The 57,671-nt window shown below is 40.3% G+C and carries 55 protein-coding genes (2 of these 55 only partly in view); 25 read left to right on the top strand and 30 right to left on the bottom strand.

Annotated features, from left to right (window positions below):
- The 5 genes from M2353_RS04970 to M2353_RS04950 all read left to right on the top strand — a co-directional run.
- Positions 1 to 4, top strand: the end of a protein-coding gene (locus tag M2353_RS04970) for a YheE family protein (protein ID WP_008348933.1). It extends 206 nt beyond the left edge of the window; the window shows 4 of its 210 coding nt (coding positions 207-210); its start codon lies beyond the left edge, outside the window; the stop codon is at positions 2 to 4.
- Positions 5 to 24: 20 nt separating this feature from the next.
- Positions 25 to 900, top strand: a complete 876-nt coding sequence (locus tag M2353_RS04965; RefSeq protein ID WP_039167591.1) for a helix-turn-helix domain-containing protein — start codon at positions 25 to 27, stop codon at positions 898 to 900.
- Positions 901 to 1,037: 137 nt separating this feature from the next.
- Positions 1,038 to 2,144, top strand: coding sequence for an ABC transporter ATP-binding protein (locus M2353_RS04960; RefSeq protein WP_024719977.1), 1,107 nt, complete (start codon positions 1,038 to 1,040; stop codon positions 2,142 to 2,144).
- 226 nt (positions 2,145 to 2,370) lie between these two features.
- A complete protein-coding gene (locus M2353_RS04955; RefSeq protein WP_008348940.1) occupies positions 2,371 to 2,574 on the top strand; it encodes an alpha/beta-type small acid-soluble spore protein in 204 nt (67 codons plus the stop codon).
- 284 nt (positions 2,575 to 2,858) lie between these two features.
- On the top strand, positions 2,859 to 3,476 hold the full coding sequence (locus tag M2353_RS04950; RefSeq protein ID WP_284725052.1) for an NAD(P)-dependent oxidoreductase: 618 nt from the start codon (positions 2,859 to 2,861) through the stop codon (positions 3,474 to 3,476).
- A gap of 236 nt (positions 3,477 to 3,712) precedes the next feature.
- Here the strand turns inward: M2353_RS04950 and M2353_RS04945 are convergent.
- A protein-coding gene (locus M2353_RS04945; protein ID WP_178896435.1) for an IS3 family transposase occupies positions 3,713 to 4,863 on the bottom strand; the annotation gives its coding sequence in 2 pieces (ribosomal slippage) (positions 3,713 to 4,590 and positions 4,590 to 4,863; 1,152 coding nt in all).
- Positions 4,864 to 4,976: 113 nt separating this feature from the next.
- Between M2353_RS04945 and M2353_RS04940 the strand changes: the two genes are divergently transcribed.
- Complete coding sequence (locus M2353_RS04940; protein WP_284725051.1) at positions 4,977 to 6,329, top strand: IS1182 family transposase; 1,353 nt, start codon at positions 4,977 to 4,979, stop codon at positions 6,327 to 6,329.
- Positions 6,330 to 6,464: 135 nt separating this feature from the next.
- Here the strand turns inward: M2353_RS04940 and M2353_RS04935 are convergent, their stop codons facing one another.
- Both M2353_RS04935 and bmrC read right to left on the bottom strand, forming a co-directional pair.
- Positions 6,465 to 8,480, bottom strand: a complete 2,016-nt coding sequence (locus M2353_RS04935) for an ABC transporter ATP-binding protein (RefSeq protein WP_047946617.1) — start codon at positions 8,478 to 8,480, stop codon at positions 6,465 to 6,467.
- Positions 8,477 to 10,234, bottom strand: coding sequence for a multidrug ABC transporter ATP-binding protein BmrC (gene bmrC / locus M2353_RS04930; protein WP_284725050.1), 1,758 nt, complete (start codon positions 10,232 to 10,234; stop codon positions 8,477 to 8,479). The genes M2353_RS04935 and bmrC overlap by 4 nt, the downstream gene beginning before the upstream one ends.
- Positions 10,235 to 10,793: 559 nt before the next feature.
- Here bmrC and M2353_RS04925 point away from each other — a divergent pair.
- The 3 genes from M2353_RS04925 to M2353_RS04915 all read left to right on the top strand — a co-directional run bounded on the left by M2353_RS04925 (position 10,794) and on the right by M2353_RS04915 (position 14,331).
- Entirely contained in the window at positions 10,794 to 11,300 is a 507-nt protein-coding gene (locus tag M2353_RS04925) for a universal stress protein (RefSeq protein ID WP_017360333.1), read from the top strand.
- A gap of 113 nt (positions 11,301 to 11,413) precedes the next feature.
- Positions 11,414 to 12,769: an IS1182 family transposase gene (locus tag M2353_RS04920; RefSeq protein WP_047947312.1), complete on the top strand. Its 1,356-nt coding sequence runs from the start codon at positions 11,414 to 11,416 to the stop codon at positions 12,767 to 12,769.
- A 209-nt stretch (positions 12,770 to 12,978) separates the two neighbouring features.
- Entirely contained in the window at positions 12,979 to 14,331 is a 1,353-nt protein-coding gene (locus tag M2353_RS04915; RefSeq protein ID WP_096880954.1) for an IS1182 family transposase, read from the top strand.
- 128 nt (positions 14,332 to 14,459) lie between these two features.
- On the opposite strand, the gene dat is transcribed toward M2353_RS04915, so the two are convergent.
- The gene (gene dat / locus M2353_RS04910; RefSeq protein WP_212360696.1) at positions 14,460 to 15,314 is read right to left on the bottom strand and encodes a D-amino-acid transaminase; all 855 of its coding nucleotides are present in this window, start codon (positions 15,312 to 15,314) and stop codon (positions 14,460 to 14,462) included.
- 295 nt (positions 15,315 to 15,609) lie between these two features.
- Here dat and M2353_RS04905 point away from each other — a divergent pair, with 295 nt between their 5' ends.
- The gene (locus M2353_RS04905; protein ID WP_039169286.1) at positions 15,610 to 16,464 is read left to right on the top strand and encodes a polysaccharide deacetylase family protein; all 855 of its coding nucleotides are present in this window, start codon (positions 15,610 to 15,612) and stop codon (positions 16,462 to 16,464) included.
- A gap of 38 nt (positions 16,465 to 16,502) precedes the next feature.
- On the opposite strand, the gene M2353_RS04900 is transcribed toward M2353_RS04905, so the two are convergent.
- The 3 genes from M2353_RS04900 to M2353_RS04890 all read right to left on the bottom strand — a co-directional run bounded on the left by M2353_RS04900 (position 16,503) and on the right by M2353_RS04890 (position 18,618).
- Entirely contained in the window at positions 16,503 to 17,234 is a 732-nt protein-coding gene (locus tag M2353_RS04900) for an NAD-dependent protein deacylase (protein ID WP_425332883.1), read from the bottom strand.
- Positions 17,235 to 17,263: 29 nt separating this feature from the next.
- The gene (locus M2353_RS04895; RefSeq protein WP_007497114.1) at positions 17,264 to 18,352 is read right to left on the bottom strand and encodes a mechanosensitive ion channel family protein; all 1,089 of its coding nucleotides are present in this window, start codon (positions 18,350 to 18,352) and stop codon (positions 17,264 to 17,266) included.
- 164 nt (positions 18,353 to 18,516) lie between these two features.
- Positions 18,517 to 18,618: a YhdX family protein gene (locus M2353_RS04890; protein WP_017360338.1), complete on the bottom strand. Its 102-nt coding sequence runs from the start codon at positions 18,616 to 18,618 to the stop codon at positions 18,517 to 18,519.
- 306 nt (positions 18,619 to 18,924) lie between these two features.
- Here M2353_RS04890 and M2353_RS04885 point away from each other — a divergent pair, with 306 nt between their 5' ends.
- Genes M2353_RS04885 through M2353_RS04875 form a run of 3 tightly spaced genes read left to right on the top strand, consistent with a single transcriptional unit; the run spans position 18,925 to position 20,408 of the window.
- A complete protein-coding gene (locus M2353_RS04885; RefSeq protein WP_100325438.1) occupies positions 18,925 to 19,641 on the top strand; it encodes a glycerophosphodiester phosphodiesterase in 717 nt (238 codons plus the stop codon).
- Positions 19,641 to 20,042 (top strand): fluoride efflux transporter CrcB, encoded by a 402-nt coding sequence (gene crcB, locus M2353_RS04880; protein WP_034647784.1) that lies wholly within the window; start codon positions 19,641 to 19,643, stop codon positions 20,040 to 20,042. Before M2353_RS04885 ends, crcB begins: the two co-directional genes overlap by 1 nt.
- Entirely contained in the window at positions 20,043 to 20,408 is a 366-nt protein-coding gene (locus M2353_RS04875; RefSeq protein WP_007497111.1) for a CrcB family protein, read from the top strand.
- Here M2353_RS04875 and M2353_RS04870 read toward each other — a convergent pair.
- Positions 20,405 to 20,797, bottom strand: a complete 393-nt coding sequence (locus M2353_RS04870; protein WP_024719967.1) for a hypothetical protein — start codon at positions 20,795 to 20,797, stop codon at positions 20,405 to 20,407. The genes M2353_RS04875 and M2353_RS04870 overlap by 4 nt on opposite strands.
- Before the next feature lie 89 nt (positions 20,798 to 20,886).
- Positions 20,887 to 22,269: a hemolysin family protein gene (locus M2353_RS04865; RefSeq protein ID WP_025207018.1), complete on the bottom strand. Its 1,383-nt coding sequence runs from the start codon at positions 22,267 to 22,269 to the stop codon at positions 20,887 to 20,889.
- A gap of 335 nt (positions 22,270 to 22,604) precedes the next feature.
- Here M2353_RS04865 and M2353_RS04860 point away from each other — a divergent pair, with 335 nt between their 5' ends.
- Together M2353_RS04860 and M2353_RS04855 are read left to right on the top strand one after the other, a co-directional pair.
- Positions 22,605 to 23,045: a MerR family transcriptional regulator gene (locus M2353_RS04860; protein ID WP_076821966.1), complete on the top strand. Its 441-nt coding sequence runs from the start codon at positions 22,605 to 22,607 to the stop codon at positions 23,043 to 23,045.
- A 58-nt stretch (positions 23,046 to 23,103) separates the two neighbouring features.
- Complete coding sequence (locus M2353_RS04855; RefSeq protein WP_007497105.1) at positions 23,104 to 24,435, top strand: hemolysin family protein; 1,332 nt, start codon at positions 23,104 to 23,106, stop codon at positions 24,433 to 24,435.
- Between the two features lie 40 nt (positions 24,436 to 24,475).
- Here M2353_RS04855 and M2353_RS04850 read toward each other — a convergent pair whose 3' ends face one another.
- Positions 24,476 to 25,078, bottom strand: coding sequence for a lysophospholipid acyltransferase family protein (locus M2353_RS04850; RefSeq protein ID WP_045034841.1), 603 nt, complete (start codon positions 25,076 to 25,078; stop codon positions 24,476 to 24,478).
- Between the two features lie 386 nt (positions 25,079 to 25,464).
- Between M2353_RS04850 and M2353_RS04845 the strand changes: the two genes are divergently transcribed.
- The 3 genes from M2353_RS04845 to M2353_RS04835 are packed head-to-tail and all read left to right on the top strand — an operon-like array spanning position 25,465 to position 27,285.
- On the top strand, positions 25,465 to 25,956 hold the full coding sequence (locus M2353_RS04845; RefSeq protein WP_008348979.1) for a sigma-70 family RNA polymerase sigma factor: 492 nt from the start codon (positions 25,465 to 25,467) through the stop codon (positions 25,954 to 25,956).
- Positions 25,949 to 27,007 (top strand): anti-sigma factor, encoded by a 1,059-nt coding sequence (locus M2353_RS04840; RefSeq protein WP_047946623.1) that lies wholly within the window; start codon positions 25,949 to 25,951, stop codon positions 27,005 to 27,007. The genes M2353_RS04845 and M2353_RS04840 overlap by 8 nt, the downstream gene beginning before the upstream one ends.
- Positions 26,995 to 27,285, top strand: coding sequence for a hypothetical protein (locus M2353_RS04835; protein WP_008348984.1), 291 nt, complete (start codon positions 26,995 to 26,997; stop codon positions 27,283 to 27,285). Before M2353_RS04840 ends, M2353_RS04835 begins: the two co-directional genes overlap by 13 nt.
- 200 nt (positions 27,286 to 27,485) lie before the next feature.
- On the opposite strand, the gene M2353_RS04830 is transcribed toward M2353_RS04835, so the two are convergent.
- Positions 27,486 to 28,316, bottom strand: coding sequence for a C40 family peptidase (locus M2353_RS04830; RefSeq protein ID WP_007497097.1), 831 nt, complete (start codon positions 28,314 to 28,316; stop codon positions 27,486 to 27,488).
- A gap of 353 nt (positions 28,317 to 28,669) precedes the next feature.
- On the opposite strand from M2353_RS04830, the gene M2353_RS04825 reads away from it, so the two are divergent.
- Entirely contained in the window at positions 28,670 to 30,034 is a 1,365-nt protein-coding gene (locus tag M2353_RS04825; protein ID WP_041507529.1) for an alkaline phosphatase, read from the top strand.
- Positions 30,035 to 30,084: 50 nt separating this feature from the next.
- On the opposite strand, the gene M2353_RS04820 is transcribed toward M2353_RS04825, so the two are convergent.
- Both M2353_RS04820 and M2353_RS04815 read right to left on the bottom strand, forming a co-directional pair.
- Positions 30,085 to 31,509: a SpoVR family protein gene (locus tag M2353_RS04820; RefSeq protein ID WP_007497093.1), complete on the bottom strand. Its 1,425-nt coding sequence runs from the start codon at positions 31,507 to 31,509 to the stop codon at positions 30,085 to 30,087.
- 67 nt (positions 31,510 to 31,576) lie between these two features.
- Positions 31,577 to 32,776, bottom strand: a complete 1,200-nt coding sequence (locus tag M2353_RS04815) for a globin domain-containing protein (RefSeq protein ID WP_284725048.1) — start codon at positions 32,774 to 32,776, stop codon at positions 31,577 to 31,579.
- Positions 32,777 to 32,959: 183 nt separating this feature from the next.
- Here M2353_RS04815 and M2353_RS04810 point away from each other — a divergent pair, with 183 nt between their 5' ends.
- From M2353_RS04810 to M2353_RS04800, 3 genes are all read left to right on the top strand, one after another.
- Positions 32,960 to 33,391 carry an Rrf2 family transcriptional regulator gene (locus tag M2353_RS04810; protein ID WP_041507532.1) on the top strand — a complete coding sequence of 144 codons (432 nt, stop codon included), beginning with the start codon at positions 32,960 to 32,962 and terminating at the stop codon, positions 33,389 to 33,391.
- A gap of 160 nt (positions 33,392 to 33,551) precedes the next feature.
- Entirely contained in the window at positions 33,552 to 35,027 is a 1,476-nt protein-coding gene (locus tag M2353_RS04805; RefSeq protein WP_024719958.1) for a catalase, read from the top strand.
- Positions 35,028 to 35,171: 144 nt separating this feature from the next.
- Positions 35,172 to 36,524 carry an IS1182 family transposase gene (locus M2353_RS04800; protein ID WP_096880954.1) on the top strand — a complete coding sequence of 451 codons (1,353 nt, stop codon included), beginning with the start codon at positions 35,172 to 35,174 and terminating at the stop codon, positions 36,522 to 36,524.
- A gap of 122 nt (positions 36,525 to 36,646) precedes the next feature.
- Here M2353_RS04800 and M2353_RS04795 read toward each other — a convergent pair whose 3' ends face one another.
- Positions 36,647 to 37,030: a YqzG/YhdC family protein gene (locus M2353_RS04795; protein WP_425332866.1), complete on the bottom strand. Its 384-nt coding sequence runs from the start codon at positions 37,028 to 37,030 to the stop codon at positions 36,647 to 36,649.
- Positions 37,031 to 37,158: 128 nt separating this feature from the next.
- On the opposite strand from M2353_RS04795, the gene M2353_RS04790 reads away from it, so the two are divergent.
- A complete protein-coding gene (locus M2353_RS04790; RefSeq protein ID WP_008349000.1) occupies positions 37,159 to 37,407 on the top strand; it encodes a YhdB family protein in 249 nt (82 codons plus the stop codon).
- A gap of 158 nt (positions 37,408 to 37,565) precedes the next feature.
- Here M2353_RS04790 and M2353_RS04785 read toward each other — a convergent pair whose 3' ends face one another.
- The 12 genes from M2353_RS04785 to M2353_RS04730 all read right to left on the bottom strand — a co-directional run bounded on the left by M2353_RS04785 (position 37,566) and on the right by M2353_RS04730 (position 52,850).
- Complete coding sequence (locus M2353_RS04785; protein WP_125589170.1) at positions 37,566 to 38,216, bottom strand: response regulator; 651 nt, start codon at positions 38,214 to 38,216, stop codon at positions 37,566 to 37,568.
- A complete protein-coding gene (locus tag M2353_RS04780; protein ID WP_284725047.1) occupies positions 38,213 to 39,358 on the bottom strand; it encodes a GAF domain-containing sensor histidine kinase in 1,146 nt (381 codons plus the stop codon). Before M2353_RS04780 ends, M2353_RS04785 begins: the two co-directional genes overlap by 4 nt.
- A 151-nt stretch (positions 39,359 to 39,509) precedes the next feature.
- Positions 39,510 to 41,255: a phospho-sugar mutase gene (locus M2353_RS04775; protein WP_284725046.1), complete on the bottom strand. Its 1,746-nt coding sequence runs from the start codon at positions 41,253 to 41,255 to the stop codon at positions 39,510 to 39,512.
- A 234-nt stretch (positions 41,256 to 41,489) separates the two neighbouring features.
- The gene (locus tag M2353_RS04770; protein ID WP_284725045.1) at positions 41,490 to 42,842 is read right to left on the bottom strand and encodes an IS1182 family transposase; all 1,353 of its coding nucleotides are present in this window, start codon (positions 42,840 to 42,842) and stop codon (positions 41,490 to 41,492) included.
- A 128-nt stretch (positions 42,843 to 42,970) separates the two neighbouring features.
- Positions 42,971 to 44,632, bottom strand: a complete 1,662-nt coding sequence (gene glpD / locus M2353_RS04765; protein WP_039169256.1) for a glycerol-3-phosphate dehydrogenase — start codon at positions 44,630 to 44,632, stop codon at positions 42,971 to 42,973.
- Positions 44,633 to 44,771: 139 nt separating this feature from the next.
- Positions 44,772 to 46,268, bottom strand: a complete 1,497-nt coding sequence (glpK, locus tag M2353_RS04760; protein WP_007497075.1) for a glycerol kinase GlpK — start codon at positions 46,266 to 46,268, stop codon at positions 44,772 to 44,774.
- A gap of 15 nt (positions 46,269 to 46,283) precedes the next feature.
- On the bottom strand, positions 46,284 to 47,099 hold the full coding sequence (locus M2353_RS04755) for an MIP/aquaporin family protein (RefSeq protein WP_008349011.1): 816 nt from the start codon (positions 47,097 to 47,099) through the stop codon (positions 46,284 to 46,286).
- Positions 47,100 to 47,314: 215 nt separating this feature from the next.
- Positions 47,315 to 47,872, bottom strand: coding sequence for a glycerol-3-phosphate responsive antiterminator (locus tag M2353_RS04750; protein WP_017360356.1), 558 nt, complete (start codon positions 47,870 to 47,872; stop codon positions 47,315 to 47,317).
- 358 nt (positions 47,873 to 48,230) lie between these two features.
- Complete coding sequence (locus M2353_RS04745; RefSeq protein WP_284725044.1) at positions 48,231 to 49,568, bottom strand: aspartate aminotransferase family protein; 1,338 nt, start codon at positions 49,566 to 49,568, stop codon at positions 48,231 to 48,233.
- 241 nt (positions 49,569 to 49,809) lie between these two features.
- Positions 49,810 to 51,402, bottom strand: a complete 1,593-nt coding sequence (locus M2353_RS04740) for a PucR family transcriptional regulator (RefSeq protein ID WP_284725043.1) — start codon at positions 51,400 to 51,402, stop codon at positions 49,810 to 49,812.
- Between the two features lie 28 nt (positions 51,403 to 51,430).
- Positions 51,431 to 52,348, bottom strand: coding sequence for an AEC family transporter (locus M2353_RS04735; RefSeq protein WP_284725042.1), 918 nt, complete (start codon positions 52,346 to 52,348; stop codon positions 51,431 to 51,433).
- 85 nt (positions 52,349 to 52,433) lie between these two features.
- Entirely contained in the window at positions 52,434 to 52,850 is a 417-nt protein-coding gene (locus M2353_RS04730; RefSeq protein WP_008349030.1) for a VOC family protein, read from the bottom strand.
- 166 nt (positions 52,851 to 53,016) lie between these two features.
- On the opposite strand from M2353_RS04730, the gene M2353_RS04725 reads away from it, so the two are divergent.
- Positions 53,017 to 53,433, top strand: coding sequence for a hypothetical protein (locus tag M2353_RS04725; RefSeq protein WP_284725041.1), 417 nt, complete (start codon positions 53,017 to 53,019; stop codon positions 53,431 to 53,433).
- Positions 53,434 to 53,478: 45 nt separating this feature from the next.
- On the opposite strand, the gene M2353_RS04720 is transcribed toward M2353_RS04725, so the two are convergent.
- The 3 genes from M2353_RS04720 to M2353_RS04710 all read right to left on the bottom strand — a co-directional run bounded on the left by M2353_RS04720 (position 53,479) and on the right by M2353_RS04710 (position 56,346).
- A complete protein-coding gene (locus M2353_RS04720) occupies positions 53,479 to 55,017 on the bottom strand; it encodes a bifunctional GNAT family N-acetyltransferase/carbon-nitrogen hydrolase family protein (RefSeq protein WP_007497061.1) in 1,539 nt (512 codons plus the stop codon).
- A gap of 14 nt (positions 55,018 to 55,031) precedes the next feature.
- Entirely contained in the window at positions 55,032 to 55,697 is a 666-nt protein-coding gene (locus tag M2353_RS04715; RefSeq protein ID WP_017366913.1) for an HAD family hydrolase, read from the bottom strand.
- A gap of 307 nt (positions 55,698 to 56,004) precedes the next feature.
- Positions 56,005 to 56,346, bottom strand: a complete 342-nt coding sequence (locus M2353_RS04710) for a DUF5365 family protein (RefSeq protein ID WP_340939642.1) — start codon at positions 56,344 to 56,346, stop codon at positions 56,005 to 56,007.
- A gap of 108 nt (positions 56,347 to 56,454) precedes the next feature.
- Between M2353_RS04710 and M2353_RS04705 the strand changes: the two genes are divergently transcribed.
- Complete coding sequence (locus M2353_RS04705) at positions 56,455 to 57,357, top strand: RluA family pseudouridine synthase (RefSeq protein ID WP_284725040.1); 903 nt, start codon at positions 56,455 to 56,457, stop codon at positions 57,355 to 57,357.
- Between the two features lie 34 nt (positions 57,358 to 57,391).
- Here M2353_RS04705 and M2353_RS04700 read toward each other — a convergent pair whose 3' ends face one another.
- Positions 57,392 to 57,671, bottom strand: partial view of a class D sortase gene (locus M2353_RS04700; protein ID WP_284725039.1) — the end only. Its footprint extends 287 nt past the window's final position; the window shows 280 of its 567 coding nt (coding positions 288-567); the start codon falls outside the window, past its right edge; the stop codon is at positions 57,392 to 57,394.

Raw genomic sequence — 57,671 nt, 5'->3', positions numbered from 1 at the left:
TTAAACTGTTTAAGGAGCCTCGCCATGTTAGAAAAACTAAAACTTGTTTACGGACACCATATCATCAGTTCACCAACAAATGATAAACAAATTCTCTGGTATCAAACAGACGAAGGCGAAATTTTCGGAGTAAACAAAACGGAGCTAACAGAAAGGGAAGCGCTTCTTCTCAATTCATTCCTCACACCAATTGATGTACCTCATACGCAGGAAACGGAAGAAGAACAGAAATGGTACAGCTATCTCTTTGAAAACAAATCAATCACCATCGATCAATCCGTCCGTGTTCATTTTTTCAAAATGGATCACCAAGCAGAACAAAGGCAGCAAATAAAAGAGGCTGTGAACAGCAGCCTCGAACATATTCATTTCATATGGACAGGCACTGAAACAGCTATGCTCATTCAAACAAACGCTACATCAGAAAATGGTCAACTTGAACAGCTACATGATTTGTCTCAAGCCATCACAAGTGATTTTTTAACAGACGTTGTCTTCATGCAAGGACAGCTGCATTTGCCGAATGGAAATTTAAAAATGAGATTATTAAATGAACATCAGCTCTTTTTATGGCATCTGAAGCAAGGAAAACTTAGGTCAGGGGTTGCAACATTTTATCAATGTCTACCTGCTTTCATTCGCCATGATACAGACATGGTTTCTGCCGCTATTTCAGATGCATTTATAGAAACAATCTTTGATCGGGACGTTTACCGGACTCTCACGACCTATATGCAGTGTAATTTAAATGCATCGCAGGCAGCAAAAGCGTTATATGTTCATCGAAACAGCCTCCAGTATCGGATTGATAAATTTATTGAACGGACAGGACTAGATATACGGCATTTTCAAGAAGCGTCAGCTGCTTATTTCATGATGAATCTTCTCGATCTTTCTTAAATGATCCTAACATGAGCACCTTGCCTAAAAATGAAGATAAGATGTTGTGCACGTTGTCCATTTACAGACACCCTTCCTTTTTATACACTTCATTTATAAGTAAAGCGCTTTCAAGAAGGACTGGGAGGCTACCACCTATGGCTGAAATGATGCTGAATCAAATTTATAAAGTGTACGATAACAAAGTAACAGCAGTAGATAACTTTAATCTACATATTGAGGATAAAGAATTTATTGTGTTTGTTGGTCCATCTGGGTGCGGAAAATCAACAACCCTCCGCATGATTGCAGGCCTTGAAGAAATTTCACAAGGAGATTTTCTATTAGACGGCAAGCGAATGAATGATGTGGCACCAAAAGATCGGGATATTGCGATGGTTTTCCAAAACTATGCCTTATATCCTCATATGAATGTGTACGATAATATGGCTTTTGGATTAAAGCTTCGAAAATTTCCTAAAGCAGAAATTGATGAGCGGGTACGAAACGCTGCAAAAATATTAGGGCTTGAACAATACTTAGATCGAAAACCTAAGGCATTGTCTGGAGGTCAAAGACAGCGTGTTGCACTTGGAAGGGCCATTGTACGCGATGCAAAAGTCTTTCTTTTGGATGAACCTCTATCTAATTTAGATGCTAAACTTCGTGTTCAGATGCGTGCCGAAATTTCTAAACTTCATCAGCGGCTGCAGACGACATTCATCTATGTCACACACGATCAAACAGAAGCCATGACAATGGCTACTCGGCTTGTTGTCATGAAAGATGGCTTTATTCAGCAGGTTGGCGCACCAAAGGATGTGTATGAAAACCCAGAGAATGTCTTTGTAGGAGGATTTATTGGCTCTCCAGCGATGAACTTTTTTACAGGAAAACTGTCTGACGGAGCCATTGCCATTGGGAATACGCACATTCGTGTACCAGAAGGAAAAATGAAAGTATTACGCAGTCAGGGCTATATTGGAAAAGATGTGATTCTAGGCATCAGACCAGAAGATTTCCATGATGAGCCTGTGTTTATAGAGGCTTCTGAAGGAACAAAAATTGAAGCAAACGTTGAAGTGGCTGAATTAATGGGAGCCGAAACGATGCTTTATTCTTCTCTCGCTGGTCAAACGTTTATTGCACGTGTTGATTCTCGCACAGATATTCAGGCAGGTCAGACGATCCCTCTTGCCATTGATATGAATAAAGCGCACTTCTTTGATACAGAGACTGAGCTGCGCATCCGCTCAGCTGAATAAGAAGACGTTCCACAAACCATCACCATTGGGTGGTGGTTTTTTGTATATGAAAACAACATTTACCATGTTCTTTTTCCGTATGTTTTTTTCGTTGCGAACCATAATATTTAGTACAAAGCAGTTACCGCATTGGGTTTCGCCAAGTGGCAAATGACTTGGTCATTTCGCTGGTGCGACTCCAGCAAACCCAACCAAAAAAATCTTATATAAAAAGGAGATTCACATCATGGCAAATTCTAATAGTTCAAATCAATTACTAGTTCCTGGAGCAGCGCAAGCAATCGATCAAATGAAATACGAAATCGCTTCTGAGTTTGGTGTAAACCTTGGAGCAGAAACAACAGCTCGTGCTAACGGTTCAGTTGGTGGAGAAATCACGAAACGTCTTGTATCTTACGCTCAGCAAAACCTTGGCGGAACAAAAGCTTAATTTCATATCTGGATCATAGAAGACACCTCTTATGGTGTCTTCTTTTTTTGGTTTTATCCCTCACCGATTCCTTTTGAATTCATATGATGTATTAGAAAGGAGCGGATCTTTATGGACATTATTTCAGGTGTGAATTTTGAACTTCTACAATTTGTCGGTCTCTCTCTATTATGTGAATATGCTCATAGTATTCGGTCCTTTCATCTTTATAAAAAAAGCATGACATAAAACTGTACCATTTTAAGTTCTTTTCACTTATAGTATGTAGTGGAGGGATCGATCAGATGAAAATAGCTCTTTTCGGTGCTCATGGACGTGTAGGACAAGCATTTCTTCGTTTCGTAAAAGAAGATGATCGTTACATGGTTCGCTCGTTAATTCGGACAAACCGGGAAGAAATGCTTGGGGGTATGTTTCAAGTCACCGGCAATTCCAGAAATCAAGAGGATGTGCTTGAAACAATTAAAGGATCAGATATTGTCGTGAGCTGTCTATCAACAGATGGTGATGATACTTTATCTGTTTCAATGGAGCATATCGTACAAGCCATGAAGCAAACAGGAACATCAAGAATTATAACGATTGGTACAGCAGGGATTTTGAAAGCAAGGCAGCAGCCTGAGCTTTACCGCTTTGAAACAAATGAATCAAGGCGAACCACTTCCCGAGCTGCTAAAGAACATGCCAAAGCATTTGAAATTCTTCAATCAACTGAACTAGATTGGACAATCATTTGCCCAACCTATTTACCAGATGGAGAAGTGACACGGTCATATCGCTATGAAAAGAATTTTCTCCCTATAGATGGACAGAAAATTTCAGTTGAAGATACCGCACACTTTTTGTATCAGCAGTTAAACTCAAAAGAATTTGTGCATCAACGTGTCGGTATCGCTTATTGACCATTTAGTTCATGTAAATGATATACAACCAGTAAAAGTCGAGATCATATCATGAAGCCTCGACTTTTTTCATTGCCATGAAAAAGCCTCTTTCAATTTGAAAGAGGCTCAGGCTGTCGAGAAAATCTCGACAGCTTTATTTTTTTCCTTAAAATTTACATCTCCTCATTTTATAATAGAGAAAAGCCCACTAAAGGGGACTGACCCCCGTTTTTGAGACAGGGATCAAAACACCTTTATACAGCCAATTGCCGATAGTTTATCGGTGATTGGTTGTTTAGTTTCGTTTGAATACGAATGTTGTTATAATAATAAATGTATTCTTTGACAGTGCGTTCTACGATGGTGGTCGTAGTGCGATCAATCCTGTTAAGATAGAACGTTTCAGACTTTAGTGAGGAATGAAACGATTCGATGGAGGCATTATCAGCGGGTGTCCCTTTACGGGACATGCTCATGGTAATGCCTTTTATATGAACAGCTTTCTGATACTCGTAAGATGTATACACAGAACCTTGATCGCTATGTAACACGCAATTCTCAGGCAGTGCTGGGAGCTGATTAAGTGTGTTTAAGATAAAGTCTGTGTCCTGCTTATCACCAATCGTAAAAGCAATCACTTCTCCATTATATAAATCCAATATACTGGAAAGGTACAATTGTTTCTGTCCATAAGGCAAATACGTGATGTCCGTGACTAGTTTTTCAAGAGGGCGATCAGACTGAAAATTCCGATCCAGTATATTACCGGCTACGGCATAAGGCTGCCCACTCTTCTTACGCTTTTTCATTTTAACCCGGCATTGCCACTGGTTTTTCTGCATGATACGTTGAACAGTTTTATGGTTAATACGCATTCTCATTTTTAGTATGGCTGTGATTTTCCGATAACCATATCGATATTTGTGCTTTCGGCACAACGTGCCGACCTGTTTCTCTAGTTGTCTTTTAGAATGAGTCTGAGTCAAATCCTTTTTCCATCTATAATACGAAGTACGTAAGATGCCTAAATGGACACAGATGTCCTGTACCGTCATCGTTTTGCACAATTCTTCTACCAGTTTGATTGACGTTTCCTTATCAACTTCCTTTCCAATTCGTTGTACTTTTTTAAAACTTCATTCTGTTGACTCAAATAGCGATTTTCTGCCCGCAGTCTCTCTAATTCGGAAGAGTACTCGGGGCCCTTTCCATAGGAATATTGTTTTCCAACAGGTTGTTCGAACCGGTGTGTATCCCCAGCTTTATGCCATCTCACCCATGTCTGAACCTGCGTCTTATTCTTGATATTCAATTCCTGCATGATCTCTTTCATAGGTACGCCTGCCAATCTCATTTCCACAGCCTTCTGTTTGACTTCAACCGGATAACTCACTCTTGTCCCCATAGAAAAAACACCTCCATGTTTTATTTCGGATCACAACGATCTGTTTTCAAACTTGAAGGTGTTTTTTATTTGTCTCATCTTAGGGGGTCAGTCCCAAGGAAGGTGTTTTTCTCATGTTCCACACTAGAAATTCTTCTCAGCACGAAGCCGAATTTGTATTACTAGATCAACTGGTCGAAGAGGATCACCTGCTTCGTAAAATTGATCAGTACATTGATTTTTCATTTATCGTAGATAAAGTAAGACCGTATTATAGCGAGAATAAAGGTCGTCCTTCTCTTGATCCACTTATTTTGTTCAAAATGATGTTTATCGGATACCTGTACGGTATCCGTTCTGAAAGACAACTTGAAAAAGAAATTTACTATAACATGGCGTATAGATGGTTTTTAGGTTTGAACATCAATGACCCCGTTCCTCATCACTCGACCATTAGCTGGAATCGTCGTACTCGATTCAAAGATACAACGATTTTTCAAGACATTTTCGACGAGATTGTGCTTCAAGCTATCAATCATGATATGGTAGGAGGCCGCGTTCTTTTTACTGATTCAACTCATCTTAAAGCCAATGCCAATAAACATAAATATATGAGAAAAACGATTGAACAAGATACCCAGAACTATATAAATGATTTAGAAGAAGCGATCCAAGAAGATCGGGTGGCACACGGAAAAAAGCCCTTAAAGGTAAAAGAGGAGGTGAAAACGGAAAAAGACATTCGTCAAAGTACGACTGATCCTGAAAGTGGCTATCTTTATCGTGAAAACAAGCCAGAAGGCTTTTTCTACCTAGACCACCGTACAACGGATATGAAGTACAATATCATCACGGATGCCCACATCACGCCCGGTAATGTCCATGATTCTGTTCCGTATCTTGATCGGTTGGATCACCAAATCGCACGATTTGGTTTTCAAGTAGAAGCTGTTGCCCTTGATTCTGGTTATTTGACAACCCCAATCTGTAAAGGTTTATCAGATCGCCGTATTTTTGGTGTCATCGCACATAGACGTTTTCATCCAACAAGAGGACTATTCGAGAAGTGGAAATTCCAGTATGATTCTGAACACGATCAATACATATGCCCGAATGGTGAAAAGCTTTTATATACCACGACTGATCGAAAAGGTTATAGGTTCTACAAATCAGATCCTAAAAAATGCACATCGTGTCCTTTCCTTGAAAACTGCACAAGATCTAAAAATCATCAAAAGGTCATCTCAAGACATGTGTGGGAGGAACATAAAGAAAAGATCAGGCAAAATCGTCTGTCTGCCGCTGGAAAAGAGCTATATAAAAAAAGAAAAGAAAAAATAGAGCGAAGCTTTGCAGATTCAAAACAACTGCATGGGCTTCGCTACTGCCGGTTGAGGGGAAAACAAAATGTGAGTGAGCAAGTGCTTCTCACAGCTGCCTGTCAGAACATGAAGAAGATTGCCACACATCTAGCGAAGCTAGGTTAGGTGTGTGGGAGGCCTTTTTCATTCAATCTCATCCATCATCATTACGATGAAAATAAAAAAGATTGTAGAAAAACATGAGTTTCTCTACAATCTGAGCCTCTTTCAATTTGAAAGAGGCTTTTGCTACTCATCCTATCAGCTGCTCGTCACAGCTCCCTTTTGTAATTCGTACATTTGCGCATACAGTCCGCCTTGCTCCATGAGCTCTTCGTGGCTGCCGCGCTCGACAATCTCACCCTTTTCTAACACCAAAATCATGTCAGCTTTCTTAATAGTAGATAATCGGTGTGCAATGACAAAAGTGGTTCGTCCTTCTTTGACGACATCTAGTGCCCGTTGAATGATGGCTTCTGTTTCTGTATCAATGTTAGCCGTCGCTTCATCTAGAATTAAAATCGCTGGATCATATGCCAGTGCACGGGCAAATGAAATCAATTGACGCTCCCCAGAGGAAAGAGTACTCCCCTTTTCAACAACTGGTTCATCAAAACCTTCAGGCAAATGCTTTAATAGTTCTGCTGCGCCCACTTGCTTTAACGATGTTTCAATCGTTTCTCTTTTAATGTCTTCATTTCCCAAACTGACATTGGATGCGATCGTTCCAGAAAATAAATAAGGATCTTGCAGTACAATGCCCATTTGTTTACGCAGCGTTTGGCGCGACTGATCATAGATGCTTTCTCCATCAATGAGGATATCCCCATGCTGAATATCATAAAAACGTAGCAGCAAATTCATGATCGAACTTTTCCCAGAACCGGTATGTCCAACGAGTGCCACCGTCTGACCTTTTTTCGCCTCAAAGGTGATGTTCTTTAATACATTTTTCCCTTCATTATACGCAAAGGTAACATCCTGAAATTGGACGTGTCCCTCTAGTTTCTTCTGAATTGGTTCTTCCACTTCAGTACCTGGCTCATCTAATAATCGAAAGACCCGTTCAGATGAAACCCTGGCTAATTCTAATCTAGAGAATTGATTCACAATGCCTGTAATCGGCTGGAACAAACGATTTAAATAATCGACAAATGCATAGAGCACCCCAATCGACACAATGCCCGTCGCACTTAAGGACGCACCGCCAAAATACCAAATGAGTGCGACATATGCTAAGTTCCGAAGCAGATTCACCAAGTTATGTGAAAGCAGTGAATTTAAATGAAGCATCTTTCGCTGATATCGAAAGTGATTGTTATTCAGCTCATCAAATTCTTCTTTCGTTGCTTGTTCATGTCGAAATGCTTGAATAATCGTCATTCCTTGAATGGCTTCATTTAGCTTGGCATTAATTTCACTGATGATGGATCGAATGCGATGATTGTAAACTGACGCAAACTTTCGGTAAGTCATCGACCATAGGAAAATAATCGGAACAGCCACTAAACAAATAAGCGCCAGCTTCACATTTAATAAGAACATGGCGATATAAATTCCAACCATGTAAATGGCACTTGTGACGAAATTAGCGAGTACTGTGACATATAAATCACGAATGGTTTCTGTGTCATTCGTAATCCGGGCGACAACCTTTCCAGCCGGTAAATTATCAAAATACCGAATCGGAAGCGTTTGAATATGTTCAAATACGTCCACTCGCATTTTTTGAATAATGCGATTTGCAATACGCTGAAGTAAATAGTGCTGCCCATATTGAAAGAAAATCGCAATGACGAGCATCCCAAAATAAAATAGAACAAGCTGTACCAAACCACTGATTTCCGGCTGATAAAAAGCAAAGATTTCCTCTTTGGATAAACGCTGTACCTGATACGTCTCACGCTCGCTCCCATTTTCAATGGTGAGCTGATCCCCTTCTATTGTCCGGCTCCCGTCAAATCGAATCGGTTCATTCACAAAATAGTACCCAAATCCGACTTGCACGACATTGATTTGCTTTCCAGCTTCATTTTGATTCTGTAGCCGGTCACTTCTTATATAGTTATTTCCCTGGTAATAAACCGTTTTATCTGTTTTTTCATTTACCTCAACATACGGTTTTTCTACACCTAAAATATGATCATCAATCATTTTTTTCCCAATGAAAGGTCCTGTCAACTCAGCACCAACTGCAATGATCAGAAAGATCAAAGCAACAGACAATACTTTTTTATACAGGAGTGCATAGGCAAGAAGTCTTCTCCCTGTTGTCATGCCTCATCCCCTCCTTCCAGCTGATTTGTCAGCTGCTGACGCAGAAATTGCTCTTTATACCATCCATCTTGCTGAATAAGCGCTTGATGGGTTCCCTTTTGAACAATACGTCCTTCTTCCATGACAAGAATGAGATCCGCATGCTCTACAGCTGATAGACGGTGGGTTGTAATAAATGTCGTTTTTCCATGACGATTTTGTCTTAAATTCTCTAAAATAGCCGTTTCTGTTTTTGCATCAACTGCAGATAACGAGTCATCCAAAATCAAAATGTCTGGGTCAATTAATAAAGCACGTGCAATGGAAATCCGCTGCTTCTGTCCTCCTGACAGCGCCACTCCCTTTTCTCCAACCATGGTTTCCAAGCCTTCTGGTAAAAGGCGTAAATCCTTTTCAAAGTAAGCATCTTTAATCGCTTGTGCTAATTCAGCTTCTCTCGCGTCTCTATGACCGAAACGCATATTCTCTTCTACACTTTTTGAGAAAAGGACATGATCTTGCGGAACATAGCCAATCCATTGGAACAGTTGATCCAATTCAATGTCCTCAATTGGAACACCTGAAAGCAAGATCTTCCCATCACCTGTCGGATACTGACGAAGAAGCTGTTTGACAATCGTTGTTTTTCCGCTTCCCGTTTTTCCTGTAATACCAATCGTTTGCCCTTTTCGTACAGTAAAGGAGACATCCGTTAGATTATCTTTAGAGGAAGTTGGATACCTAAATGTCACATGTTCAAATTGAATATCGCCAGGCTCTTGTAATCTTTTTGGCTTAGCTGCGTCAGTTACATCCGGTTGATAACTGAGAGTATGATTCAACCGGTCTAATGAGGCATTTCCTCTTTGCATGATATTAATCAATTCACCAATGGCAAACATTGGCCAGATCATCATCCCCAGATAGACGTTAAATGCGACAAGCTCACCAATGGTTAAATCACTTTGGAACACAAGATATGCGCCGTAACCGATACCGATTAAATAACTGATCCCCACAAGCAATTTCACCGTCGGCTCAAACAATGAATCAATGATCGCTACTCTCATATTTTTTTGAAAGACATCGTCTGTCATTTCTCGAAAGCGATTCACATCTTGTTTTTCCTGCACAAAAGACCGAATCACCCGAACCCCGGCAACTGATTCTAATACACGATCATTCATATCACCAAATGCATCTTGAGCAACTGTAAAGCGTTCATGAATTTTACCGCCATAAAACGCTATCAAAATCGCCATCAGCGGCATCGGAATAATGGCCATTAAAGTTAATTTCCAGCTGATCGTCAGCCCCATTGTAAAAAAGATCATCAGCATGTAAGCAGTGGAATCGACTAATGTTAAAACGCCAAAGCCTGTTGTTAAAGCCACAGCATTCAAATCATTTGTACCTAGCGCCATTAGATTTCCGGTTTTTTTCTTTTCATAAAAGGTGGGTGTCATCTTAAGTAAGTGGCGCATTAATTTTCCGCGCATCACACGCTCCATGACATTCGCGCCGCCAAATAACTGATACATCCAAAAGTAGGTGAGCGCATAGACACTGACACCAAGTAAGCAAAAAATGGTTACGTAAAATAAGATACTGGATGTTGTAAATTGACCAGACCGAATGTCATCAACTGCTTGACCTAGATACCTCGGTGGCAGCATTTCAAGCACATTCACAATGAGCAGCAGCGTAATGGCGATTGTATAGCGCCTCCACTCTTGTTTAAAGAACCAGCCTAATTTCACAAATACTGAAAACATGTTTGTCTCTCCTTTTAAAGCTAGCCGCTTTCTATATTTTCCTGATTGTCACCTTGTTTCGTTTTTTGAACTTTTGTCATTTGTCTTGCCTTTGGCATGTTCACATGCTTTCACTCCTCTTCATTTAGTTGTTGATGCATTCCATTATTTCGAGATACGAAATGTATACAACAAAAAAAGAGGCAACCAGCTGACTGGTACGCCTCTTTTATACATGATAAAAAGGCGCATGTTGACAAATACGCAACATACGCCTTGATTCATCCGATCAATTGGAACATACGAGTCCCTTTTCAATGACCAATGAAGGTGTAATTGTCACGTGAATCAACCCATTCATGCAGTTTGATTTCATTCTTCCAATGATGTTGCACATGACATTTCCTCCTTTTGGCTCTTGAATCTTTTTTTTATCTTATAGTGGCTGTCACCATTTTGTCAATAAATATTTTTCAATAAATGAAATTTTCTAACAAAAACACAATCTTTTCATGTGTATCTTTTTCTCATAACGGGTATACCATGAACGTATAGACTCCTTTTGAAAGGAATGAGGACATTGTTTCAAGCTGATCGGATGGTCGTTGCGTTTGATGGACATGAAGACAGTAAGAAAGCATTAAAGAAGGCAATCGCTTTAGCCAAAACGTTGAATGCCAAGCTGACCGTTGCCTACGCTCATGATGGGAAATCCAGCAGACAGGTGTTTGATGCACCTCGCCCAATGACTGGCGGCGCTTATATCGGAGGCGGCATGGCAGACCTTCAAACACCCCCTGTGTACGTACCTCATGATGAACAGCAAAGTCCCTTGATTTTTGAAGATCATACAGAAGAGGTCGTTGCAGAAGCAAGAATGCTGTTAAATGAAGAGCAGTTTGAAGCTGCGATTGAAATTGTTGAAGGGGAGCCTGCAGAAGCGATTATCGAATACGCTGAAAAGATTTCAGCAGACCTCATCGTCATGGGAGCACGTGACCAAAGCAGATTGAAAAAAATGCTCTTTGGCAGTGTGAGTGAAAAGTTATCGTCCAAATCAGATATACCTGTACTGATCGTGAAATAAATGTCATCACAAAAGGCTGTAAACATTGGTTTACAGCCTTTTCAGCGTGTAGACAAAGTCTACACGCTTTTTTGTATAATAAGGGCAATAACACATTTCTGTGGGGGATGAACATGTTATCGAAACGTGAAGAAGAAAGAAGAAATCAATTAGAAGTCGTGGCCTTAGATGAATTAGTGCCTGAAGATCATCTTGTACGAAAAATTGATCAAGCGATCGATTTTGATTTTGTTTATGATCTTGTCAAAGATCATTATAGTTCTGATAACGGTAGACCAAGTGTGGATCCCGTTGTTCTTATTAAAATGGTTTTGATCCAATATCTATTTGGCATTCGTTCTATGCGTCAAACCATTAAAGAAATTGAAACCAATGTTGCTTATCGTTGGTTTATTGGGTATGGGTTTTCAGAGAAAATTCCGCACTTTTCTACCTTCGGTAAGAACTACGTGAGACGCTTTCATGATACAGATTTATTCGAACAAATTTTTTATCGAATCTTAAGAGAAGCGATGAAAAAAGGTCTCGTTGATCCATCTATCGCTTTCATTGACTCAACTCATGTAAAAGCGAACGCCAATAAGAAAAAACTTGAAAAGAAAATTGTTCGAGTAGAAACGAGAAGTTATCAAAATCAGCTTCATGAGGAGATCAATGTTGATCGTGAGGAACATGGAAAAAAGCCGTTACCCCTACAGAATAAAGAAGAGAAAAAAGAAATCAAGGTCAGTACAACTGACCCAGAGAGTGGCTACTATGTAAAGGATGAACGTGAAAAGTTATTTGCTTATTCATTTCATACGGCTTGTGATTCAAAAGGATTTATTTTAGGAACACTGGTCACTGGTGGAAATGTTCATGATAGTCGTATGTTAGATTCACTCGTATCAAAGGTGACAAAGAAAGTCGGAAAACCCAATGTAGTCGCAGTGGATGCTGGATATAAAACACCTTATATCGCCAAGTTTTTAATGGATCAAGAGATAAGACCTGTCATGCCTTACACTCGCCCGAAAACAAAAGCTGGTTACTTGAAAAAGAATGAATACGTATATGACGCACATGTTGATTGTTACATTTGCCCAAACGGGCAAATTCTTTCTTATCGTACAACGACTAGAGAGGGATATAAGCAATATGCGTCCGATTCAGAGGTATGTAAATCCTGCTCGTTTCTAGATAACTGTACACAAAGTCAAAATCACACCAAACAGATTCACCGACATATTTGGCAGGACTACCTAGACGAAGCAGACCATCTGAGACTCACTGAAATGAATAAGAACATCTATGCAAAACGGAAAGAAACGATTGAACGCGTTTTTGCGGATGCAAAAGAAAAGCATGGAATGCGATGGACGAAACTTCGAGGATTGAAAAAAGTTTCGATGCAGGCGATGCTTACTTTCGCTGCCATGAATCTTAAGAAATTAGCAAACTGGACATGGAAAGAGCCATGTCCAGCGTAAAGCGACTGATCAATTTTATCAAAATAAGTGAAAACCCCACTTTTACTTGAAGTAAAGGTGGGGTTTGTCTACGGTCTGAAAAGGCTGTAAACATTGGTTTACAGCCTCAGGCTGTCGAGAAAATCTCGACAGCTTTATTTTTTTCCTTAAAATTTACATCTCCTCATTTTATAATAGAGAAAAGCCCACTAAAGGAAGGTGTTTTTCTCATGTTCCACACTAGAAATTCTTCTCAGCACGAAGCTGAATTTGTATTGCTAGATCAACTGGTCGAAGAGGATCACCTGCTTCGTAAAATTGATCAGTACATTGATTTTTCATTTATCGTAGATAAAGTAAGACCGTATTATAGCGAGAATAAAGGTCGTCCTTCTCTTGATCCACTTATTTTGTTCAAAATGATGTTTATCGGATACCTGTACGGTATCCGTTCTGAAAGACAACTTGAAAAAGAAATTTACTATAACATGGCGTATAGATGGTTTTTAGGTTTGAACATCAATGACCCCGTTCCTCATCACTCGACCATTAGCTGGAATCGTCGTACTCGATTCAAAGATACAACGATTTTTCAAGACATTTTCGACGAGATTGTGCTTCAAGCTATCAATCATGATATGGTAGGAGGCCGCGTTCTTTTTACTGATTCAACTCATCTTAAAGCCAATGCCAATAAACATAAATATATGAGAAAAACGATTGAACAAGATACCCAGAACTATATAAATGATTTAGAAGAAGCGATCCAAGAAGATCGGGTGGCACACGGAAAAAAGCCCTTAAAGGTAAAAGAGGAGGTGAAAACGGAAAAAGACATTCGTCAAAGTACGACTGATCCTGAAAGTGGCTATCTTTATCGTGAAAACAAACCGGAAGGCTTTTTCTACCTAGACCACCGTACAACGGATATGAAGTACAATATCATCACGGATGCCCACATCACGCCCGGTAATGTCCATGATTCTGTTCCGTATCTTGATCGGTTGGATCACCAAATCGCACGATTTGGTTTTCAAGTAGAAGCTGTTGCCCTTGATTCTGGTTATTTGACGACCCCAATCTGTAAAGGTTTATCAGATCGCCGTATTTTTGGTGTCATCGCACATAGACGCTTTCATCCAACAAGAGGTTTATTTGAGAAGTGGAAATTCAAGTATGACTCTGAACATGATCATTACATATGCCCAAATGGTGAGAAGCTATTATATACAACAACTGATCGAAAGGGTTATCGATTCTACAAATCAGATCCTAAAAAATGTGCATCGTGTTCTTTCCTTGAAAGATGCACAAGGTCGAAAAATCATCAAAAAGTCATCTCAAGACACATATGGGAAGAACATAAAGAAAAGATCAGACAAAATCGTCTATCTGTCTCTGGAAAAGAGCTATATAAAAAAAGAAAAGAAAAAATAGAGCGAAGCTTTGCAGATTCAAAACAACTGCACGGGCTTCGCTACTGCCGGTTGAGGGGAAAACAAAATGTGAGTGAGCAAGTTCTTCTCACAGCTGCCTGTCAGAACATGAAGAAGATTGCCACACATCTAGCGAAGCTAGGTTAGGTGTGTGGGAGGCCTTTTTCATTCAATCTCATCCATCATCATTACGATGAAAATAAAAAAGATTGTAGAAAAACATGAGTTTCTCTACAATCTGAGGCTGTAAACATTGGTTTACAGCCTTTTTCCTTTTACGAAGAAATAGATGCTTCGCTTTCATGCTTAATTTTCTTCTGGAACCCTTCCTGTACACGCTTCGTGATCTCTCCTGGAACACCTTCCCCAACTGGCTGACCATCTATCTCTACAATTGGAATCACTTCAGCTGTCGTTGAACTGATGAAAATTTCCTGTGCATGCAAAAGTTCGTCTTTACTCATGCGGGTTTCTTCCACACGACATCCTTCTTCCTGACAAACCTCTAGCAGCTTTCTACGTGTAATGCCGTTTAAAATCAGGTGATTTGCTGGGTGTGTACGAATGACACCGTCAATGACGGCATATACATTCGAGGACGTCCCCTCTGTCACAAAGCCGTCTCTTATTAAAATCGCTTCAAACGCACCAGCTTCAGACGCTTTCTGCTTTTCCATGACGTTATATAAAAGGTTTAAGCTTTTAATATCACACCTTAACCAGCGAAGATCTTCAGACAATAGTGCTTTCACACCAGCTGTCTGCTCTTGAATAGGCTTTTTCACTTGAAATGTATATGCCGTAATCTGAGGGGTAAGTGCACCATATTGATGTTTACGAGGTGCGACGCCTCGCGTGACTTGAATATACACGCCGCCATCAATCACTTGATTATCTGCGACTAGCTTCTTCAAATTCTCTTCCATATCGGATACTGTACCTTGCAGATGAATGCCGATTTCCTTTGCACTCTTGAATAGACGCTCAGTATGCTCTTTTAATGTAAACAAAGTCCCATTATATACGCGGATGACCTCATAGACTCCGTCGCCAAATTGATAGCCTCTGTCTTCAATATCAACATGTGCATCTTTTTTTTCAATAAAATCCCCATTGTACAATACTTTCATATGGAATCTCCCCTTCGCTTTGCTTAATGGTTGAATCTGATGCTATCTTAGCGGATAAATGTAAACGTTTCAATGATTATTCAGAATTATTTCATATCCATTTGACTGGATAACCTTCTATTGTAACAAATATAGATTCATAACCAAAAAGATTCCAATTTTTTAGCATCTTCTATATTCATAGGCTCTTTTTTCCTGTATACTTACTCCATATGAGCACGACAAAAAACAGCGAAAAAAGACAGAATCCACTACATGATTCGACACAAACTACTGATTTATTGGAGCGATTGTAATGCAACGGGTTACGAAAAAACAGACACCTTCAAACACGATGTTGCTCTCAAAGGCGATTGGTCTAGTCATTCTGACATTGATCCTTTTTTTCATTTGGGATATGTCTAAAACCAATATGCAGGCAGCAGATCAACCGAATGAAGTGTCTGCGAGCAGTCCATTTCGAGACACAAGTACAAGTCTGAAACCAAAAGATGATTCGCCAAAAACATTAGATGCACATTTTAAGATCAATCCAAACAAACATGTAACGGATCAAACGATCTTTTTAACCTTTGATGATGGCCCTTCTGCTACATCAAATCAGCTGTTAGATGTGCTAAAGTCACAGCAAGTGAAGGCCACATTTTTTATGCTCGGACCGCAAATCAAAGAACACCCAGCAGCTGTGAAAAGACTTCATCAAGAAGGTCATCAATTAGGACTTCATGGCATCACGCATGATGTGAAACGCTTTTATCAAAAAAGTGATTCTCCTGTAAATGAGATGAAAGAAGATCAACGTATATTGGCTTCTGTTACTGGTGAATATACACATCTTGTGAGAACACCTTATGGCAGTTCTCCAAACTTAACAGACCAGCAAAAAACACGTTTAAAACAAAAAGGCTTTGTATACTGGGACTGGACCATTGACAGTCTTGACTGGAAATATAAAAGCTCAAAATATGTACCAGAAGTATTAAATCAGCTGCAAGTGCTTGAAACCAAGTACCCGAAAGAGCCAAAAATCATCTTAATGCATGATCAGCCAGCGACCGCAAAATACTTAAACAGTCTGATCACACAATTAAAGGCGAAGGGCTACACGTTTGAAGTCCTTGATGAAACAATGAAGCCACTACAACAATAAAGCAAACCCGCACCTATTGGATGCGGGTTTTTTATGATTTATAAAGCATTCACAAGCTCGCCAATTCGTTCGTGAAAGACAAGATCAAACAGCGGATCGAATTCCGTTTCACTTAAATTCATCATGACCTTAAAGATGGAAGGATGATGAGCAGCATCTTCTGGAATATATCGGGCTGGTGCCACTTCTAAGGAAGTTCCCATGACGAGTAGCATGTCCGTTTGCTGGAGTGATTTCTCCACTTGATCAAAGTGCTTCACCATGTCCCCAAAAAGGACAACATCTGTTTTAAGTACTCGTCCACATGTACGGCCGTCTGATGAGATCCGCTCACAAACCGGTACCTCTTCTTGTAATAAATAAGGCAGTTCGTATGTTGACCCGCATGATGGACATGTAGCTGTTTGAATGGAACCATGCAGTTCATACACATGCTGGCTTCCCGCTTTTTTATGCAGACCATCGATATTTTGCGTGAAAATATCCACGCGTTTTCCTTGCTTTTCTAAATTGGCTAAAAAAGCATGTCCAGCGTTTGGCTCGTACTCTCCACTCATCTTCATTTGAAACAATTCTTTGAATTTCGGCCAAAATTGATGAGGATGTGATAAAAAGTAGGACCGGCTCATTGCCTCCATGCGAGAAGTATCTTCTGTCCATAGTCCATCCGTTGATCTAAAATCGGGAATTCCCGATTCTGTGCTCATCCCAGCACCTGAAAGGACTGTAATATGTGAGGCCTTCGATAATCTCTCTCTTAGCGCTGCCACTTTTGTTTGATCCAACCACCATTCCTCCTTTATTCACCGAGCTGTTTCTCACCTTTTTGTTTCATATAAATGGTCTGTCCAGGGAAAGCAAATTCTACCCCTTCTTCATGGAAGATATCAATAATGCGATAGTTAATATCCTGCTTAATATCCAGGTTTTCAGACCAAGCCGTTGTGTTTGTATAAAAGTTGAAGAATAAGTTTAAATAGCTGTCTGCCAGCACATCGAGATTCACCATAATCGTTTCCTTATGAACCCCATCATGCTCATAAAGCATTTGTTTCAGACGTTTGATGCACTTATCAATGTTTTCTTTCGGTGTATTGTAAGATACGCGAACGGAGAACGTAATTTGACGTTTATTCATTCTCGTCCAATTTGTGATCGGCTCCTTTGAAAGGGTCGAATTTGGCACGGTCACCACCGCTTCAGCAGGTGTTCTAAATTTTGTGCTTCGGAAGGTAATGTCCTCTACAGTCCCAAGTACACTTGGAGTCTCTACAAAATCGCCCATTGTAAAAGGCTTCTCTGTAATAATCACAATTCCTCCAAAAAAGTTCGCCACTGTATCCTGCGCAGCGAGCGCAAAAGCAAGACCACCTAGACCAAGCCCTGCCACAAGTCCGTTCACATCATAATTAAACTCTTGTGCAATGACGCTAATACTCAGTGCAATAATAATAAAACGAAGAACCTTTGATAAAAATGGCGCTAAAATATCATCCATCTCTAATTCAAATTTTGAATTCACTTTTTGAAATAAGAAGGAAGAAGCTGCGGTTAGATTACAAAGTCCCCACGTCAGCATCAAAATAATAGAGGATCTATACAATTTGACAATGACATCCATATGGTGCTCAAAGTATGGGGCTTGTCTTAACGCAAAATATAAACCTAGTGCCACAAAAAACAGTCTCGCAGGTTTTTCAAACGCCACGACAATTTGATTAATGACTTCGGTTTTAGACCTGTTTGTCAGCTTAAAGAGCAGGTGAAACAAGTATTTCGTAAATACTTTTCGAAGTAATAAAAAAAGCAATAAAATACAAAGGCTAATGCCTATTTGGATCGCAATATCGACTGTAAAATATGTATCCATCCATTTTTGTGTAAACATCTCTGTCTCTCTCCTTTAAAACAATCCTCTCTAGTTTATAATATAACCTTCGTTTATGTCCTCTCTTAAATGTCTGACCTCTATATAAAAAGCCTCGGGACCTATCCCGAGGCATGATGTTCAATTATGAAATTTTGGCTTGAGACATATCGACGGGCAGCAAACTACTTTTTCTTCTGAGCCTGATCAAGGAGAGTCGCTTTAAACATTTCAGCATCCGTTTCGGCCTTAATACGTTCTTCCACTCTAATTCTCCCTTTACCCAATCATCTCGCCTCCTTTTCATCATTATAAAACATCAGAATTTTCAGTCAACATGACGAAAGCACTAATATTTTGACGAACGCTGACGATTTGGACAAAATTGATCGAAGAAAAATTGATGTAATTCAGGTTTACTCAATCAAAGCTTGCTCTATTCCTGTAAATTTTTCAAAATGATACATCAAGCTTTTTCGGTACATGAGGTTCCATGATAATACGGCGCTCTTCTTCTCCATATAGTAAAGAAGGAAAACCACCAAAGCATTTGATATGATAAGACCAGAACTTATGTCAGGGAGCTGGAGCAAGTGTATATTATCGCACATAGAGGGTCATCAAGCGCAGCCCCAGAAAATACAATCGCTGCGTTTGATGTAGCTGTCGAGCAAGGAGCAGATTATATTGAATTAGACGTACAAATGACAATGGATCAGCACGTCGTCGTCATCCATGATGATACCGTTGAGCGAACGACGAACGGAAACGGCTTAGTCAAAAGCTATACACTTGATCAGTTGAAAAAACTGGACGCAGGAAGCTGGTTTGACCAACAGTATACGAATGAACGAATTCCAACATTACAAGAAATTCTTGAAAGATACAGTCAGCGGATTGGGATATTGATCGAGATCAAACACCCAAAACGGCAGATAGGAATCGAAAAGGCAGTTGCCCGCATCATCAATCGGTTTGCCTATTCTCGTCATATCATCATTCAATCTTTTGATGTTCATGCACTACAAAGAATCAAAGCATTCGCCCCTTCTCTTCGCACAGCTTTGATTATCAAGCCTGATGCATTTAAACTAACGAAACGAAAGTTAACGACATACAGCTCGTTTGCAAATTGTCTTAATATGAAGAAAACGATGATCAATAGATGGTGGATAGACCGCATCCACACATTCGAGATGGATGTGTTTATATGGACTGTAAAAGATCAAAAAACAGCGGATCGAATCAAAAAATATCCAATTGATGGTGTGGTAACCGATAACCCGCTATTTTTTCAAAAGGAGAAATGATGCAGATGAAAACTTATTTCGCCGTTTTTATCGGTGGATTGATTGGTACACTTTGCAGATATGAACTAAGCCAAACTGTCATCAGCCAGACATTCCCCTATGCAACGATGATTGAAAACATTTCCGGCAGCCTGCTTCTTGGTTTTGCGACAGGATACTTTCTATTTCAGAAAGGAAAAAAATATCTTGCAGCTTTGATTGGAACAGGGTTTTGCGGCGGGTTTACGACCATGTCCACCTTTTCTAAAGAGACAGTTCTTCTGTTACAGGCAGGGCAGTTCAATTTAAGTATGATGTACATCCTGCTCTCAGTCATTGCTGGAGTAGCCGCTGCTTTAGCAGGCCTGATCCTTGCTGAACGGCTCTTTCATCAAAATAAGCAGCAGAAAGGAAGCAGATAAATGATTGTTTTTTGTACAGCTGTAGCTGGAGGGATCGGTAGTGCATGTCGTTTCTTCATCAGCCAAACAATCCAGAAAACTCCATCCCATGCCCTTTTCCCGTACAGTATTATTTTCATTAATTTATTAGGTGCAGCCGGTTTAGGTTTTCTCACAGGCGCTGTAACGTCCAATCATCCACTGCTAGTGATCATAGGAACTGGTTTTTTTGGCGGCTTTACCACATTCTCTACGTTTAGTGTAGAATCTGCGACGATGCTGATGCAGCGTCAAATAGGAAAGCTTGCTGCCTATTTACTTGTGACAATCATCGGCTCTTTATGCCTTTTTGCGGCGTTTTATCAAATAGGACAACTTCTGTTTTAAATATCTGTGATGGCAGCTAGGCTGATGAGCAGTTGATCCATCAGCTGGCGCTTCATTAAAAATAGTGTCTTCTCACTATAGCCGATTTCGATTGCACATTTTGCCATGCGCCAATCTCGAAAATACTTATAATCAATGAGCTGCTGCTCTATTTCATCCAATTCTTTTAAAGCCGTTTCAATACAAGCAACAATCAGTTCATACTGACTTTTCTGCTCTTCTAATTTTTGACGTGCCATATGATGATGTTGGAGAGAACTTCGCTTTTCAAGCTGTCTTTCAATATTTAAAATGGCTGCTTGATAGTTCTTGAAATTTTTTAAATGAAACTCAATACGTTTCATTGAGGTTTTTTTCTCCGCGATACTTGCTGTTTCATACCAGAGCATGTCCATCCCCCTTTTACGAACATTTGTCCTTATTATATACGAACATATATTCTCAAAAAAGAGGCTAAATACCTAAAAAAACCTTGAGCTTATTTTTCGCTCAAGGTCATTTCATTTACTAACAGCGGCTCTTTTATATCAAGCCCTGTGCGTGTATTTTCTTTTTCTGATGATGTGACGCCTTTTTTCAGGTCGATCTTTTTCACATAGCGTCCATCCATCTCCAAGACCTTCATCCGAATATCATCAAGATAAATGGATTGTCCTTCTCGGATATCAATGTTCTCATTTAAGATTAGCCCGCCTATCGTATCAATTTCTTCATCATGATATGACATTTCGATCAAATCTTGAACTTCCTCTAATCTCACTTTTCCATCTAATATATAATGATGCTCCGCTCTCTTTTGAATGACCGGCTGCTCATCTTCATCGAATTCATCTCGAATGTCTCCAACAATCTCTTCTAAAATATCCTCCGTTGTAACAAGTCCAGATGTCCCGCCATATTCATCCGTTAAAATCGCCATATGCATTCGATCGCGCTGCATCTTGACGAGAAGCTCTTGAATTGGAATCGTGTCAATCACTTCAATCACTGGATAAATATAATCTTGAAGCTTCAGTTGATCTTTTTCTCCTAGATACACAATATCTGCAAAGAGCTGCTTTTTGTTGAGCATGCCAATGACATGGTCTTTATCCCCTGAAAACACGGGGAAGCGTGTGTACTTTTCCTTTGTCATGATCGCCAGTATTTCGTCTAACGGCATATCTTCTGGAATCGCACAAATTTCTCTTCGCGGTATCATAATTTCTCTTGCGATTCGATTATCAAAATCGAATATCTTGTTCATATAATTATACTCTGATGAGTTGATTTCCCCATTTTTTAAGCTTTCAGATAATAAAATCTTTAATTCCTCTTCGGAATGGGAATGTTCTTTTTCAGACCCCATATCGATACCCATCATTTTCGTTAGTACACGGGCTGACCCGTTCAACACATAAATGAAAGGGTACATAAGGATATAAAATGCATGCAGCGGTCCTGACAGCCAAAGCGTCATTTTTTCTGCCTTTTGTATGGCAAGTGTTTTTGGTGCAAGCTCGCCAACAACTACATGCAAAAAGGTAATAATAGAGAACGCAAGTGTTGCTGAGATCAGGCTGATTGCTGAATCAGGAATGTTTGTCAAACCAAAACCTCGAACTAAAAGTTCTTTTACTGCCGGTTTACCGATCCACCCTAAACCAAGGGATGTCACTGTAATACCAAGCTGGCAGGCTGACAAATATTCATCTAGCCTTGATGTCACCTTTTTCGCCATGATAGCCTTTTTGGACCCTTCGGCAACAAGCTGATTAATTCTTGAACTTCTCACCTTTACAATGGCAAATTCAGATGCAACAAAGAAAGCTGTTAAAGCAATCAAAACTCCGACTATACTCAGATTAACAATATCGTCCATTTAACCTTGCTCTTTCTTAGAAGAACAAGGAGTCACCTCCTGATTGATGATGTTGTCTTTTGCAAAACGGTTAACTGATTAAATAAGACTACTTTGAGGGCCCCACTTAACCACCTCCGGTTCACGTAAAATCCGTCTCTCTACATATATATGAAACGGTATTCATTTTATCTTACCATAAATAATCTGAAAATTCCTGTATCGCTACAGTATTTTAGAGATGACAACCTAAATTGATGGAAATGCCCTTTGTTTCTTCATATTGGCAGGAAATCTGAACAATTATCTTGTATTTCAGACTCGAATTATATTAAACTATTTTCATAAACTATAACGTGACGGTTAGGAGGAGATGTTCAGATGGGGCTGAGAAAAAGTATCGTATTGGTGAACTAGCACAGATTGCACAGGTGACGAAACGAACTGTAGATTATTATACGAATCTAGGGTTGCTTGCGCCTGTTAGATCTTGTTCTAATTATCGTTATTACGATGAACATGCTTTAAAACGATTACAATTAATCGTTCTTTGCAAACAGCAGAGATTGGCTCTTTCTGACATCAAATCCAGATTAGATGAACAATTCCCTTCTCAAAAGGAAGAACATGACGAACTTGTCCATTTAACCTCTGATATCGATCGGATGAATGAGCATATGGACCGCATTTTGGCACGTTGTAAGCAGCTTCAGCCAGAACAACGTGAAAAACTAAAAGAGCAGCTTACTCCTGAAAAAATGACGGCTGTCCAATCATTTTTACTGCTGTTAAGTTAAAATTTTTACTAAACAGGAGGTGTTACCTTCGTTCTCAAAGTCAGAACGAAGGCCTTAATTGGACATAGTTAATTTACTTATAGTTGCTTTGCTTATAGCTTTAACCGCATTTTTCGTTGCATCAGAGTTTGCGATCATTCGCTTAAGAAGCTCAAGAATTGATCAGTTAATCGCAGAAGGTAATAAAACAGCAGTTGCTGTCAAGCATGTCACGACTCACCTTGATGAGTATCTGTCGGCCTGTCAGCTCGGTATCACCATTACCGCCCTTGGTATTGGTTGGTTAGGGGAAGAAACAATTGCGCATATGCTTGCTCCACTATTTGTAGAGCTGTCGATTCCTCAATCAGCCAGTCATATTGTCACTTTTATTATTGCGTTTAGTATTATGACGTTTTTACACGTCGTGGTTGGAGAGCTTGCACCAAAAACACTCGCCATTCAAAAGGCTGAGCAAGTGTCCCTTCTATTTGCTAGACCACTTATGATTTTTTACAAAGTGATGTTCCCTTTTATCTGGGTATTAAATGGATCTGCTCGTTTGTTAACAAAAGCGTTCGGTCTTCAGCAAGTTTCTGAGCATGACATGGCGCACTCTGAAGAAGAATTGCGGATTATTTTATCAGAGAGCTATAAAAGCGGCGAGATTAACCAGTCTGAATTCAAATATGTGAATAAAATTTTTGAATTTGATGACCGTCTGGCGAAAGAAATTATGATTCCTCGTACCGAAGTTGTCAGCTTCCCGCACGATATTACGATTGAGGAAATGCTGAAAGTGACCAAAGTCGAGAAATATACACGTTATCCAATTGAAGATGGCGATAAAGACAACATCATCGGTGTTGTGAATATTAAAGAAGTACTCACTGCATGTATTAGTGGTGAATGTTCCACAAGTGATACGATCGAACATTTTGTAAACCCGATTATTCATGTAATTGAAACAGTTCCTGTTCATGATCTACTGCTTAAAATGCAGCGTGAGCGTGTACACATGGCCATTTTATCAGATGAATATGGCGGTACAGCAGGACTTGTAACAGTTGAAGACATCCTTGAAGAAATCGTCGGTGAAATTCGTGATGAATTCGATATTGATGAAATCAACGAAGTGCGTAAACTGGGAGAAGACCACTATATCTTTGATGGAAAGGTCCTTGTGGATCAAGTCAACCTGCTACTAGGTATTCAACTTGATAACGAAGAAGTCGACACAATCGGCGGCTGGTTCCTTACACAAAAATATGAAGTCGAGAAAAATGACGCGATTCGTGAACAAGGCTATGAATTTATCATTAATGAAGTCGATGGACACCATGTGGCATACATCGAAGTCAAAAAACTAAACGAACAACTATTAGAAGCAGCTGAAGAAGGCGCTTCTTAAGAAAAAAAACGACCCTTGCCTTAGCAAGTGGTCGTTTTCTTTATCCCTTTTCGATTAACTTAGCTTCAAGTTCTTTGATTCTTGTGTTTAATACTTCTGTCATCGCACCTAATCTTTCTTTTGGCGGCAGATGATCAAATTCAGACTGCTCAATCGGTTCACCAATGATTAAGCGCATTTTCCCCTTCTTAAAAAGGCTTTTTGCATTAGAAGGTCCTTTGTACGCTGCTGGAACGATTGGTGATTTGCCGAGCTGAGCAATCGTAACGGCCCCTCTTTTTAAAGGAACATCTTCAGTTGTACGTGTGCCGCTTGGAAAAATCCCAACGATTTTCCCCTCTTTTAATAATTTAATGGGCGTTTTAATACTGCTTGGCCCAGGATTCTCTCGATCAACTGGAAAAGCATGAATCTTCTTTAAAAATCCGCCGATCCATTTATTTGCAAACAATTCTTTTTTCGCCATGTAGTGGATCTCAAACGGAAGAATTCCTGCGCCTAATGCAAGAACATCCACAAAACCCTCATGCGTACAAGCAATGACAAACCCCCGGTCTGTTGGCAGATTCTCTTTTTGATATACTTTGATTCCGCCTCGGAGAGCAAAAAATGCTTTGACGGTATAGCCTGAAAATTTATACATAGTGCACTTCCTTTGTTTGAAGAATGAAGGATTTGTTTCTATTATAACAAATTTTTTATTACCTGGTACTAAAAATTTTCTCCTGCTGATAAAATAGAGACGGTTCACTAAAATCATCTTTTCACTTAAGATGACCGCTCCTTCTGTATTCAAGCATGTGTTTTTAGGAGAGAATAGAGGAAGAAATGTGTCCAAAATTGTCGTTTTTTGAGTTTTTTTCCTGATTTGTTCTATTGAAAATACTTTATAAATGATGCAAATTTCGCTATGATAAGGAGAAATGATTTTGATTCGGCGAAAGAGATGAGTAATGTACGGCCTATGAGAAGTTTCGTGCAACTTTATGCCTTTCTTATGCGTGTATAACATAGAGGGGAGAAAAATCAGTGACGATCGATGAAATTTATCAAATGTATATGAACGATGTTTACAGGTTTCTGCTCTCCATGACAAAAGACAAACATTTGGCAGAGGACTTATTGCAGGAAACCTTTATGCGTGCTTATATACATATTCATTCCTACGACCATAGCAAAGTGAAACCTTGGTTATTTCAGGTGGCACGAAATGCTTTTATTGATTATGTCAGGAAACATAAAAAAGAAGTGACCATATCGGATGATCTCATTGGCGGCCTTTTACAAACGTCTGTACAAAGTCCCGCTGAACAGATTGAAATAAAAGAAGTCCTCAACATGTATTTGGAGCAGCTTCCAGATAACTACAAGGAAGCGTTGACATTGTATTATTTAAAAGAGCTGAATTACAAAGAAGCATCCAAGGTCATGAATATTACTGAAGCAAATTTTAAAAGTGTTTTATTTCGTGCAAGGCAGCGCCTAAAAGCACTATATAACAGAGGTGTTAATGATGAATGAAGAGTTTAATAAGCGATGGGAACAATATAATAATGGCGAGATGAATGAAGAAGAAATGATGGCGTTTGAAGAAGAGCTCGAAGAAAATGAAAAACGCTTAAGCCAAGAACTGAATGACTCAGATTGGACAGACTTCTCCATCAGTCCTGAAAAACAAAAAGCCATTTTACAATACGGAAAAAGAAAGTCCTATTTACGTATTTCTGTGCTTGCTGTCATATCTACACTGATTATTTTACCGCTTTGTACACTAGGTAGTTATCTATACTACGGCGTTGGCGGAGCAGACAGTAAAGGCAATCATTTTATGGAAACGGCCGCTGTAACAGTCGCCCTAACAAAACCGAATGTCGCCATTGATATGAAGGATTTAAAAGGGCAAGTCAAACTATTTGGTATGAACACAGAACTTAAGCTACAAAAACAAATTGGCAATAAAACAGAAGCCATCGGCAGTGAACAAATCGAAATGTTTTTCGATAAATTAAAGCAGCCTACGATCTCTTATTATGGCGACAGCGCACGTAATACGGAGGATTTCTTTACGCACCCTTCGTCTCAGGCAGATACATCTAAAAAACAAACACTCACTACTCTAGACAAGCTACCTGAAGGAACAGTGAGTGAAGTGTATGTATCCTATGACAAAGCATACACACCGAAAGACGTGTATTCATTTGCTAAAAAATATGATATGAAAGTGCTTTGGAATGCGATAAAAACAGAAGATTCATTAAGTGGAAATCAGCGTCCAATCGGTTTTCCCGGGAAAGACTCTGAATTTTTAAAAGAGCTTCAGCACACATCAAAAACAGAGGTTGATCAGTTCAAAGATGCCCTCGCCTATGTCAACCAGCATCCAACCTGGGCAAAAACGATCTCTGGCAGACCTGAACTTGACCTCTCTAACCGAATACGCTACATCAATCAAAATGGTGTCACGGTTTACGGTTCTGTTGTCACAGGTCCTTCTAAAGAAATAGAGAAATTTGTGAAGACAAAACGCATTAAAACGGCCAAAGTGAGCGAGGTGGAATTATGGAATTGGTAAGAATCTTTAAAGAGCATAATGTGTTTGGCTGGATTTCGGTCGGCACCGCTATTTTATCGTTGCTCATGCTGAACCTCGCCATTATTAGCAATGTGACATTTTATTCGTTTCAAATGCTTCCTTTTGCAATGGCCGCAGTTCCATTCGGTGTGATTGAACTGTTCATTAAAAAAGGCCGCACTGGACCAGGTTTCCTAGGCGTCGTTCTGAATATTTTTGTCATCGTTTGTGTCTATGCGATCGTCTCCATTGATGTCGATCTTCAATTAGGTTTTTAAAACTCATTAGATAAAAAGCCCGTGTTACTTGGCTAATGCCAAGCAGCATGGGCTTTTTTATGATATCGTTTTTATTTTCTTTCATTGACTGCAAAGGTTTTCTATCACGCTGAAAAAAGAAGACAAAGGGCTAAAATAAAGTTCATTTTAGCCCTTTGTCAACAATTTGAGACTGCTTTATAAGCAGTCTCTAGATGATGTTAGTTTACAAATGTCTTTGCGCCAAGGTAAATTGGCTTCCAATAGCTTGAAGTCATATCGCTGATCGTCACACCATCAGAAGCAGCGTGGATAAACTTGTTGTTCCCAAGGTAGACACCCATGTGAGATGGGCCAGATTTATAGGTTGTAAAGAAGACAAAATCTCCAACTTTAGGTGTTGAGACGCTTTTCATTGATCCCCAAAAACCTTCAGTTGTTTGTCTTGAAATCTTTGTTTGTTTGTTAATGATATACCACATAAAACCGCTACAATCAAAGCCTTTCGGTGTCGTTCCACCCCATTTATATGGTGTACCGTTTTGTGCTTTCGCATCTGCTACGAGTTTAGACGTATTTAAAGAAGAAGTAGCAACTGTTTTTTCTTTGACAGGTGTTGGTTTCACTTTGGATGTCTTTTTCACTTTCAGCTTTTGTCCAATTTTAATCAGATCTGTTTTGAGTTTATTTAACGATTTCAGCTCTTTCACTGTCATTCCATATTTTTTGCCGATTTTAGATAAAGTATCACCTTTGACAACTTTATGAGTGGCTGTCGTTGAAGACGCTTTTACTTTTGTTGTTGTTTTTGATGTTTTCGTTACCTTTTTTGAAGAAGTACCATTCACTTTTAAGGTTTGTCCAACATAAATCGTGTTAGATTTCAGTTTATTGTCTGATTTAATCTTACTCACGGTTGTTTTGTATTTTTTCGCTAGAACAGAAAGAGAGTCACCTTTTTGAACCTTTACTGATTGTGCTGAGGCAGCTCCGGCAAATAATGTCGTCCCAAGTAGAACTGCACTTGCAGCTGTGATCAATTGTTTTTTCATTTGTTCCTCCTGTATGTATCTATCGTGATCCGAATTTTTATCTACTTTCTATTATAAGGATCGAATACCAGAAGAAATAGTCTTGACTTCCTACGACATTATGCTTATTAATTCGGCAAAAAATATTTTTTTTAGGGTTCTTTTTATTTCATTTTTATTACACAATCATGACAAAACAAATGCATCTTGTCATAGATAAATCATACATTCATTTCTCTTTTTGGTTCATTCTATGTAAAGTGGACCTTTACAATTTTAAAGTGAACTTTACGGTGCTGTCATTTGGAATCCACACTTCTGCTCTACCATTGTAAACGTGAGAGCGATACATAAACAATGAGGAGGCAAAATGAATGAGTGTGTTGAAAAGCTCGAAAACGAAAATAGCTGCAATCGCAGCCGCATCAGTGTTATCGATTGGTATTTTTTCAGGAATTGAATTTGGACAGGCTGACAAAGCTGAGGCTAAAAAGAAACCAAAAAATGACGTACAAAATGTGATCGTGCTCATTGGAGATGGCATGGGAACACCTTACCTTTCAACTTACCGCTCATTTAAACACAACGGTGATCTTTCCAAGCAAACAGCGTTTGACCCTTACCTCACTGGCATGCATAAAACATACCCTGATGATTCTAAAAGTAACATTACTGATTCAGCAGCAGCTGGGACAGCCATGGCAACTGGTCAAAAGACATACAACAACGCCATTGGTGTAAACAAAAATGGCAAAAAACTAAAAACAGTATTAGAAGAAGCAAAACGCAAAGGAAAGTCTACTGGTCTCGTCGTCACATCTGAATTAACCAATGCGACACCTGCTGCGTATGCCGCCCACGATGTTTCTAGAAAAAACACAGCAGCCATTGCTGATGATTTCTTCGATGAGAAAATTGGCAAACAGCATACAGTCGATGTCATGCTTGGCGGAGGACTGATCGATTTTGTCCGCAAAGATCGTGATTTGACGAAAGAATTTCAAAAAGCAGGCTATCGTTATGTAACCAATAAAGCTGACTTACAAAAAAACAAACAGCAAAAATTGTTAGGCATTTTTGCTGACGGTGGTCTCGATAAAGCAATTGATCGTGATAAAACGACCCCTTCCTTGCAAGACATGACATCCTCAGCCATCAAACAGCTGTCTAAAAACAAAAAAGGATTTTTCCTCATGGTTGAAGGCAGTCAAATTGACTGGGCTGGACATGACCACGATATTGTCAGTGCGATGAGTGAGATGAAAGATTTTGAAAAAGCATTTGAAGAAGCCATTCGTTTCGCAAAAAAGGATAAAAATACGTTAGTCATCACGACAGCAGATCATTCAACTGGCGGCCTTTCCTTCGGGGCAGACGGCTCGGGCAGCTGGGATTATCAGCCTGTCAAAGCAGCAAAAAAGACACCTGATTTCATTGCAAATAAAATTGTAGGGGGTATGACGGTCGAGACTGCGCTCAAACAATACATCGACCTTGATTTCACAAAAGAGGAAATCGCCTCTATTCAAAAGGCAGCTGAAACAAAAGATCCTGTTCAAATTGATGATGCCATCGAAAAAGTCATCAATACGAGGTCTCATACAGGCTGGACCACATCGGGTCATACAGGGGATGAAGTACCATTTTATGCTTATGGGCCAACAAGCGAACAGCTAAAAGGGCTCATGGAAAATACAGATCAAGCGAAACACATTTTCAAACTGCTGAAAAACCAATAAAGTGCTAATCACAAAAAAAGATGTCTAGTCGTAGACATCTTTTTTGATCATTAAGTGAGATACTTCCTATGAACCCCTTTTCCATCGTATGAAAACATCACTTCTTTTCCTTCAAGAACTGACTCGATGTGCACACTTCTTCCCCATAGCTGATACAAATATGGAAGCACCTTTTCTAAGTATTTGAGATCAAGCTCAATGCCTTCATACCAATGTTTAATATAGAGTTCGTTGTTTTTTAAATAGTCGCCATCGATGACTGTCAAATACGGAAAGCCGCCATTGACCCTCATGCTGACTAGCTGATCACGGACTGCCTTCCATTCTTTATCAATGACTTTATAGTCTCTCCCCTGCTTTTGAAACAAGTACAAATCTTCCCTCATCACAAGGTCTTTCGTTAAGTAATTTCGAATAAAAGAAATGTCTGATTCAATTTCTCGCACTTCAAACATTTTGCTACGACCTGACCCTTCCGTCACTCCTGCTTTTTTTAATTCCTCGCATGGATGATCGTAGCGCTCTTCAATATCTTCAAAAATCTTCAGCCCTAAATAGTAAGGATTGATTCCTGTCTTAGATGGCTGCACGACACCTGCATTTAATTTGGCAAATTCAATCGATTCACTTGAATCTAAATCAAGTTCACGCATAATCCGCTGGTGCCAATACGATGCCCAGCCTTCATTCATGATTTTCGTTTCTAGCTGTGGCCAAAAATAGAGCATTTCCTCTCTCAGCATCGTCAGCACATCCCGCTGCCAAGGCTCTAGCTCCCGGGAGTGTGCCTCGATAAAGAGCAAAATATCTTTTTCTGGCTTTGGGGGGAATTGCTTGATCGTTTTCTTTTTCTCACGTGTTTTCGGTTCATCCATTCCCCACAAATCATCATATGGCGTTTGACGTTTTGGTTTGTCCTCTTCATATTCATCTTCATCGTCGAGATTCCAGCTTAATTTTGAACGAACAAGCGACGGATCAATATGCTCCTGCAATGCCAATACAGCATCTAAAAAGGACTCGACTTCTTTTGTACCGTGGATATGTTCATATTCTTTAATTCGCTCTGCTGCCGCTGACATACTTTCCACCATATCTCGTTTTGTGTTTTGGAAACGGCAGTTGTTTTTAAAGAAATCGCAGTGTGCCAAGACATGAGCCACAATTAGTTTATTTTGAACAAGCGAATTGTTATCAAGGAGAAAGGCATAGCAAGGATTTGAATTAATCACCAGCTCATAAATTTTGCTTAATCCTAAATCATAATGAAGCTTCATTTTGTGAAATTGCTTTCCAAAGCTCCAGTGGCTAAATCGTGTTGGCATGCCATATGCACCGAATGTATAAATAATCTCCGCGGGACAGATTTCATACCTCATCGGATAAAAATCCAGACCAAATCCTTCTGCAATTTCTGTAATTTCATCAATGGCTCGTTGTAAAAGACGCTTTTCAGATACGCTCAAGGAAACCATCCCTCCTCATCGGACTTATCCCTACTATATGAGCGTACCTAAAAAAACATGATGTTCAGCCAGTTGTTTAGACGACTTCCATCTCTTTCATGGACTGCCCGCCGAACGCTTCAAAATGGATATTCTCTTCCGGAATGTCCAACGCTTTTAGAATAAGGATCATTTCCTGTGTAAATGCTGGGGAACCGCAAACATAAAATTGGCCTTTTCCTTCACCAATGACGAATTGAAGGAAAGGTCGGTCAATCCGCGTAGCCACCTTCTCAACCAGCTCACTCTTTACACTTTTTTCAAATTGTTCGTTACAAAGGATGATACGTCCCTCTGGAGATGAAGTGAGAACGTGTTCAAACTCTTGTTCAAAAGCGGTTACATCCTCTAGTCTGTCTGCATGAATCATCGTGAATGGCTGATTGTTATACGACGCTGTTTTCACTAGACCAATCATTGGTGTGACACCAGAACCGGCACTAATCAAATAAACGGGTTCTTTTGTGTCATCTTGCAAGCAGAACATTCCCTGCGGCATACTCACGTGAAGAACATCGCCTTCTCTCATTTCATCATGCAGGAATGTGGAGACATGCCCATCTCGTTTCACGGTGATGCGATAGTAAGATGGGTGATATTGATCTGATAAACTGTATTGTCTGCTGCATACATAGGCTTCACCCGGCATATCTACCTGCACCGTAATATATTGACCAGCTTCATACATTGGTAGCTCAGATTCATCCTCTGGTACTAAATAAAAGGAAATGAGTGATGGAGATTCTTGTTTCTTTTTCTTCAGAATAAACGGTTTGACATCTGCCCATCCACCAGTTTGTTTCACATTTTCAGCCATCATTTCTGCCTCAATGGTGATGAATATATTCGCAATGATGTCATATGCAGCCTTCCAAGCCAACAATGTGTCATCTTCCTCTGATAACCCAAATACCTCTTTCATTGCTTCAAGAAGGTGATATCCGACGATTGGGTACTGCTCTTTTTTCACCATGACACTGACATGCTTATGGGCAATTTGTTTCACAGCAGGAAGCAAGTCTGCCAAGCGGTCAATGTGCAGTGCAGCTTGATAGAGTGTTGCGGCAAGCGCCTCTGGCTGGCTTCCATTCATGAGATTTGTTTTATTAAACTGATTGAGTAGCTCTGGGTGCTGTCTAATCATATTTTGATAAAAAACTGTCACAAGTTTTGTTCCCTCAGCTTTTAGAAGAGGGGCTGATTGTTTAATGGCATTCATTTGATCTGTGGATAACATCGTTATTCCTTCTTTCAAAAGATGTATTTTAAATACATCTTTATCGTAATGGAAGACAACGTATAAAAGCAATATTTATAATACATGTTTTAAATGTTGTCACATTTAGCACTTTCTCGAACAGTTTTTGTCTAAAATGTGTTACGATGATACAAAACTCTATTAGGTTTAGAGGTCGTCCAAATGAAACTTACGAATTATACAGATTTCTCATTAAGGGTACTCATTTATTTAGCTTCGAGAGAAAACAATGAACTGTCAAATATTCAGCAGATTGCCGATATTTATGGCATTTCGAAAAATCACCTGACAAAGGTAATTTACCATCTAGGAAAACGTGGTTATGTAGAAACGATCCGCGGAAGAAATGGTGGGATTAGGCTGGGGAAAAGCCCAGAAAGCATTAATATTGGTGAGGTTGTCCGCTATACAGAGGATGATTTAGTCATGGTTGAATGCTTTGATCCGAAGAAAAATAGCTGTATTATCTCCCCGATTTGTTCATTAAAGCACGTACTTCATGAAGCACTCACTGCTTATTTACGCGTTCTTGACCAATACACATTAAATGATTTAACACAAAACAAAGATGCTCTAAGAGAGCTTCTGCTCTAAGGCGAAAGAATTTATTTCTTTCGTCTTTTTCTTTACCTCCTTGTAATAATAATTTATTTAAAATTATTATAAATAAATATTGACTATCATGTTTGATTCAATATAATTAGGGTATATAGATTGCTAGAAACCATTTTTTGTTTACAGGAGGAGAAAAAGAATGACAAATTCTAATCATAAAAATTTGACAACGAATCAAGGCGTGCCAGTTGGCGATAATCAAAACTCAAGAACTGCTGGTCACAGGGGGCCTTCATTTCTTGATGATTACCATTTGATTGAAAAACTTGCACACTTTGACCGTGAACGTATTCCAGAGCGTGTCGTTCATGCAAGAGGCGCCGGCGCTTATGGTGTATTTGAAGTAGAAAATAGCATGGAGAAACATACAAGAGCAGCCTTCTTAAGTGAAAAAGGAAAACAAACAGACGTTTTTGTCCGTTTCTCAACGGTTATTCATCCTAAAGGTTCGCCTGAAACATTACGTGACCCTCGCGGCTTCGCTGTCAAATTTTATACAGAAGAAGGCAACTATGATCTAGTTGGGAACAACTTGCCGATCTTCTTTATTCGTGATGCACTCAAATTCCCTGATATGGTTCACTCTCTCAAGCCAGATCCTGTAACAAACATTCAAGATCCAGACCGTTATTGGGATTTTATGACGTTAACACCTGAATCCACTCACATGCTCACATGGCTCTTCTCTGACGAAGGTATTCCTGCGAACTACGCTGAAATGCGCGGTTCTGGTGTTCATACGTTTAGATGGGTAAACAAATACGGAGAAACAAAATATGTGAAATACCACTGGAGACCATCAGAAGGCATTCGCAATTTATCGATGGAAGAAGCTGCAGAAATTCAAGCAAACGACTTCCAGCATGCGACAAGAGACTTGTATGATCGTATTGAAAAAGGAAATTATCCAGCATGGGATCTTTACGTTCAGCTTATGCCGCTCAGTGATTATGATGAACTAGATTATGATCCATGTGATCCGACGAAAACGTGGAGCGAGGAAGATTATCCGCTTCAAAAAGTGGGCCGCATGACACTGAACCGCAATCCAGAAAATTTCTTTGCTGAAACAGAGCAAGCTGCTTTCACGCCAAGTGCCCTAGTACCAGGAATTGAAGCATCTGAAGACAAACTGCTTCAAGGTCGTCTGTTCTCTTATCCTGACACGCAGCGTCACCGCCTAGGTGCAAACTACATGCGCATCCCAGTGAACTGTCCTTATGCGCCTGTTCACAATAACCAACAGGATGGCTTTATGACAACAACTCGTCCAAGCGGTCATATTAACTATGAACCAAACCGTTATGACGATCAGCCAAAAGAAAACCCTCACTACAAAGAAAGTGAACCGGTTCTTCACGGTGACCGTATGGTGAGACAAAAAATCGAAAAACCAAACGATTTCAAACAAGCTGGAGAAAAATATCGAAGCTACTCTGAAGAAGAGAAACAAGCATTGATCAAAAACTTGACAGCTGACTTGAAAGACGTAAATGAAAAAACGAAATTACTTGCGATCTGCAACTTCTATCGTGCAGATGAAGATTATGGACAGCGTTTAGCGGATTCACTCGGTGTGGATATTCGCTCATATCTTCAAGGAAGCATGAAATAAATCTTCTTTTCAGCTGGAGCACCTCTTTTTAAAAGAGGTGCTCAGGCTGTCGAGAAAATCTCGACAGCTTTATTTTTCCCCTTAAATTTTCCACTACCCCATTTTATAATAGAGAAAAGCCCACTAAAGGAAGGTGTTTTTCTCATGTTCCACACTAGAAATTCTTCTCAGCACGAAGCTGAATTTGTATTGCTAGATCAACTGGTCGAAGAGGATCACCTGCTTCGTAAAATTGATCAGTACATTGATTTTTCATTTATCGTAGATAAAGTAAGACCGTATTATAGCGAGAATAAAGGTCGTCCTTCTCTTGATCCACTTATTTTGTTCAAAATGATGTTTATCGGATACCTGTACGGTATCCGTTCTGAAAGACAACTTGAAAAAGAAATTTACTATAACATGGCGTATAGATGGTTTTTAGGTTTGAACATCAATGACCCCGTTCCTCATCACTCGACCATTAGCTGGAATCGTCGTACTCGATTCAAAGATACAACGATTTTTCAAGACATTTTCGACGAGATTGTGCTTCAAGCTATCAATCATGATATGGTAGGAGGCCGCGTTCTTTTTACTGATTCAACTCATCTTAAAGCCAATGCCAATAAACATAAATATATGAGAAAAACGATTGAACAAGATACCCAGAACTATATAAATGATTTAGAAGAAGCGATCCAAGAAGATCGGGTGGCACACGGAAAAAAGCCCTTAAAGGTAAAAGAGGAGGTGAAAACGGAAAAAGACATTCGTCAAAGTACGACTGATCCTGAAAGTGGCTATCTTTATCGTGAAAACAAACCGGAAGGCTTTTTCTACCTAGACCACCGTACAACGGATATGAAGTACAATATCATCACGGATGCCCACATCACGCCCGGTAATGTCCATGATTCTGTTCCGTATCTTGATCGGTTGGATCACCAAATCGCACGATTTGGTTTTCAAGTAGAAGCTGTTGCCCTTGATTCTGGTTATTTGACGACCCCAATCTGTAAAGGTTTATCAGATCGCCGTATTTTTGGTGTCATCGCACATAGACGCTTTCATCCAACAAGAGGTTTATTTGAGAAGTGGAAATTCAAGTATGACTCTGAACATGATCATTACATATGCCCAAATGGTGAGAAGCTATTATATACAACAACTGATCGAAAGGGTTATCGATTCTACAAATCAGATCCTAAAAAATGTGCATCGTGTTCTTTCCTTGAAAGATGCACAAGGTCGAAAAATCATCAAAAAGTCATCTCAAGACACATATGGGAAGAACATAAAGAAAAGATCAGACAAAATCGTCTATCTGTCTCTGGAAAAGAGCTATATAAAAAAAGAAAAGAAAAAATAGAGCGAAGCTTTGCAGATTCAAAACAACTGCACGGGCTTCGCTACTGCCGGTTGAGGGGAAAACAAAATGTGAGTGAGCAAGTTCTTCTCACAGCTGCCTGTCAGAACATGAAGAAGATTGCCACACATCTAGCGAAGCTAGGTTAGGTGTGTGGGAGGCCTTTTTCATTCAATCTCATCCATCATCATTACGATGAAAATAAAAAAGATTGTAGAAAAACATGAGTTTCTCTACAATCTGAGCACCTCTTTTTAAAAGAGGTGCTTTTTTATAACCGAAACACGTTAATACTAATCAAATGACCCGTCACCGGATGAAAATAAATTTCTGCATGTGCTGCAAATCGTGTGGAGCCTTCCTTCACGGTCACGCGAAACACATCTTTTGTTTGATCTTCATTCACTTGTGTACGTCCAATGTAATGATAATCGTTTAAAGCGGCGCCTTCATATTCATCTTGGAAGGCAGTATACGCAAGTCTTTCCCAATTCTCTGCCGGCTGCACAGCTGCTTGTGAAGATGGATGAACCATGAGACTGCCGAATAAAACAATTCCTGCTGCAAAAAGCATCCATAATTTCGGGTGCATGATATCAATATTCTCACTTTCATATCTATTTTGTTTAGGTTTTGCTGGTTGGTTCTTTTTCATACATCAAGCATTTATTCAGCCTATAATTCCCGGTACCCTGTTTATGCAGACACCAACTTTTCCCCTGAAAAAGTCGATCTGATCCGAGCAAACTAAGTAAGACTTCTCAAGGGAAAGGAGAAGGTTTAATGAATGTGGCAGATTATGATAAGGCACTTTATTATACGCATCGCTCGCAATGGGATAATTTACTTATTCTTATGGTACGTACGCAAGATGACTTGCTCTCGAAACGTATTGAGCATTTCTTACATGCGTATCAATTTAACCGGAACGATGCAGATGTTGAAAAATGTTTATATGGACTCCTGCAGTATATCGACCATGCTTCAGAAGCTGCCGTTGCTGAAGCATATGCTGAACCAATGTACACATAAAGGAAAAGGTTGATTTTCTTTCAGATTGTTGACATAGGGCTAGAATGAACTTTATTTTAGCTCTTTGTTTTCACCCTTTTACTAACCGCCTTTCATAAAGAAGAAAAGACTTCATGAGAAATACTCATGAAGTCTTTTGAAATGTCCACCATGACTGTTTACAACAGCTCTTTCGGCTGATTTTTTTGATAATCTACCGCATAGAGAGCGGCCTGAGTTCGATCTGCCAGCTCTAACTTTGATAACACATGAGACACGTGAGTTTTCACAGTCTTTTCAGAAATAAAAAGCGATGAGGCGATTTCTTTGTTACTTTTCCCTTTTGCGATTTCAAATAAGACATCACGTTCTCTATTGGTCAGTTCGTTCATCAATGCCCATTTCTGCTCTTTAGGTTCAGTTAGATGCTGTACAAGAAACGCTGTAATATGACCATCTAGCTGGTACGTACCATTTTGCACCTCAATCATTGTCTTGAGAAGCTTTTCAGGTGCTACATCTTTGAGCTGATAAGCCCTTGCTCCCGCCTGGATAGCAGGAATCACATAGTCCTTATCTGCATAGCTTGTCAGAATGACAATGCGGACATCCGGCATATCCAGCGTCATTTGCTTTGTCGCCTCAATCCCATTCATTACAGGCATAGAGAGATCCATCAAGACAATGTCAGGCTTTGTCTGCCTCACTACCTGTAGTGCCTCTTCTCCATTGGATGCTTCACCAACGATGTCCACATCTGGCTGGGTTTGCAAGAAAAAGACCAGCCCTTTTCTGACAATGTGATGATCATCTGCAATGACTACCCTCATGACAATCCCTTCCTTTCTTGAGAAAATGGTACTTTCACATCAATCGTCGTTCCCTTCCCTAGCTCAGAATTGATGCAAAATGTACCTCCTGCTCTTCGGATACGGTCAGCCATCCCTTTCAGCCCAAATGAAGGAAGACTCATTTGTTCATCATACTGAAATCCCTTTCCCTGATCGATGATTTTCATACCAAACGTATCTCCTGATTGCTCCAGTTTGACCTCTACTTTCTCAACGCCCGCATGCTTTTGGCAATTATTTAGAGCTTCTTGGCATACGCGAAATAAAGTCTCGTGCTTTGAATGATCTATTTCCATACAGCCTGATAAAGACAATGAACAATTTAAACCTAAAAGCTGTGCATACTCTTCAATCGCTGTTGTAAATCCTTTTTCAAGCCCTTTTGGTCTTAACTGCCAGATGAGTGATCGCATTTCAATGAGGGCATCTTGTGATAAATGCTGAATAAAATCAATCATTTCACCTAATTTTTGATCACTTGTCATTTGGCGCGCTGCCTTTGCAGTCAAACTCACGGAAAACAGCATTTGATTCACAGAATCGTGTAAATCCTGCGCAAGCCGGTTTCGTTCTTCTAAAAGTGCATGCTGCTGCTCATTTTGCACAAGCTTCATGCGCTGAATAGCCGTACCAATTTGCAGTGCAATACTTTCAAGCAGATTCAGCTCCTCCTGTGTAAATGTGACCTTCCCTTTTGCCGCCACATTTAATAAGCCAAACGTACGCTTACATGCTTGGAGCGGAACGGTTGCATGATGGGTAATTCCTTCTGTATCTCCAAGCTTTTGCTCAATCGCCGTTTCAATCCGTTTACAATTGATGATATTGGTAGCTGATTGCAGTGAGCCTTTCGTGTAGCGGTTGATGCAATAGCAATCGTTTTGACACATCAATTGCTTTCGATCCTTTGCCAACGCTTCAGGTAAGCACACTTCTGCCATTAGTTCATACGATCCGTCTTCTTCTATAAAATAAATCCATGCTGTTTGAAAGCCTGTCACTTCCATAAGCATATGAAGCACTTCATGAAGCGTTTCCTTCATTTCCATCCCTTCATTTAGCTTTTCAGCAATTTCTTTTAACGTTTTTAATGTTTTGACTTTGTCTTGGTAATCTCCCATCGTGTGTACCCCCGGCTTTTACTGCCTCTCTTATCAATATGTTGATTATACCATGAGCATCTGTGCGGCTCTTTCTCAAAAAGGATGATTTTTTCTCATCCTTTTGACTGAGAAAAAGCCATCATGCATGACATGATGGCTTTGTGATGTTTTATTTAGCTGTTTCTTCCACAATGTCATAGACAACTTTCATGACTTCTTCTGATAAGTGTTTCAGCTTTTCTTCGCTGTCTGTTAACGATGTGCCTTTGACTGCAATATAAAATTTGACTTTAGGCTCCGTACCAGAAGGTCGTAAACAAAACCATGAGCCATCTTCAAGGAAATATTTCAGGACGTTTGATACCGGCAGATGAATCGTTTCTTCTTTCTTTTCAGCTACAAGGTGCCTTTGACTTGATTGATAATCCTCAATGACCGTAATGCGCTGACCGGCGATAGAAGCTGGCGGGTTTGATCTAAAGGTATGAAGAATAGCAGAAATCTGCTCTGCTCCTACTTTCCCCTTTAAGGTTAATGACTTTAACCCTTCTCTGTAAAATCCAAATTCCTTAAAAATATCAACAAGCGCATCATATAATGACTTGCCTTGTTTCTTATAAAAGGCTGCGACTTCAACTGCTAATAACGCCGCTTGAACTGCATCTTTATCTCGTGCAAAATCACCGATCAAATAGCCGTAGCTTTCTTCATAGCCAAATTGAAACGTGTATTCTCCGCTTTCCTCGAACTGCTTGATTTTTTCTCCGATAAATTTAAAGCCAGTGAGCGTATCAATCGTGTCAGCTCCAAATGCTGAGGCAACAGCACGCCCAAGCTCACTTGTCACAATCGTTTTCATCACAACGGGGCGAGGCGGCAGCTGACCTAGTTTTTGTTTTTCAGATAATAAATAATGAAGTAGTAAGGCGCCTGTTTGGTTGCCGGTCAAAACGGTAAATTCACCATCATGATTTTTCACAGCGATACCTAATCGATCTGCATCTGGATCTGTCGCAATCAAAATATCAGCATTTTGCTTTTCACCAAGCTTGATGGCGTATTCAAAAGCGGCATGCTCCTCTGGATTTGGAGACGTAACCGTCGAGAATTGCGGATCTGGTTTTTCCTGTTCAGGCACAACCGTCACATGCTTATAACCAAAGGCCTGAAGTCCGTTTCGGACAGGTTTATTCGCCGTCCCATGAAGCGGGGTAAACACCACTTTGACATCGACTTCTTTTGCAAGCTCAGGGTGCACACGAATGGTTTTTAATTTTTCCATATACGCTTGATCGATTTCTTCACCAATCATACGGATCAAACCATTTTGCTTCAATACTTCTTCTGATTCCACTGAAATGGCTAATTCATTTTCGATGGCATCTACTTCTTTAATGACTTGATCTGCTTCAAATGGGGGCATTTGGCCTCCATCTTCTCCATAAACTTTATAGCCATTATATTCTGGCGGATTGTGACTTGCTGTCACAACAATCCCTGCAAAGGCATTCAGTTCTCGAACTGCAAAAGAGAGTTCTGGTGTCGGACGCAGTTCGTCAAATACGTATGTTTGAATGCCATGTGAAGCCAGTGTTTTGGCCGCTTCCATCGCAAATTCAGGAGATTTATGGCGTGAATCATAGGCAATGGCGACGCCTCTTTTTTTTGCATCCTCTCCATGTGCTGCAATATACGCAGCAAGACCAGCAGATGCTTTTCGAACAGTGTAAACATTCATTCGGTTCGTTCCAGCACCAATTTCTCCGCGCATTCCTCCAGTACCAAACTCAAGGTTTTTGTAGAAGCAGTCTTCAAGCGCTTGATGATCATCTTGATGTGCCTCCAGCCATTCCCTTAGCTCAGTATCCAGGTGCTTCTCATTGATCCAACGCTCATAATTCGTATTCCAACTCATGGTCGTCCTCCCAGCTCTTATCATCAATAAAATAACATCTACTGTTATTTTATATGGAATTATCCTTCATGTCATGTTATATCATGAACATATGAAAAAACGATGAACAAAATAAAAAAAGCCGATACACGATCGGCTTTCAGATTGTAGAGAAACTCATGTTTTTCTACAATCTTTTTTATTTTCATCGTAATGATGATGGATGAGATTGAATGAAAAAGGCCTCCCACACACCTAACCTAGCTTCGCTAGATGTGTGGCAATCTTCTTCATGTTCTGACAGGCAGCTGTGAGAAGAACTTGCTCACTCACATTTTGTTTTCCCCTCAACCGGCAGTAGCGAAGCCCGTGCAGTTGTTTTGAATCTGCAAAGCTTCGCTCTATTTTTTCTTTTCTTTTTTTATATAGCTCTTTTCCAGAGACAGATAGACGATTTTGTCTGATCTTTTCTTTATGTTCTTCCCATATGTGTCTTGAGATGACTTTTTGATGATTTTTCGACCTTGTGCATCTTTCAAGAAAAGAACACGATGCACATTTTTTAGGATCTGATTTGTAGAATCGATAACCCTTTCGATCAGTTGTTGTATATAATAGCTTCTCACCATTTGGGCATATGTAATGATCATGTTCAGAGTCATACTTGAATTTCCACTTCTCAAATAAACCTCTTGTTGGATGAAAGCGTCTATGTGCGATGACACCAAAAATACGGCGATCTGATAAACCTTTACAGATTGGGGTCGTCAAATAACCAGAATCAAGGGCAACAGCTTCTACTTGAAAACCAAATCGTGCGATTTGGTGATCCAACCGATCAAGATACGGAACAGAATCATGGACATTACCGGGCGTGATGTGGGCATCCGTGATGATATTGTACTTCATATCCGTTGTACGGTGGTCTAGGTAGAAAAAGCCTTCCGGTTTGTTTTCACGATAAAGATAGCCACTTTCAGGATCAGTCGTACTTTGACGAATGTCTTTTTCCGTTTTCACCTCCTCTTTTACCTTTAAGGGCTTTTTTCCGTGTGCCACCCGATCTTCTTGGATCGCTTCTTCTAAATCATTTATATAGTTCTGGGTATCTTGTTCAATCGTTTTTCTCATATATTTATGTTTATTGGCATTGGCTTTAAGATGAGTTGAATCAGTAAAAAGAACGCGGCCTCCTACCATATCATGATTGATAGCTTGAAGCACAATCTCGTCGAAAATGTCTTGAAAAATCGTTGTATCTTTGAATCGAGTACGACGATTCCAGCTAATGGTCGAGTGATGAGGAACGGGGTCATTGATGTTCAAACCTAAAAACCATCTATACGCCATGTTATAGTAAATTTCTTTTTCAAGTTGCCTTTCAGAACGGATACCATACAGGTATCCGATGAACATCATTTTGAACAAAATGAGTGGATCGAGAGAAGGACGACCTTTATTCTCACTATAATATGGTTTTACTTTGTCTATGATAAATGAAAAATCAATGTATTGATCAATTTTACGAAGCAGGTGATCCTCTTCGACCAGTTGATCTAGTAATACAAATTCGGCTTCGTGCTGAGAAGAATTTCTAGTGTGGAACATGAGAAAAACACCTTCCTTTAGTATGCTTTTCTCTATTATAAAATGGGGTAGTGGAAAATTTAAGGGAAAAAATAAAGCTGTCGAGATTTTCTCGACAGCCTGAAGCCGATACACGATCGGCTTTTTACTTATTCAGCATCAAGCGGTACGACCGCTTCATGGAATAGTCGGTCTAATTCAGTTTGATGTTTCTGTTTTGTCGCTTCATCCCAGCCAAAACGATCTGCCATATAGTCAACAACAGGCTGTGCATACGTTTTTGCCCAATTGATATTAAATAATAGGCTGCCTGTTCTTCTCAAGAAGAAATCGACAGGTGTTACAGCCAATTCTTCTTCGATCGCATAGACAAGTTCAGCCAACACATATGCGGGAATGTTTCGTTTGTCTGCTTCCCCTTGAAGCTGCTCCACACGCTTGAAGACATTGCTGACGTTTGAGCCATATTTCTCAGCTAATTTTTGTGCAATCGGTTCTGTCAAACCAACGGATGCTCCTTCTGCCGTCTTCGCTTGAACAAAGGATGCCATATTTTTTGAACCGCCTACATGCCCGCCTGAAATTGGCATATGTTTCGTTTTACATGGTCCAAAATCTTTTCCAGTTTCCTCTTTAAGTCCATCACGTACAAGATTCACAATGTGTTCAGCCATTTTACGGTAACCTGTTAATTTACCGCCAGCAATCGTGATTAAGCCTGAAGATGATGTCCATACCTCATCCTTACGAGAAATTTCTGAAGGATCTTTGCCTTCTTCATGAATGAGTGGACGAAGACCAGCCCAGTTAGATTCAACGTCTTTTTCTGTAATGTGAAGATCTGGGAACATATATTGAATGGCTTTGATCACGTAATCACGATCTGCTTTTGTCATACGCGGATGTTCCAGCTGTTTTTTGTAAACGGTATCTGTTGTTCCCACGTACGTTTTTCCTTCTCTTGGAATCGCAAAGACCATTCGTTTATCAGGTGTGTCAAAGTAGATTGCTTGTTTTAATGGGAAAACAGATTGGTCAAATACTAAGTGAATTCCTTTTGTATGTTGTAAATGTTTCCCCTCTTTTGAGTGGTCCTTGTCTCTTAGCTGATCGACCCATGGACCAGTCGCATTGACGATTTTTTTCGCATATACATCGTATGTTTTCTGTGTTGTGACATCTTCAATGACAACACCGACAACTTTGCCTTTATCATAAATAAATTCTTTTACTTTCGCATAGTTGACCGCTTCTGCCCCGAATTTCACAGCCTCTTTCATGACTTCAATTGTCAGGCGTGCATCATCTGTACGGTATTCAACATAGTAGCCCCCGCCTTTTAAGCCATCCTTTTTCACAAGCGGTTCTTTTGCAAGTGTCTCTTTTGCACTTAGCATACTTCTGCGTTCACTATGCTTAACGCCAGCTAAAAAGTCATATACTCTAAGTCCGATTGAAGTTGAAAACTTACCGAATGTCCCGCCTTTATGCATTGGAAGAAGCATCCATTCTGGCGTTGTCACATGAGGACCGTTTTCGTATACGATGGCACGCTCTTTACCGACCTCTGCGACCATTTTCACTTCAAATTGTTTTAAATAACGAAGTCCGCCGTGTACAAGTTTCGTTGAGCGGCTAGACGTACCTGCTGCGAAATCCTGCATTTCTGCAAGACCAACACGCATTCCGCGTGAAGCCGCATCAAGTGCTGTACCAGCGCCAGTAATACCCCCACCAATGATAAACACATCATATGGTTTTTTTGTCATGTCCTGAAGCATTTGTTCTCTTTCTAAGCTAGAAAAAGTCATCTCTTGTTCCTCCCATGTTGTACGGTAAAGAAAAAGAGACCGCAAACACCCAAAGCGTATTTCTACACTTCGGTGCTTGCGGTCTCTCCAGTTCTCCAACCGTTCTATTAACTTACTTGAAGTATACCATACTTTTTGTTTATTTGAAAGCTTGAGCTGCTTTTACAGCCTTTTTCCACCCGCTGTATAACGAGTCACGGCTGTCTTCTTCCATTTTAGGTTCAAAGCGCTTGTCAAGGTTCCATTGTTTTGCAATGTCTGAACGGTCGTTCCAGAAGCCAACTGCTATTCCCGCAAGATAGGCCGCACCGAGTGCCGTCGTTTCATTAATTTCTGGACGTTCTACTGGTACATCGAGCAAATCACTTTGGAAGCCCATTAAGAAATCATTCTTTACAGCCCCGCCATCGACACGTAATGTTTTAAGTGAGATGTTTGAATCTTTTTCCATCGCATCTAAAACATCTTTCGTTTGATAAGCAAGTGATTCTAACGTTGCACGAACAAAGTGCTCTTTAGAAGTACCGCGTGTTAAACCGAATACAGCGCCTCGGACATCACTATCCCAATATGGTGTGCCTAAACCAACGAATGCTGGTACGACATATACGCCGTCTGTTGACTCAACGCGCTCAGCATAAGCTTCACTGTCTTTTGAGTCTTTAAACATTCTAAGTCCATCACGCAGCCACTGGATCGCTGAGCCAGCAACGAAAATACTTCCTTCTAAAGCATATTCAACTTTGCCGTCAATGCCCCATGCAATCGTCGTTAACAATCCATGATCTGACTTAATTGCTTTTTCCCCTGTATTCATCAACATGAAACATCCTGTACCATATGTGTTCTTCGCCATTCCTTCTTCAAAGCAAGCCTGACCGAATAACGCAGACTGCTGATCTCCTGCCGCTCCTGCAATCGGAATATTTTTACCGAAGAAGTGATAGTCTGTTGTTTCACCATAAATGTGTGATGATGGTTTGACGTCTGGCAGCATGGAAGCTGGAACACCTAAAATATCAAGTAGTTCTTCATCCCATTTCAGATCGTAAATATTGAACATTAACGTTCTTGATGCATTTGAATAATCTGTCACGTGTGATTGACCGCCAGTCATTTTCCAAATGAGCCATGTATCGATTGTGCCAAACAGCAAGTCACCATTTTCTGCTTTCTCACGAGCACCTTCGACATTGTCTAAAATCCATTTCACTTTAGTACCTGAGAAATAAGCATCAATGAGTAGACCCGTTTTATTTCTAAACGTTTCATCGTGCCCTTGCGCTTTTAGCTCATCACATATACCAGATGTTTGTCGTGACTGCCAAACAATTGCATTGTAAACGGGTGCGCCTGTATGTTTATCCCAAACGACAGCTGTCTCACGCTGGTTCGTAATTCCGATACCGGCGATTTGATCTGCTTCAATTCCTGATTCGATTAAAGCAGTTGAAATAACTGATAGAACAGAGCTCCAAATTTCATTTGCATTGTGTTCTACCCAGCCTGGGTTCGGAAAATATTGATTGAATTCCTTCTGAGCTGTATGGGCAATTTTACCTTCTTGATCAAATAAGATCGCTCTTGAGCTTGTTGTCCCTTGATCTAATGCGAGAATATATTTTTCTTTTGCCATGATGTTTTCCTCCCCTTACATACTTTCATTGACAGCATTTGTCTGGTTTTTCGTAGAAACATAGAGTCCTAACAATACCACAACTAAAATAACGCTTACAATCCAAAAGGCTGGTGTGACGTTCGCTTTAAAGGCTGCATTATAGAAAACACCGCCAAATGCACCGCCCAAAATTGGACCAACAACAGGAACCCAAGCATATTTCCAATTTGATGGACCTTTACCTGGAATCGGCAGAATGGCATGTGCGATTCTTGGACCTAAATCACGTGCAGGGTTAATTGCGTAACCAGTTGTACCACCTAATGAAAGACCAATTGCGACAATTAAGAAACCAACAATCAGCGGATTGACTCCGTCTGCAAATTTATTTGCACCAATCGCTAAAATTCCTACCACCAATACAAATGTACCAATGACTTCACTGAGCACGTTTGCAAAAGTATGCGGAATCGCAGGACCAGTCGAGAATACGCCTAGTTTTGCACCTGGATCGTCTGTCGCTTTCCAGTGTGGTAAGTAATGTAAGAAGACAATAATAGCTCCGAGTAATGCGCCAAGCATTTGACCGACAATATACATTGGAACATCAGCCCAAGGAAAACTTCCTTCTAATGCAAGACCTATTGTCAGCGCCGGGTTTAAATGTGCACCGCTGATTCCTCCAGTGGCATAAGCTGCAATCGCTACTGCAAATCCCCATCCGAAAGCGATTACAATCCAGCCGGACTGATAAGCGAGCGATTTCTTTAAACTGACTGCCGCACACACACCGCCTCCGAAAATAATAAGAAGCATTGTACCAACGACTTCACCCCAAAATGGTGTCATGAAAAATTCCTCCTCTGGTTCAGTTGCCATCCCCTATAAATGTGTAGAAAAGATAAAGAAAAAAGATCCACAACAAACATACTTTACATCAGGGTCATTTGTCACCTAGTAAAGCGTCGTTGTGGATCTCCGTTTCTCCATCACATGATATTAACTTAGTGCTATAGTAACCGAGGATGAAAACGTTGTCAATCAATTTTCACATTTTATCTTTTTCACTTTTGGAACGCTTTCCAAAGCTCTGTATTCGATGTGGTGACAGCTGTCGCCCCTGCTGCAAGCGCCCTTTCTACATCTTCTTTTGTTCGGATAAACCCTCCTGCAAATATTGGTATTCCAGCTCTTTCGCGCACTTCTGTAATTAAATCTGGCACGACACCCGGCAATACTTCAATAAAATCTGGACGATGTTTCCCGACAAACTCCATGCTTTTTTCCATCGCACTTGTATCAAGTAAAAACATTCGCTGGATGGCATATACCTTTTTCTGCTTGGCTTTTACTATGACAGAAGACCTAGTAGAAATAATGCCAGCTGGTTTCATTTCCTGACAAATAAATTCCGTTCCGTACTCATCATGTTTGATTCCGTGAATGAGATCGACATGGACAAACATTTTTTTATGATGCGCATTCGCCTCATTCATGATGCCCTTAAGCCGCCCTAAGTGAACATCCAGTAAGACCCCATATGTAAATGGACTTTTTAAAAATTCCTCAAATTGCTTCATATTGCGAACAGCAGGTAGAATGGGTTGATCATGAAAACTCATATGCCGTCTCCTTCTCGTGTGTATTGGTTCTATCTTCTCCTTACAGTAATAGAATCGCATGTTTTTTTCAATACACCTAGTGTGCCCATTGACCATTCAGCCTAGCAGATCGATCAAAACCTGATCCTTTCAGGGCATAGAAAAAAGCAGAGAAACCTCTCTGCTACAGCGTGTAGGCAAACCCTCGCATTCTTTGTCAGTCCTGCGTGCTGGTGCTCACGAATGTCAAATTCGCTCCGCGCCAGTACTCGTTCTTCCTAGACTTCAAAGATTTTCTATCACGCTGAAAAGAAGACAAAGGGCTAAAATAAAGTTCATTTTAGCCCTTTGTCAACAATCTGAAGCAGAGATTTCTCTGCTATAATTGCGCCATGCTTTCTTTTAAAGTATGAATAATGAATGAGGTGTCTTCATCAGTGATATTTAGCGGTGGTGCGAGCTGTGCCACGTTATTATAGCCAGCCACTGTATCGCCATTTTTCCCGATGATCAATCCCCGCTTTTTACATTCTGCAATCAATTGACCGACTACACTTGGATCAGCTGGCTTTTTTGACGCCTGATCCTGCACTAGCTCAATCCCAAACAGCAGACCTTTTCCTCTCACATCACCGACAAATGGATGCTCTTTTAACTCTTGCAAACGTTCGAGCATGTCTTGGCCAAGCTTGCCTGACCGCTCCACTAATTGCTCGTTTTCCATGATCTCTAGGTTAGCAAGTGCCACCGCACAGGAAGCAGGGTGACCGCCAAATGTATTTACATGCCGTAGCCTGTCATACGTATCTTCTCCTGCATACGCTTCATAAATGTCTCGTTTCACGCACGTTGCAGATAGCGGTAAATATCCACTTGTGATCCCTTTTGCCATGGTGATGATATCTGGCTTCACGTCCTCATGCATAAATCCAAACCGCTTTCCTGTCCGGCCAAAGCCGCATATTACTTCATCCACAATGAGGAGCGCCCCATGATCTTCACAGATTTCTTTCACCTTCTTCAAATATCCTTTTGGCGGCATTAAGATACCGCCTCCTGTAATCATCGGCTCCATGATGACGCCAGCAATGGTCTCACTTAATTCCCACGTCATCGCTTGATCGATTGCATCAGCACTTGCCAAGCTCTCTTGATCTTCAGGATGCCGGTACATATCAGGCGGTGCGACATGGATGAACCCCTGACCTAACGGTTCATATTTGTACTTACGCTGCGCTTGACCCGTTGCGGCTAGAGCTGCTGCTGTATTGCCATGATACGATCGATATCGGGAAATGAATTTTGTTCGTGTACTCTCTCCCTTTTGCGCATGATATTGTTTGGCTATTTTAAATGCCGCTTCGTTCGCTTCAGAACCACTGTTAGAAAAGAAGATCACATAGTCCCCGCCTAGCCATTCATTGAGCTTCTCAGCCAGCTGAATCGCTGGCACATGGCTTTGTGTCAGTGGGTAGTAAGGCATCGTATTTAATTGCCTATACGCCGCTTCTGCAAGCTCTTTACGTCCATATCCGGCATTTACACACCACAACCCTGACATCCCGTCTAAATAGCGATTTCCATGAATATCTGTCACCCATGCGCCTTCTGCCTCATGAATCACCATACTTTCATTTTCTTTGTTTGTCCCTTTCATATGATGCCAAATAAACTGATCATCTTTCGCCTGAAGATCTTGTGCGTTATGTGTTTTCATCTTCCCACGCCCCCATGTATCCGTTTTCATCATCAAAGAAGCTTAAACCGGTCCTGCATATGACCTCTCCATTCATTATATGGATAAAAAGTGAGGCATATGAAACTGAAACAAGACCGCCCATGTCGTTACTCTCATTATAAAAAAGGGGCCAGACACATTACATTAGACAGATCGTCAACTGATTGAAAAGAACCATGAGACACTCTACTTGATCCCTTGGCAAATCTAACATATACCGTTAATGGCGATTCCCCTGTAAAAATTCATAAGCAAGGATCGCAAATTCAAGCGCTTGACGTTTCGGCGCTTGCATCATATCCTCACCAAGTAAAGCATGAAGCTTATCCAATCTGTGATAAAGCGTCTGCCTCACAATATAGAGCTGGCTTGCGGTTTCTTTTTTAGAACCGTTTGTCTGTAAAAAGATATTCAGCGTCTGATAGAGCCTGCCGCTATTTTGTTTATCATATAAAATCACCGGCTCTAAATACTCTTTCACCATGCATTCTAATAACCCGCTTTCTTTCATGACAGGCATCAACCGAAGCATATGTAAATCTTGATAAAATGGGCTTTCTACCCGCTGCGGCATCACTTTCTTTAAATGCAGCACTTCTTTCGCTGCTTGAAAACTTTTTCTCATGTGCTGAAATTGCTCACAATATGAACCGATTCCATAATTGATGACTGCCTCGCCGGGCTGCTCACGGTCATATAATTGCGTGATGTCGTTTGCCGCTTTTTCTGCACGCTCTTTCCAGTCCTCAACTTTTCTTGTATTCAATAAGATAAATAAGGTTTGTCCTTGATGCTCGTACACAATCAAATGGAAACCAGCACGCTGAAAAATAGAGCGGCAAGAGACAAGAAAATAAAGATTCCCTGCGATTTCTTCTATTTGGTGGTTTTTTTGAAAGAGCATCACCACACAGCCGGTCGGTTTTTTCAGCCCTTCTGTCTCCTCAAGGTGTTCTATGATCTCTCTTTCTGTATGATCTTCATGAAACCATTTTTGCAGCCATTCATTCTCTTTTGTCTTCTTCAGCTCTTCTGTATACAGCTCTCTTAATGTTTGCTGGGCAAGGGCATTCGCTCCTTTATCCATCACAAGCAGTTCAAATTCCGAGAGCGTGTTCGATTGATGAATGAGGACGAGGTCTGCAAAGGTTTGTTTGAGTGCAAGGACTTGTTTTTGCGTCACTTCATATCCTTTTGGTAATGAAGCATATTGCAAATAATTCATCACAAGCTCTTCTGTTTGTTTGGAAGAATCACATAAAATAATCGGCTCACCTTGAACAGGGATCAGCAGTAGTATCCCTCTCACGTGCTGATACACTTGATCCAAAATATTCATCTGCGGATGAGGAGTTAGTAAAAGCTCATTCAGCTTTGACGACAAGGCTTCTAAATCTGCCATCATCTGATACTGACGTTCAATCATCATCGTATGGAGATGCTGTGTAATATTGACGAACTTCACTTCTTTTGTAAACAGAATTAGCGGAAAATCACGTTCTTCTGCATAAATAATTAGTTCTTCCGGTACATCAAACCGGAGCGGTACAAATTCAATACATAATCCAGCCGCACCTGAGTCAATCAACTGCCTTAAAAACGCCTGAAAGACTTCCAATTGATCATGGAAGCCTGCGGCCGTCGTTAAGATCAGCTCGCCTCCGTTTAACAAATCCTCTACAGCAGGCACTTCAAGTACATGTACCCATTTTACCTGCCGAAACAATCCCTTTTCCCCAGCTAACACTTTCGCATGCGTAAAATGCTTCGTTTTTAACACATCACTTACCTGAAAATGAACATCTACATTCATTCATAAGTCCCCCTTTGTTTGCCGTCCCCTATCCCAGAGGGTGCATGGATAAAATCCATAATAAAACAGGTAAAGTCACAATACTTAAAATCGTACTGAGAAACGTCGTGCTTGAGACAAACTCAGGCTTCGTTCGAAATTGCACAGCCATCAGCGTTGTATTCGCCGCAGTCGGCATCGCTGCAACTAAAATCATGATTTGTTTCACCAAATCATCTACCGGTAAAATAAGCGTAAAGCCGAATGCGATGAGTGGTGAGATAAACAGCTTCAGCAGCACCGCATAGGAAATATTACGATAATCCACTTGTTTAAAAGAAATCACTGCGAGCTGCATACCTAAAATCAGCATAATCGTTGGTATCGCTGCATCCCCGACCAGCTGAACACCTGTCATAAGCTCTTTAGGTAATGAAAGGTCAATGAGCTGAAATAATAGACCAAGAAGAGCCCCGTAAGCAACCGGCATACGCAGCACTTTTTTTAGAACGACCTTCAAGTCTCCCGCGTCCTCTCCACCTTTTGCTGCATAATACATGCCGATCGTACTCATGACGAGCTGCTGAAGGACCATTAGCACAATCGCAATATCTAAACCAGCTGCTCCAAAAACAAGAAGGACAACAGGCGTGCCGTAATTTCCATTATTCATAAATGCTGATGACAAAATCATGGCACAATACGTTTCATTCGAATACCCGTAAATTCGAGATAAAATGAAGACACATAAAACAAGTAAAAGACAAAGCCCTACGACAAATATAGATAAGTACACATAGTCCATCGATACTTTATTTTGATAAAAGGTTTCAAATGCAAGAAATGGTGACATTAAATATAAAGACATTGATGAAAGCGTATGTATATCAAAACCAATTGTCTTCTGCCCAATATACCCTATAAGGAATATGCCGAACACTGGCATTAAGACAAGTAAAAATTCCATGAAGCACCTACTTTTCTCTAGATGAATTCCTTATTTTTTCTACCCTCTTATCATACCACTGATCATCAATAAAAAAGAAGCACCCTTATGAAAGGTCGCTTCTCTCCTCATCCATATAAAACACTTCCCATAAATGACCATCACGATCCTGAAAGCTCCAGCCATACATGAAATCATGGTCTTGTTTTTCTTTAAACGGTGAACCACCAGCTGCAATCGCACGCTCTACAAGCTCATCAACCTCTTCCCTCGTCTCGACCTGTAAAGAGATAATGACCTCTGCGCCATTTCTGGCATCTACCAATTCCTTCTCTGAAATGGATTGGAAATGCTTAAGTGATAACAGCATGACTGTGATCGTCTCATTCATCACAAAACAAGCAGCATGTTCATTCGTCAGTTCTTGTTGAAAGTCAAACCCCAGCTGTTCAAAGAAAGCCTTTGACTCATTCACATGCTTAACCGGCAAATTGATATACAGATGTTTAGATTGTCGCCCCATATCCCTCTCCCTTTGTAAAACATCATTTCCATTCAGTATATTCGTCTTTACATTTGGCATCCCTTTGTCGCATGAAAAAATAAGCGGTAAGTCTCATTACCTTTTTTTAACAAAAATGTATAATAAATATCGTGCACAATACTAAATGAACTAGGAGGTTTTCTTAATGAAAACAATCGCAAAATCTTTGATGCTCTCCACCACTGTCCTTTTATTCGCTTCACCTATTACACAGACAGCTGATGCTGCATCTATTCAAACGAAGCAGGTGACAGGAGAAAGTGATTTTCAGCTTCCTTCAACAACAGACACCATTAAACAAAACATTGAACAATCTTTCCAAAAACAAGAAAAATGGCTACAAAAATTAGAAGTGATTGCCGGACAAGAAAAACGTGAACAATTTGAACAGTTTTTCAACCAGCATGTAGGACCTGATTTAAAAAATCTTTTAGAAGAGCCTGCTCTTACATGGAAACAAGTAGAAAAAACGATTTATCAATCTCTTGTTAAATCAGACGTTCCATTTTTTGCTGCCAAAAGCATTGCCCATTTTGCTACAGTGGCATTAAAGAAAATGTAAACATACAGAAAAGCGCCTCGCATAACTGCGGGGCGCTTGTTTTGGTTATTTCTTATATTCAATATGGTACACGTCTCTTCTTCGGTCTTTTAGCTGACGAACCGTCCCATCTTGACGCTGCCTTCTTAATATTTCTAAGTCGACATCACCGACAACTACCATTTCAATATTCGGGTTGCATTCCCCTACAATGCCATCTCTTGCGAATTCAAAATCAGATGGTGCAAAGATTGCTGATTGTGCATATTGGACATCCATGTTTTCTGTTTGCGGAAGGTTTCCGACCGTTCCAGAAATGACCGTATATATCTGATTTTCAACCGCTCTCGCCTGCGCACAGTAACGTACTCGTAAATAGCCTTGACGGTCTTCTGTACAGAATGGAGTGAAAATAATTTTCGCTCCTTTGTCAGCTGCAATTCGAGCAAGCTCAGGGAATTCAATATCGTAGCAAATTTGGATCGCAATTTTCCCGCAATCCGTATCAAATACCCGGACTTGGTCACCAGCTGAAATCCCCCACCATTTTCTTTCATTCGGCGTGATATGCAGCTTATATTGTTTTTCAATCGTTCCATCACGTCTAAATAAATAGGCGATATTATAGATTTTCCCTTCCTCTTCAACGAAATGAGAACCACCGATGATATTAATGTTGTACTTGACCGAGAGATCTGTAAACAAATTGATGTAGTCCTCGGTATATTCTGTGATCCGCTGCACTGCTAGACTTGGTGATCTCTCTTCTAAATATGACATAAGCTGCGTTGTAAAAATTTCCGGGAAAACGGCAAAGTCAGCTGACGCATCTGATGCCACATCCACGTAATACTCCACTTGATTCATAAACTCCTCAAAGGAATGAATTTGCTTCATTGCATATTGAATGACACAAATTCGTACTGGGAACGCCGATTTATAATATCTTTTCGATTGCGGACGATAATCGACATTGTTCCATTCCATTAGCGTTGCGTACGTACTGGAAGCTTTATCATCCGGCAAGTAATTCGGATTGATCCGCATCAGGCTAAATTCATTTAACAGCTGAAAAGATAGCACAGGATCATAAATTTGGTGCAGCATGACTTGCTCTACATATTGGCGAGGCGTCATTTCCTCTTGATATTTATGATAATTCGGGATACGTCCGCCAATGATGATGCTTTTTAAATTTAATCTTCTCGCTAAGTCTTTTCTTGCTTCGTATAAACGATGACCGATTTTCATCCGGCGGTACTCAGGACTGACCATTACTTCAATTCCGTACATATTCATCCCATCTGGATTATGGTTTGTGATATATCCATCATCTGTGATGTCCTGCCATGTGTGACGATCATCGTATTCATCAAAGTTAATTAATAAACTTGAACATGAGCCAATGATTTCTCCCTCGAATTCCGCACAGAACTGGCCCTCTGGGAAATGTTCAAGGTGGCTTTCAAGGTGCTCTTTTTTCCAAGGGTCCATGCCTGGAAAGCATACCTCTTGCAATGCGATGATTCGGTCGATATCTTCTTCTCTAATATTTCGAATCACCATTCTTTTTTCAAATCGCGTTAAATCTAGTTTTTCTGCCATGATGTATTGCCCCCTTACTGATCCTCTTTTTCAAGCTGATGGAATAGCTGGAGCAATTCGATTTCAGCCATGGATTCTAATCTCGCGTCATATTCTTCAAACTGCAGTGTGCTCGTCACTTTATTTGGCACGATGACACATTTCATACCCGCTCGTTTGGCAGCGATTGACCCATTCACAGAGTCCTCAAATGCCACGCAATCTTTTGGCTCAACGCCTAAGCATTGTGCGGTTTGCAAATAAAGTTCTGGGTGAGGTTTCACTTCTTCCACATCGTCTGACGTGCGGATACATTCAAAGTAATCGAAGAGTCCAATTTGTTTCAGGTGATCAGACACCCATTTATAATCTGAGCTGGAAGCAAGTCCAATCTTAATTCCAAGCTCCTTTGCCGCTTCTAAATAAGCTTCTACACCAGGTCTTGCTGCTTCGTCCTTCATTCTCTTTTGAAAACGTGAACGCCGGTCTTCTGTGAGTGCCTCATGATCTAATGTCTTCCCTAACTGCTCTTCCAAGTATTCAAAAGGCTTAAAACCTGCCTGCGTTCCAATGACATTTCCCCATACAGACAGAGGCAACTCCGATTCATGCTCCGCAAACATTTCCTGCAGAACCTCATATTCATGTGTTTCTGTATCTAAAATTAATCCATCAAAATCAAATATAATCGCCTTTACCAAAGAGGCCACTCCTTTTTTCCGAAAGTCTGAAATATCTTCCATACTGCTATCATATCGTGAATAAAATTGACTTTCAAAGATGAATGTCTGCTAAAATGATTATGTATAAAAGGAGCCTGCATCGTTTTGTCAGGCTCCTGTCATGTTCGATTCTTTCTGCAAGAGATCCAAGCGCTCCGATTCGTGGAGAATAGACATTGTTGAAAAAGAGCGGAATTGGTATTACAGATCTTGAAGGTTTCTCCGTTCCCTTAAAAATAGTATGTGCGACGACCTTGTAAGTTAACAAGGAAGTTCACACCAACTTTTACGCATTTTGAAGGTGACGGCCTGCAAAATCATCTAAATCAAACGGGAAAGAAAAACCGCACGCATTAACTTGTTCACGGTTGAGTTCAAATAACTCACGATCTCGTTTTGTGATATGACGCTTCGGCTTTAAAATAATGGTATGTAATAACTGAAGACCTGATAAGATACGAAAAGCATCATCCATTGTCCCGTTATACACACCATCAATGAATGTAAGCGGGGGTAGTTTTTCCTGCGCTTCTCCATTGACAGAATGGGATAAAAGATCTTCAATTTCCTTTGATACTTCTTCAATTGCCTGCTCTTGAAGGTCTGTCGCAGCTTTCATTAATCTCACGTGGCATCTACCTCTCTGTCGTTATTACTCCATTCAGAATAGCACAGAAAAAAAGTCATTCGCTAAGGTAAGTGTTTCCTATATATACCCAAAGAGAGGACGAATATCATGATCATAAAAGGACACACGCTCTCCCTAAAAGTAGGTGAGCATCAAAATGGCAATTCCTTAAGTCAATTTTTAAAAGACGAAGTGTCTGCCTCTAAACCGATTATCCATTTTTGGATGGAGCACCAAAAAGTCCGTCTCAATCAAAAACCTGCCCACCATGCTGCAAAAGTGAGTACAGGTGATCAGATTCTCATTGATTTATTTGAGACGGAAGAAAGTGATGTGACGCCAGAATACGGTGAATTAGAGGTACTCTTTGAAGACGAGCATTTATTAGTTGTCCAAAAGCCTGCTGGAAAGCCGACGCATCCAAATGAAAAAGGACAAACAGGTACGCTGGCGAACCTAGTCGCTTTCCATTTTCAAGCAAATGGAGAAGAAAAGCGGGTCAGACATATACATAGGCTGGATCAAGACACAAGCGGCACCGTTATTTTTGCCAAACACAGGTTGGCACATGCTGTACTCGATCAAATGCTTTCAAAAAAAGCGATTAACAGAACGTATCTTGCCATCGCACAAGGACTGTTTAAGAAAAAGAAAGGAACGATCCAAGCAGCCATTGGACGTGATAAACACCATGCCGTCAGAAGGAGGGTTTCTCCTACTGGTCAAAGCGCCAAGACTCATTATGAGGTCTTCCATCTCAATAAACGTTTACAGATGACGGCCGTTAAGCTGCGATTAGAAACAGGCAGAACGCATCAAATTCGGGTCCATCTTAGCAGTCTCGGGCATCCTTTAGCTGGCGATACATTATATGGCGGGAAGCGTGACCTGATAAACAGATGCGCCCTTCATGCCAAACAAGTAGACATGAACCATCCATTCACAGGTGAAAAGCTGACGATAGAAGCACCGCTTCCACCTGATATGGCTGAATTAATGGACAATATGTAGAAAAAAGAGCCTGATCATACAGGCTCTTTTGACGTTAGACAGATGCTCTTTTCGCATAAATAATGTACCGCTCTGGTGCGTTGCCGACAAAATGAAATGGATAGCAAGTGGTTAACACAAGCTCTTCTTTTTTATTTTGTAAGGTAATAATGGATGTATCATGCTGATCCACAATTTTCGTATGCGTGATTTCATAAACAAACTCACCATACGGTACAGTGATTTTCAGCTGATCCCCAATATCCAGTTCACCAGTCCGGCGGAAGACCGTGTCCCTGTGTCCCGACAAAACGATTTGTCCATTTTGATCAGGA

It is taken from the genome of Bacillus aerius, assembly GCF_029894105.1.
GTDB classification, from domain to species: domain Bacteria; phylum Bacillota; class Bacilli; order Bacillales; family Bacillaceae; genus Bacillus; species Bacillus altitudinis.
The sequence above is the reverse complement of the archived record's forward strand: the minus strand, read 5'-3'. Positions and strand labels throughout refer to the sequence as shown.

Excerpts from the sequence above, each read along its gene's own strand:
- M2353_RS04965 (WP_039167591.1), top strand. The coding sequence starts at position 25 with ATGTTAGAAAAACTAAAACTTGTTTACGGACACCATATCATCAGTTCA.
- M2353_RS04960 (WP_024719977.1), top strand. The coding sequence starts at position 1,038 with ATGGCTGAAATGATGCTGAATCAAATTTATAAAGTGTACGATAACAAA.
- M2353_RS04955 (WP_008348940.1), top strand. The coding sequence starts at position 2,371 with ATGGCAAATTCTAATAGTTCAAATCAATTACTAGTTCCTGGAGCAGCG.
- M2353_RS04950 (WP_284725052.1), top strand. The coding sequence starts at position 2,859 with ATGAAAATAGCTCTTTTCGGTGCTCATGGACGTGTAGGACAAGCATTT.
- M2353_RS04940 (WP_284725051.1), top strand. The coding sequence starts at position 4,977 with ATGTTCCACACTAGAAATTCTTCTCAGCACGAAGCCGAATTTGTATTA.
- M2353_RS04935 (WP_047946617.1), bottom strand. The coding sequence starts at position 8,480 with ATGACAACAGGGAGAAGACTTCTTGCCTATGCACTCCTGTATAAAAAA.
- bmrC (WP_284725050.1), bottom strand. The coding sequence starts at position 10,234 with ATGTTTTCAGTATTTGTGAAATTAGGCTGGTTCTTTAAACAAGAGTGG.
- M2353_RS04920 (WP_047947312.1), top strand. The coding sequence starts at position 11,414 with ATGTTATCGAAACGTGAAGAAGAAAGAAGAAATCAATTAGAAGTCGTG.
- M2353_RS04915 (WP_096880954.1), top strand. The coding sequence starts at position 12,979 with ATGTTCCACACTAGAAATTCTTCTCAGCACGAAGCTGAATTTGTATTG.
- dat (WP_212360696.1), bottom strand. The coding sequence starts at position 15,314 with ATGAAAGTATTGTACAATGGGGATTTTATTGAAAAAAAAGATGCACAT.
- M2353_RS04905 (WP_039169286.1), top strand. The coding sequence starts at position 15,610 with ATGCAACGGGTTACGAAAAAACAGACACCTTCAAACACGATGTTGCTC.
- M2353_RS04895 (WP_007497114.1), bottom strand. The coding sequence starts at position 18,352 with ATGTTTACACAAAAATGGATGGATACATATTTTACAGTCGATATTGCG.
- crcB (WP_034647784.1), top strand. The coding sequence starts at position 19,641 with ATGCAGATGAAAACTTATTTCGCCGTTTTTATCGGTGGATTGATTGGT.
- M2353_RS04875 (WP_007497111.1), top strand. The coding sequence starts at position 20,043 with ATGATTGTTTTTTGTACAGCTGTAGCTGGAGGGATCGGTAGTGCATGT.
- M2353_RS04870 (WP_024719967.1), bottom strand. The coding sequence starts at position 20,797 with ATGCTCTGGTATGAAACAGCAAGTATCGCGGAGAAAAAAACCTCAATG.
- M2353_RS04865 (WP_025207018.1), bottom strand. The coding sequence starts at position 22,269 with ATGGACGATATTGTTAATCTGAGTATAGTCGGAGTTTTGATTGCTTTA.
- M2353_RS04850 (WP_045034841.1), bottom strand. The coding sequence starts at position 25,078 with ATGTATAAATTTTCAGGCTATACCGTCAAAGCATTTTTTGCTCTCCGA.
- M2353_RS04840 (WP_047946623.1), top strand. The coding sequence starts at position 25,949 with ATGAATGAAGAGTTTAATAAGCGATGGGAACAATATAATAATGGCGAG.
- M2353_RS04835 (WP_008348984.1), top strand. The coding sequence starts at position 26,995 with ATGGAATTGGTAAGAATCTTTAAAGAGCATAATGTGTTTGGCTGGATT.
- M2353_RS04830 (WP_007497097.1), bottom strand. The coding sequence starts at position 28,316 with ATGAAAAAACAATTGATCACAGCTGCAAGTGCAGTTCTACTTGGGACG.
- M2353_RS04825 (WP_041507529.1), top strand. The coding sequence starts at position 28,670 with ATGAGTGTGTTGAAAAGCTCGAAAACGAAAATAGCTGCAATCGCAGCC.
- M2353_RS04820 (WP_007497093.1), bottom strand. The coding sequence starts at position 31,509 with ATGGTTTCCTTGAGCGTATCTGAAAAGCGTCTTTTACAACGAGCCATT.
- M2353_RS04815 (WP_284725048.1), bottom strand. The coding sequence starts at position 32,776 with ATGTTATCCACAGATCAAATGAATGCCATTAAACAATCAGCCCCTCTT.
- M2353_RS04810 (WP_041507532.1), top strand. The coding sequence starts at position 32,960 with ATGAAACTTACGAATTATACAGATTTCTCATTAAGGGTACTCATTTAT.
- M2353_RS04805 (WP_024719958.1), top strand. The coding sequence starts at position 33,552 with ATGACAAATTCTAATCATAAAAATTTGACAACGAATCAAGGCGTGCCA.
- M2353_RS04800 (WP_096880954.1), top strand. The coding sequence starts at position 35,172 with ATGTTCCACACTAGAAATTCTTCTCAGCACGAAGCTGAATTTGTATTG.
- M2353_RS04795 (WP_425332866.1), bottom strand. The coding sequence starts at position 37,030 with ATGAAAAAGAACCAACCAGCAAAACCTAAACAAAATAGATATGAAAGT.
- M2353_RS04790 (WP_008349000.1), top strand. The coding sequence starts at position 37,159 with ATGAATGTGGCAGATTATGATAAGGCACTTTATTATACGCATCGCTCG.
- M2353_RS04785 (WP_125589170.1), bottom strand. The coding sequence starts at position 38,216 with ATGAGGGTAGTCATTGCAGATGATCATCACATTGTCAGAAAAGGGCTG.
- M2353_RS04780 (WP_284725047.1), bottom strand. The coding sequence starts at position 39,358 with ATGGGAGATTACCAAGACAAAGTCAAAACATTAAAAACGTTAAAAGAA.
- M2353_RS04775 (WP_284725046.1), bottom strand. The coding sequence starts at position 41,255 with ATGAGTTGGAATACGAATTATGAGCGTTGGATCAATGAGAAGCACCTG.
- M2353_RS04770 (WP_284725045.1), bottom strand. The coding sequence starts at position 42,842 with ATGTTCCACACTAGAAATTCTTCTCAGCACGAAGCCGAATTTGTATTA.
- glpD (WP_039169256.1), bottom strand. The coding sequence starts at position 44,632 with ATGACTTTTTCTAGCTTAGAAAGAGAACAAATGCTTCAGGACATGACA.
- glpK (WP_007497075.1), bottom strand. The coding sequence starts at position 46,268 with ATGGCAAAAGAAAAATATATTCTCGCATTAGATCAAGGGACAACAAGC.
- M2353_RS04755 (WP_008349011.1), bottom strand. The coding sequence starts at position 47,099 with ATGACACCATTTTGGGGTGAAGTCGTTGGTACAATGCTTCTTATTATT.
- M2353_RS04750 (WP_017360356.1), bottom strand. The coding sequence starts at position 47,872 with ATGAGTTTTCATGATCAACCCATTCTACCTGCTGTTCGCAATATGAAG.
- M2353_RS04745 (WP_284725044.1), bottom strand. The coding sequence starts at position 49,568 with ATGAAAACACATAACGCACAAGATCTTCAGGCGAAAGATGATCAGTTT.
- M2353_RS04740 (WP_284725043.1), bottom strand. The coding sequence starts at position 51,402 with ATGAATGTAGATGTTCATTTTCAGGTAAGTGATGTGTTAAAAACGAAG.
- M2353_RS04735 (WP_284725042.1), bottom strand. The coding sequence starts at position 52,348 with ATGGAATTTTTACTTGTCTTAATGCCAGTGTTCGGCATATTCCTTATA.
- M2353_RS04730 (WP_008349030.1), bottom strand. The coding sequence starts at position 52,850 with ATGGGGCGACAATCTAAACATCTGTATATCAATTTGCCGGTTAAGCAT.
- M2353_RS04725 (WP_284725041.1), top strand. The coding sequence starts at position 53,017 with ATGAAAACAATCGCAAAATCTTTGATGCTCTCCACCACTGTCCTTTTA.
- M2353_RS04720 (WP_007497061.1), bottom strand. The coding sequence starts at position 55,017 with ATGGCAGAAAAACTAGATTTAACGCGATTTGAAAAAAGAATGGTGATT.
- M2353_RS04705 (WP_284725040.1), top strand. The coding sequence starts at position 56,455 with ATGATCATAAAAGGACACACGCTCTCCCTAAAAGTAGGTGAGCATCAA.